The sequence below is a fragment of the Kitasatospora sp. NPDC032757 genome, assembly GCF_055579305.1.
The window spans coordinates 297233-354903 of the sequence record NZ_JBVINN010000003.1 but is presented as its reverse complement, the minus strand read 5'-3'; the positions used below and the strand labels follow the sequence as shown (position 1 = coordinate 354903).

Here is a 57671-nt window from a genome sequence, read left to right as displayed (position 1 = left end):
GCAGGCCGGCGGCACCGTCCGGGTCGCGCCGTTCGACGTCATGGAGGCCGGGCGGATGGCCCAGCTCACCGACCCGCAGGGCGCCCGGTTCGCGATCTGGCAGGCGGGCACCACCCAGGGCCTGGACGCGGTGTCCACCGACAACGCGCTGGTCTGGGTGGAACTGCACACCACCGACCAGGCGGCCGGCCTCGGCTTCTACCGGACGCTCCTCGGCTGGCGCTCGGAGAAGTTCCCGGCACCGGGGATGGAGTACCTGGTGGTCTCCACCGCCGACGGCGACCAGCGGGCCACCAGCTTCGGCGGCATCGCCCCGGTGATGGGCGAGGGCCAGCCGCCGTCCTGGACGCCGTACTTCGCCACCGAGGTGGTGGACGAGCTGGTCGAGCGGGGGCGGTCGGCCGGCGGCACCGTGATGATGGGCCCGGAGCAGGTCCCGGACGTCGGCCGGATCGCCTGGCTGGCGGACCCGTTCGGCGCGCCGTTCGCCCTGATCAAGGGCGAGCCGCCGAAGGAGTCCTGAGCGCGGAGAAGAGCGGGCCCGCCCACCACGAGGGAACACATCGTGGCGGGCGGGCCCTCGCGCGTCACCGTACGGGGTGGCCGGCCTCGCGCAGCGCGGCCTTGACCTCGCCGATCCGCAGGTCGCCGAAGTGGAAGACGCTGGCGGCCAGCACCGCGTCCGCGCCGGCCTCCACCGCCGGGGCGAAGTCGGCTGCCTTGCCGGCGCCGCCGGAGGCGATCACCGGGACGGAGACGGTCTTGCGGACGGCCCGGATCATGTCCAGGTCGTAGCCGTCCTTGGTGCCGTCCGCGTCCATCGAGTTGAGCAGGATCTCGCCCGCGCCCAGCTCGGCGGCCCGGCCGGCCCACTCGACGGCGTCCAGGCCGGTGCCCTTGCGTCCGCCGTGGGTGGTGACCTCGAAGCCGGACGGCGTCTCCGTGCCCTCCGGGCAGCGCCGGGCGTCCACCGACAGCACCAGCACCTGGCGGCCGAAGCGCTGCGCGATCTCGCGGATCAGCTCCGGGCGGGCGATCGCCGCGGTGTTGACGCCGACCTTGTCGGCGCCGGCCCGCAGCAGCTTGTCGACGTCCTCGACGGCGCGGATGCCGCCGCCGACGGTGAGCGGGATGAACACCTGCTCGGCGGTGCGGCGCACCACGTCGTAGGTGGTCTCGCGGTCCCCCGAGGAGGCGGTGATGTCGAGGAAGGTGAGCTCGTCGGCGCCCTCGGCGTCGTAGAGCTTGGCCATCTCGACCGGGTCGCCGGCGTCGCGCAGGTTCTGGAAGTTGACGCCCTTGACCACTCGGCCGGCGTCGACGTCCAGGCAGGGGATGACTCGTACTGCGAGGGTCACGGCTGTTTGCCTTCCAGGGTGCTTGCGAGCCCGGCGCGGTAGGCGTCGAGTTCGACCTCGACCATCATCCGGGAGTCGATCAGTCCGGCGACCACCACCATGGTGGCGACCGGGCGGGCGGCTTCGAAGAGGGTGCGGTGGGCGCGGCCCACCTCGTCGGCGTCGCGGACGTGGGTGATGTACATCCGGGTGCGGACCACGTCGTCCGCGGTCAGGCCGTACGCGGCCAGGGCCTGGAGGCCGACGCCGAAGGCGGCGAGGGTCTGCCCGTACGGGTCGCCCTCGTGCTCGATCTTCCCGTCGACCCAGGCGGTGGAGCCGGCCACGTGCACGTGGTCCCCGGCCGCGACCGCCCGCGAGTAGCCGAACTGCCCCTCCCAGGGGGAGAATCCGGCGACCCGGCCGCGTACGATCTGACGTTCCGTCATCCTGAAACCGCCTCCAGGGCCTCTTCGAGGGTGAACTTCTGCTCGTAGAGTGCCTTGCCCACGATGGCGCCCTCGACTCCCTCGCCGACCAGCGTGGCGATGGCGCGCAGGTCGTCCAGCGAGGAGACGCCGCCGGAGGCGACGACCGGCTTGTCGGTGGCGGCGCAGACGTCGCGCAGCAGCTGGAGGTTGGGGCCGGTCAGGGTGCCGTCCCGGTTGACGTCGGTGACGACGTAGCGGGCGCAGCCCTCGGCGTCCAGGCGGGCCAGCACGTCGAAGAGCTGGCCGCCGTCGCGGGTCCAGCCGCGGCCGCGCAGGGTGGTGCCGACCACGTCGAGGCCGACGGCGATCTTGTCACCGTGCTCGGCGATGACCTTGGCGACCCACTCGGGGCTCTCGAGCGCGGCGGTGCCCAGGTTGACCCGGGTGCAGCCGGTGGCGAGGGCGGCGGCCAGCGACTCGTCGTCGCGGATGCCGCCGGAGAGCTCGACCTTGATGTCCAGCGCGCCGGTGACCTCGCGGAGCAGGTCGCGGTTGGAGCCGGTGCCGAAGGCGGCATCCAGGTCGACCAGGTGGAGCCACTCGGCGCCGGCGTTCTGCCAGGCGAGGGCGGCGGCGAGCGGCTCGCCGAAGGAGGTCTCGGTGCCGGAGGCGCCCTTGACCAGGCGGACGGCCTGGCCGTCCCGGACGTCGACGGCGGGGAGCAGTTCGAGGCGGCTCATGGTGTTGACAACTCTCAGATCGTCAGAGGGTGTTGACCCAGTTGGTCAGCAGGGCGGCGCCGGCGTCGCCGGACTTCTCGGGGTGGAACTGGGTGGCCCAGAGCGGGCCGTTCTCGACGGCCGCGACGAACGGCCGGCCGTGGGTGGACCAGGTGACCAGCGGGGCGTTGATCCGCGCGCTGTGCACCTCCAGGTCCCAGGTGCGCACCCCGTAGGAGTGCACGAAGTAGAAGCGGGTGTCGGCGTCCATCCCGGCGAACATCCGGCTGCCCTCGGGGGCGTCCACGGTGTTCCAGCCCATGTGCGGGACGACCGGCGCGTCCAGCGGCTCGACGGTGCCCGGCCACTCGTCGCAGCCGGCCGTCTCCACGCCGTGCTCGACCCCCTTCTCGAAGAGGATCTGCATGCCGACGCAGATGCCCATGACCGGGCGGCCCCCGGCGAGGCGGCGGCCGATGAGCCAGTCACCGCGGACGGCCTTCAGCCCGCGCATGCAGGCCTCGAAGGCGCCGACGCCGGGGACGAGCAGGCCGTCCGCCTCCATGGCGGTCCGGAAGTCGGAGGTGACGGTGACGGTCGCGCCGGTGCGCTCGACTGCGCGCTGGGCCGAGCGGAGGTTCCCCGACCCGTAGTCGAGTACGACGACGTTCTTGCCCATGTTCAGGTGTCCATCTTCTTGGCGACTGCGCGGCCTCGGGGGCCACGTGGTCTTGGCGGCTACTCGGCGGTTTCCGAAGCGGCTCTGTACGGCGCCGTCACAGGCGCATGACGCCGGAGGCCAGGCAGAGCACCGAGCCTATGGCGAGCACGGCGATGACGCCCTTCGGAATCTTCTGCTTCCAGAACGAGATCACCCCGCCCGCCAGGAAGAGTCCGACGAAGATGAGGATCATCGAGGCCTTGCTCACAGCGCACCCTTGGTCGAGGGGAGGATGCCGGCCGCGCGCGGGTCGCGCTCGGCGGCGTAGCGCAGCGCCCGGGCCAGTGCCTTGAACTGGCACTCCACGATGTGGTGGGCGTTGCGTCCGTAGGGTACGTGGACGTGCAGGGCGACCTGCGCCTGGGCCACGAACGACTCCAGGATGTGCCGGGTCATGGTGGTGTCGTAGCTGCCGATCATCGGCGCCATGTGCTCCGGCTCGGTGTGCACCAGGTAGGGGCGGCCGGAGAGGTCCACGGTGACCTGGGCGAGCGACTCGTCCAGCGGCACGGTGCAGTTGCCGAAGCGGTAGATGCCGACCTTGTCGCCGAGCGCCTGCTTGAAGGCGGCGCCCAGCGCGAGGGCGGTGTCCTCGATGGTGTGGTGGGTGTCGATGTGCAGGTCGCCGTCGGTCTTCACGGTGAGGTCGAAGAGGCCGTGGCGGCCGAGCTGGTCGAGCATGTGGTCGTAGAACCCGACGCCCGTGGAGATGTCGGTCTTGCCGGTGCCGTCGAGGTTTATCTCGACCAGGACCGAGGTCTCCTTGGTGGTGCGCTCGACGCGTCCGATACGGGACATACGGGGTTACAGCTCCTGACTGGCTGCGCGCGCGGAGCGCGGTCCTTCAAGGGTGGGGGTGGGCCCGGGCCCCTCCTGCCCGATGGCGGGCAAGGAGGGGGGGAGGGCGGTGCGGACGGCGTCCAGGAACGCGTCGTTCTCGGCGGGGGTGCCGGCGGTGACGCGCAGCCACCCGGGGACACCGTTGTCCCGGACGAGGACGCCGCGGTCGAGGATGGCCTGCCAGACGGCGTGGGCGTCCGCGAAGCGGCCGAACTGGACGAAGTTGGCGTCCGAGTCGGTCACCTCCAGGCCCAGTGCGCGCAGCGCGTCGACCAGCCGGTCGCGCTCGGCCTTGAGCCGGCCGACGTATCCGAGCAGGGTGTCGGTGTGCTCCAGGCAGGCCAGCGCGGTGGCCTGGGTGACGGCCGACAGGTGGTACGGCAGGCGGACCAGCTGCACCGCGTCCACCACGGCCGCGTCGGCGGCCAGGTAGCCCAGGCGCAGGCCGGCCGCGCCGAAGGCCTTGGACATGGTGCGGGTGACCACCAGGTTGGGGCGGCCCTCCAGCAGTGGCAGCAGGGAGGCGCGGTGCGAGAACTCGACGTACGCCTCGTCCACGATCACCAGGCTGGGCCGGGCGGCCTGCGCCGCATCGTAGAGCCGCAGCACGGTGTCGGCGGCGACGGCGGTGCCGGTCGGGTTGTTCGGCGAGCAGACGAAGACGACGTCGGGCCGCTGCTCGGCGATGGCCTCGACGGCGGCCTCCACGTCGATGGTGAAGTCCTCGTTGCGCGGGCCGGAGATCCAGTCGGTGCCGGTGCCGCGGGAGATCAGGGCGTGCATCGAGTACGAGGGCTCGAAGCCGATCGCGGTGCGGCCGGGGCCGCCGAAGGTCTGGAGCAGCTGCTGGAGGATCTCGTTGGAGCCGTTGGCGGCCCAGACCTGCTCGCGGGTGCGGGCGAAGCCGGTGGTCCTGGTCAGGTAGGCGGCCAGGCCCTCGCGCAGCTCGACCGCGTCCCGGTCGGGGTAGCGGTTGAGGTTGCGGGCGGCCTCGGCGACGCGCTCGGCGATCCTGGCCACCAGCTCCTCGGGGAGCTGGTACGGGTTCTCGTTGGTGTTCAGCTGGACGGGCACGTCCAGCTGCGGGGCGCCGTACGGGGTCTGTCCGCGCAGCTCGTCGCGGATGGGGAGGTCGTCGATCTTCACGCGCCCGGCACACTCCAGTCGAATCGGGCCTTGATCGCGTCACCGTGACCGGGCAGGTCCTCGGCGTCGGCGAGGTTGACGACGTGCGCGGCGATGCCGGCCAGCGCCTCGCGGTCGTACTCGACGACCTGGACGCCGCGCAGGAAGGTCTGCACGGAGAGCCCGGAGGAGTGGCAGGCGCAGCCTCCGGTGGGCAGCACGTGGTTGGAGCCGGCCGCGTAGTCACCCAGCGAGACCGGCGTCCACCGGCCGATGAAGATCGCGCCGGCGTTGCGGACCTTCGCGGCGACGGCGTGCGCGTCCCGGGTCTGGATCTCCAGGTGCTCGGCGGCGTACGCGTTGACGACCTGAAGGCCCTGCTCCAGGGAGTCGACCAGGATGATGCCGGACTGTCGGCCGCCCAGGGCCTCGGCCACCCGCTCGCTGTGCTTGGTCCGGGCGACCTGCGTCTTCAGCTCGGCCTCCACCGCGTCGGCCAGCCCGGTCGAGTCGGTGACCAGCACCGAGCCGGACGTCGGGCCGTGCTCGGCCTGGCTGATCAGGTCGGCGGCGACGTCCACCGGGTCGGCGCTGTCGTCGGCGAGGACGGCGATCTCGGTCGGGCCGGCCTCGGAGTCGATGCCGATCCGGCCGGCGAAGTAGCGCTTGGCGGCGGCCACGTAGATGTTGCCCGGGCCGGTGACCATGTTGACCGGCTGGCACTCCTCGGTGCCGAGCGCGAACATGGCGACCGCCTGGGCGCCGCCGACCGCGTACACCTCGGTGACGCCGAGCAGCGCGCAGGCCGCCAGGATGGTCGGGTGCACCCGGCCGCCGAAGGCCTTCTGCGGCGGCGAGGTCACCGCGATGCCCTGGACGCCCGCCTCCTGGGCCGGCACCACGTTCATCACGACGGAGGACGGGTAGACGGCCAGGCCGCCCGGCACGTACAGGCCGACGCGGTCCACCGGCACCCAGCGCTGGGTGACCGTGCCGCCCGGCACCACCTGGGTGGTGTGTCCGGTGCGGCGCTGGTCGGCGTGGACGAGGCGGGCGCGGCGGATCGACTCCTCCAGCGCGGCGCGCACCTTCGGGTCCAGCGTCTCCAGGGCCTCGGCGATCTGCCCGGCGGGCACCCGGGTGGACTCCAGCCGCACACCGTCGAACCGCTCGGTGATCTCGATCAGCGCCGCGACCCCGCGATGGTGCACGTCCTCGGCGATCGGCCGCACCTTCTCCAGGGCGGCCGCGACGTCGAAGTCGGCACGGGGCAGCAGGTCGCGCGGGTCGTCGAGGGATCCGCGCAGGTCGATTCGAGAGATCACGCCACCCAGTGTAAGGAGTGGCCGGAACCGACGGCCCCGCATTTCAGTCCGTGATACGAAAGGCGAGACGACCGGGGGAGACGGGGAAACGATGGCGGAGCGGGCACCGGACGGCTGGACGCCGGTGGAGCAGGGCTTGTGGGAGGCGTTCCGGCAGGGCGGGGTGTACGACCTGCGCACGGGCGACGCCGACCAGGACGACCCGTTCGGCGGGGCGGCCTGGGGCCCGGAGCGCACGGTCCGCGCCGAGGTGCTCTCCCGGCTGCTGCTGGCCGGGCCGGCCGCCGCCCCCGGCCGGGTCGCCTCGCTCAAGCTGACCGGCATCAAGGTCACCGGCCCGCTGCGGCTGGCCGGCGCCACCATCGGCCACTACGTCGAGGTGCACGACTGCCGCTTCGAGCAGAAGATCCTGATCTCCGAGGCCGAGGCCGGCACGCTGCGGTTCGTCAGCTGTCTGATCCCCCGTCTGGAGGCCTCCCGCCTCGCCACCTCCGGCGATCTGCACCTGGCCCGCTGCCGAATACCCGAGGGCGTCCGGCTCACCGACGCCCGGATCGGCACCGACCTGCTGCTCAACCAGGCGGTGCTGGGCGGCGACCGGTTCGGCCGGGCGCTCTCCGCCGACGGCATGGCCGTCAGCCAGGACTTCGAGGCCGACCGGCTGGAGTCCCGCGGCGAGGTCAGCCTGCGCACCGGCCGGATCGGCGGCCGGCTCTCGCTGCGCGGCGCCCAGCTGCACGCCGTCCCGGAGAACCACACCGCGCTGAACCTGGTCCGGGTCACCGTCGGCCACACCCTGTACCTCAGCGGCTCGGCGGACGGCGGCTGGTACGGCTCGCAGACCTACTACGGCTCCGGCTACGGCGAGATACCGCCGGCCGGCGCCCCCAGCACCCCGTTCCGGGCCCACGGGCGGGTCCGCCTCTCCGACGGCCGGTTCGAGGCCGCCTGCCTGCTCTCCGACGCCGAGTTCCGCCTCGGCCCGGACGACGAGCTGGCCCTGCGCCGCATCCAGACCCCCGAGCTGCGGTTCACCTGCCGCTTCCCCGACGGCGGCACCGTCTCGCTCTCCCGCGCCCGGGTCGGCAACCTGGTCGACGCCCCCGGCTCCTGGCCGCAGGGCAAGCAGCTCGGCCTCACCGGCTTCACCTACGAGTGCCTGCGCCCGGCCGTCCCGTTCACCGTCCAGCAGCGGATCGCCTGGCTGGAGGGCTCCTCGGTGGACTTCCAGCCCGAGTCCTACGAGCAGCTGGCCGCCGCCCTGCGCCGCGACGGCGCCGACGACGACGCCCGCGAGGTGCTCTACGCCAAGCAGCGCCGCCGCCGGCAGACCCTGCCGCTGCCCGCCCGGATCTGGGGCCGGATCCAGGACGTCACCGTCGGCTACGGCTTCCGCCCCGGCCGGGCCGCGCTCTGGCTGCTCCTCGCCTGGGCCCTGGGCAGCATCTACTTCGCCACCCACCAGCTGCAGCCGCTCAAGGCCGACGAGCGGCCGCACTGGGACCCGGTGCTGTACGCCCTCGGCCAGCTGCTGCCCGTCGTCGACCTCGGCCAGCAGGGCTGGAACCCCGGCGGCGCCGACCAGTGGGTCACCTCCGGCCTGGTGATCGTCGGCTGGATCCTCGCCACCACCGTCGCCGCCGGAGCCACCCGGATGCTCCAGCGCGGATAACCCCCGGGCGTATTCACCGCTCGGGGAACTACGCTGTCCGCCGTGACAGAACGGCTGCCGCTCTTCCCGCTGAACACCGTGCTCTACCCGGGCCTGGTGCTGCCCCTGAACGTCTTCGAGGAGCGCTACCGCCGTCTGCTGGCCGATCTGCTCGCCCTCCCCGAGGACGAGCCGCGCCGGTTCGGCGTGCTCGCCATCAAGGACGGCCGCGAGGTCGCGCCGGTCCGCCCCGACGACGGCCCGGCCGGACCGCTCGACGGCCTCGGCACCGCCACCGGCGACCCGCTGGAGGCCCTGCACCACGTCGGCTGCGTCGCCGACGTCGCCTCCGCCCAGGAACAGCCCGACGGCCGGTACGAACTGCTGGTCACCGGCACCACCCGGTTCCGGCTCCGCTCGGTGGACACCGGCGGACCGTACCTGACCGGCGAGATCGAGCCGATCGAGGAGGAGCCCGGCGAGGGCGCGAGCGTGCTCGCCGCCGGCGTCGAACGGGCCTTCCGCGCCTACCAGAAGCGGCTGGCCGGCGCCCGCGAGGCCAGCACGGTCGGCCACCAGGAGCTCCCGGACGACCCGCAGGTGCTCTCCTACCTGGTGGCCGCCGCCTCGGTGTTCGAGACCCCGGTCAAGCAGGGGCTGCTCGCCTGCCCCGACACCGCGCAGCGGCTGCGCAGCGAGCTGGAGCTGCTGCGGCGCGAGACGGCCGTGCTCAGCTGGCTGCCCTCGCTCCCGGCGGTGGACCTCACCCGCCAGTCGTTCAGCCCGAACTGAGCCCGCCTCCCGAGCCCGCCTTCCCGTTCCCGGAGACCTCCACCATGGCCAAGAAGCCCAGGAAGGGCGGCCAGGGCACCCCCGCCACGGTCGCCCTCGAGCACGCCGCCGTCGCGTTCACCGTGCACGCCTACGAGCACGACCCGGCCGCCGCCTCCTACGGCGGCGAGGCCGCCGAGGCGCTCGGCATCTCCGCCGACCGGGTCTTCAAGACGCTGGTCGCCGACGTCGACGGTGTCCTGACCGTGGGCGTCGTCCCGGTGGCCGGCCGGCTCGACCTCAAGGCGCTCGCCGCGGCGGTCGGCGGCAAGCGGGCGGCGATGGCCGACCCGGCCGCCGCCGAGCGCAGCAGCGGCTACGTCCTCGGCGGCATCTCCCCGCTCGGCCAGCGCCGCCCGCTGCGCACCGTGCTGGACGACAGCGCCCTCGCCCACCCGACGGTCTACGTCTCGGCCGGCCGCCGCGGTCTTGAGGTCGAACTCGCCCCCGCCGACCTCGTCACCGTCACCGGCGCCCTGACGGCCCCGATCGGCCGCTGACCCCCGGGCCGCGGGCCGGGGCGCGGCGTCAGGGCTTGTGCTCCTCCTGCGGCAGCGCGTCCTGCGGCTGCCCCGCCGAGCCCGGCGGCGTCCCCGGGGGTACGCCCGGCTGCGCGTCCACGGGCCGGGGCGCGTCGTACGGCCCGGCCCAGTACGGCGGCGGGTCCTCCTCGCGCTTGCCGAACGCCGCCGACAGCGCCAGCAGCACCACCATCGCCGCCATCGGCCAGGCCAGCAGCGCCCCGTACGCCCCCAGGTCGATGTCGGCGTTGAAGTGCCCGCCGTTGCCGACCCGCCTGGCCTCGGCGACCAGGTCGCTGCCCGGGCCGAGCCGGCGGCCCAGCGACCACGCGCCCACCGAGGCCAGCAGGCCGCCGACCGCGAGGCCGACCGCGACCGCGATCCCGCCGCCGCGGCGGCGGGTGACCAGGAAGGCCCCGAGCGCGGTCAGGATGCCCATGCCCAGCCCGATCAGCACGAAGACGCTGTCGGCGCCGGCCCGCTGCTCGCCCTCCGGGTCGCCGTAGAGGATCTTGTTGCCGTCGACCACCAGCGGCACCTTCGGCGCCAGCCACGCCCAGAGGGCGGCCATCGCCACGCCGAGCACCAGGCAGACCAGCAGCGTGATCGCGCCGACCTTCAGCTCGGGCCGCAGCCGTTCCAGCACCGGCTGCCGTTCCGGGCCGGTGTGCACGCCCGCCGGCAGGGGCGGGATGCCCGCGGCGTCCGGGGCCGGCGGCGGCGCGTACGGGTTCGGGGCGGCGGCCGGGCCCTGGCCGGCGGTGTCCGCGTCGGTGCCCGCAGCCGCGCGCAGGGGATCCGGAGGTGTGTTCGGTACGGTCACGGGCCCATCGTTTCACGACAGCCGCCCGAACGGCCCCGCCACCCGCACCGCGGACACCGGCCCCGCGGCGCCCTACCGGGTGGTGGCCCGCCGGTACGCCCAGGTGGCGACGGCCAGCGACACCGCGCCCACCCCCGCGCAGACGGCGAGGTTCCCCGCCACCGCCGCCCAGTCCGGGTCGGCCGCGAAGGTCCGGGCGAAGGCCTCGACCCCGTAGGTGGAGGGCAGCAGGTCGCGCAGCCAGAGCACCGGCTGCGGCAGGTGGTCCACCGGGAGCACGCCCAGCAGCAGCGCCGCCGACATGCCGAGCTGCCCCAGCATGGTCGCGATCTCCTGCCGGGGGGCGAGCAGCCCGAAGGCCGCGCCGAGCCCGGAGAGCGCCGCACCGGCCAGCGGCACCACGGCGAGCAGCACCCAGAGCTGCCCCAGCGGCAGCCCGAACATCACGGCCCCCGCGGCGGCCGTCACCAGCGCGCCGGGCAACGTGAACGAGGCGTACGCGGCGGCCGCGCCGAGCACCACCGAGGCGGCGGGGACGGGCAGCGTGGCGTAGTGGTCGAGGCCGCCGGTGGCCCGCAGCCGGCCGAAGTACTGGGCGAGCAGGTTGAGCGCGACGAAGGCGACCACCAGCACGCTGGAGCCGGCCACCACCGAACGCGCGGCCGCGGTCTGCCCGGGGTCGACGACGCCCCGCATCATCACCAGGATGCCGAGCGACTGGAAGGTGGCCACGAACAGCAGCGGGATGCGGGCCACCTTGGCCCGGGCCAGCTGCGCCCGGTAGACGGCGGCCAGCGCGGGCAGCAGCCGGGCGGCGGGGGCCAGCGGGGCGGGCCCGGTGCCCTCGACCGGAGCGGTCTGCGGCGGCGCGGAGAGCAGCGTCACTTGGCCAGTCCTCCATGGCGGCCGCCCAGCTTGAGGTAGGCGTCCTCAAGGCTCGGGGTGGCCAGGGTGAAGTCGTCCAGGGCGGCGAAGGCCGGGCCGGTGGTGACGGCGGCGACCAGTTCGCGGGCCTGTTCGGGGGTGGTGCGGACGGTCCAGCGGCGGCCGGTGCGCTCGGCCCGTTCGGCCAGGGCGGCGACGGCGGGCACCGCGAGCGGAGCCTCGTCCCGCCAGACCAGGTCGAGCCGGACGTCACCGTCGACGAGCGCCTTGAGCCCGCCCGGGGTGTCGCAGGCGATCACCCGGCCCTCGTCCACCACCGCGACCCGGTCCAGCACGGTCTCCGCCTCGATCACGTTGTGGGTGACCAGCAGGACGGCGGTCCGCCGCTCGGCCCGGCGCCGCTCGACGGCGGTCCAGACGGCGCGGCGGGCGACCGGGTCCATGCCGGTGGTCGGCTCGTCCAGGACGAGCAGCGGCCGGTCCCCGACCAGGGTGGCGGCGAAGCAGGCGAGCCGGCGCTGGCCGCCGGAGAGCTTGGCGAGCGGCCGGTGGGCGAGCGGCTCCAGGGCCAGCTCGGTGAGCACCTCGTCGGCGGCGGCCCGGGCCTGGGCCCGGCCGAGGCCGCGCAGCCGGCCGGTGGTCTCGGCGGCGAGCGCAACGGTCAGCTCGTCCAGCGCGGTGGACTCCTGGCCGAGGTAGCCGAGCAGCCGGGCGGCCCGCTCGGGGTGGCGCACGATGTCGTGGCCGAGGAGCTCGACGGAGCCGGAGTCGGGCCGCAGCAGCCCGGTGAGCTGGCGGACCAGGGTGGACTTGCCGGCCCCGTTGGGCCCGAGCAGCCCGAAGATCTCGCCCTGCCGGACGGTCAGGGTGATGCCGTCGTTGGCCCTGATCGGGTCGATGGGGCCGCCGCGCCCGGAGCGGTACGTCTTGACCAGGTCGCGTACGGCACAGCACGGCGAGGAATCCTGGGGTGCCCGCCCGGCCGTCTCGTCCACGATCGAAGACTTTACGCCGTGGAACCCGTGGACCGGACAAGGGGGCCCGTTCCCCCGCGACCGGCACTCTCCCGGCCCTCCGCCCGGGGCGGGTCCGGCGATGCGCGCCCGGCCGGACCAGCTCACTAGTCCTCGACCACCAGGTCCCCGCCGGGCACGCGGCCGGCCAGCTCCTTCCAGAAGCCGGCCCGGATCGCGTACCGGTCGTGCTCGTCGATCTGGTCGTCCTTGTGCGCGAGCAGGCCGAACCGGGCGGCGTAGCGGAGCAGCTCGCCGTCGACCCGGTGCGGGATGCGCGGGTAGTCGGGCCAGAGCACGGTGAGCCGCTCGACGTCGCCGAGCCGCTCGGTCCAGCGGCGGGCGAAGACCTGGCCGACCTCGTGGGCGTCGCCGCCGATGGAGGTGATGTCCTCCTCCCGGTCGGCCCAGCGCTGTTCGGCGGTGGTGAGCTGGGCCAGGGTGGGGAGGCTGTCGCCGGCGGTGACGGCCTGCTCGGCGGCCGGCCGCTCGACCCAGCCCCGGTCGGAGGACCAGCGCAGGACCGGGCCGGTCGGGTGCTGGGCGGAGGCGGGCTGCGGGGCGGAGGCGCGCCCGGCGATGTCCTTGGGCGTCGGGACGACCTTGAGCGCGGTGGCGGCCGCGGCCGGGCGCCCGTTGGCCACCGGCACGGCGGCGGGCGCCGGGCCCGCCGCGGGCCGGACGCCGGGCGCCGGGACGACACCGGGCGGGGCGGCCGGCGGCGCGGCGAGGATCTTGGCGATCTCGTGGCGCGGCCCGGGGGCGGGGAAGACGGTGGAGGTCTCGCGCAGGCTGAACGAGCCCTCGATCCACTCCCGGTCCAGCACCCGCCGCTCGTCGGCCTCGCCGACCAGGTCCTCGGACTGGTTGAAGTCGCCGTCGGCGGCCTGGAGCGCCCAGAGGTGGACGACGACGCCGTGCTCCTTGGCGGACATCATGCCGGGCAGCAGGTCGCCGTCGCCGGTGATCAGCACGACGTCGGCGCAGGCCCGGTTGCGGGCGAGTTCGGAGAGCTCGGCGTGCATCGCGGCGTCCACGCCCTTCTGCACCCAGCGGCCCTCCGCCCGGGTGAGGGCGCCGAGCCGGACGGTCACCCGCGGCAGGACCCGCAGGCGGCGGTGCTCGGGCATCGGACGGCGGTCGGGCGCCGCGTCGAACCAGTAGATCCGCAGCAGCGGCAGGCCGGTCTCGGCCTCGGCCCGCTCGCGCAGGGCGGTGATCAGCGCGGTGTGGTCGACGGTGACCTTGGAGCGGGACGGATCCCCGGCGAGCAGGCTGGCGGCGGCGCCCAGCAGGTATCCGGCGTCCACCAGGACGACGCAGCGGTCCATCGCGCACCTCTTTTCGCTCGCCCTCGGGGTCAGGCGCCGCCTCGGCCGGCGGTACCGGGTGGGCGGCGGTGCGCCCGGCGTTCGGGCCCGCGTGGGGTGAGGGGGAGCCCGTGGCCGCCCGATCGTTGGGTCACCTTTACCCCTGGTTCGCGCGCCGAACCTCGGCGGATGTCGCGGTCCGGCAACAGGCGGTGCGGCCCTGCGGACCTTGCGGAAGCACAGCGGACCCCCGTCCGGAGACGGGGGTCCGGCGGGTGCGACCGGGGCGTCAGCCCTTCAGCTCGGCGGCCACAAGCTCGGCCAGCTGGACGGCGTTGAGCGCGGCGCCCTTGCGCAGGTTGTCGTTGGAGACGAACAGCGAGAGGCCGTGCTCGACCGTCTCGTCCGCCCGGATCCGGCCGACGTAGCTCGGGTCCCGGCCGGCGGCCTGGAGCGGGGTGGGGATCTCGCTCAGCTCGACGCCGGGGGCACCGGCGAGCAGCTCGGCCGCGCGCTCGGGGCTGATCGGGCGCTCGAAGCGGGCGTTGATCTGCAGCGAGTGGCCGGAGAAGACCGGGACGCGCACGCAGGTGCCGGCCACCTTCAGGCCGGGGATGCCGAGGATCTTGCGGCTCTCGTGGCGGAGCTTCTGCTCCTCGTCGGTCTCGTTGGAGCCGTCCTCGACGATGGAGCCGGCCAGCGGCAGCACGTTGAAGGCGATCGGGCGCTTGTAGACCTTGGGCTCGGGGAACTCCACCGCGGAGCCGTCGTGGGCGAGCGCCGAGGCGCCGTCCACGACCTTGGCGGCCTGGTCCTGCAGCTCGGCCACGCCGGCCACGCCGCTGCCGGAGACGGCCTGGTAGGTGGAGACGACCAGCGCGGCGAGGCCGGCCTCGTCGTGCAGCGGGCGCAGCACCGGCATGGCGGCCATGGTGGTGCAGTTCGGGTTGGCGATGATGCCCTTGGGCCGGTCGGCGATCGCCTGCGGGTTGACCTCGGAGACGACCAGCGGCACCTCGGGGTCGCGGCGCCAGGCGGAGGAGTTGTCGATCACCACGGCGCCGGCCGCGGCGGCCTTCGGGGCGAGGGCCTTGGAGGTGGCGCCGCCGGCCGAGAAGATCACGATGTCCAGGCCGGTGTAGTCGGCCGTCTCCGCGTCCTCGACGGTGATCTCGGTGCCCTGCCAGGGCAGCGTGCGCCCGGCCGAACGCGCCGAGGCGAACAGCCGGAGCTGCTCCACCGGGCCCAAGCCACCGGGAAGTCCTGCGCGCTCCGCCAGGATCTCGCGGACCACGCCGCCGACCTGGCCGGTGGCCCCGACAATGCCGATCTTCATTCCGACTACTCCTCTTGATGTCGCTGGTCACAGCCGCACTCCGCCCATCATGCCCTGTCACTCGGGCGGGGCGACCTGGTATTCCACGGTGTGAGAGGCCACGCCTCGCTTACTGGTCCAGACCACTCGTCAGTCGCAGTGCCGCGGCCACCTCCGCCGGGCCGGCCGGCAGCAGCGGCAGCCGGACGTCCGGGGTGGGGATCCGGCCCTGGGCGTGCAGCACGCCCTTGACCACGGACGGGTTCGGCGCGGCGAAGGCGGCGACCGCCAGGGCGTTGAGCCGGCGGCCCAGCGCACGGGCCTTCGGGACGTCCCCGCGCTCCCAGGCGGCAGCCAGTTCGACGAACCGCGCGGTGGCCAGGTGGGCGGAGGCCAGGATGCCGCCGGCCGCGCCGAGCGCCAGCAGCGGCGACAGGAAGACGTCGTCCCCGGCCATGACCGCGAATCCCTCCGGGGCGGCGGCGAGCAGTTCCACGGCGGCCTGGTCCAGCCCGCCGGTCGCGTACTTGACGCCCGCCATGCCCGGGACGGCCGCCAGCTCCAGCAGCGCAGCAGCCGTCAGCTGCTGCCCCGTCCGGTACGGGATGTGGTACGCGACCAGCGGCACCGGGCTCGCCTCGGCCAGCGCCCGGAAGTGCGCGATCGTCCCGGCCTCGCCCGGACGGACGAACGACGGCACGGTGACCAGCGCGGCCACCGCCCCCGGCACCCGCCCGGCCGGCCAGGCCAGCTCCTCGGCGACCGCCCGGGTGCCGGCCCCGCCGACGCCGACCAGCAGCTGCGCACCGCGCCCGGCACAGACCGACGCGCAGACCTCCGTCACCGCGCGCCGCTCGTCCGCGCTCAGCGTGGCCGGCTCGCCGGTGGTGCCGAGCGCCACCAGCCCGGCCGCGCCGTCGTCCAGCACCGAGCCGGCCAGCTTTTCCAGTGCGTCCAGCGCCACCGAGCCGTCGGCGGCGAACGGGGTGACCAGCGGGACGTAGATGCCCTTGAGAACCGTGTGCTCCATGCCCATGATCCTGCGGGCCCCGGATCCCCCAGGTCCAGTTCACATTGGTGACGCTTCTCGTAAGCTGAGCCGATGCTCGATGTCCGACGCCTGCGCCTGCTGCGCGAACTCGCCCACCTCGGCACCATCGCCGCCGTCGCCGAGGCGCTCTCGTTCAGCCCTTCGGCGGTCTCCCAGCAGCTGTCCGTCCTGGAGAAGGAGGCCGGCGTCCCGCTGCTGGAGCGCACCGGCCGCCGGGTGGCGCTGACGCCGGCCGGGCTCGGCCTGGTCCGGCACGCCGAGGCGGTGCTGGAGCGGCTGGAGCAGGCGGACGCCGAACTCGCCCACGCCCGGGAGGGGTTGGCCGGCCCGTTGCGGATCGGCACCTATCCGTCGGCGGCCCGGGCGATCATCCCCGCGCTCCTCGCCGAGCTGGCCGGCTGGCACCCCGGCCTGGAGCCGATGGTGACGGAGGTGGACCCGGCGGCCGTGGCGGCGGCGCTGCGCGCGGGCGAACTGGACGTCGCGCTGGTGCACGAGTACGACCTGGTGCCCGCCGACCCGGAGCCCGGCCTGGCGGTGACCCGCCCGGTCTTCACCGAGCCGATGTACCTGGCGGCGCGGCGGGCGGGCACGGTCGCCGAGCAGCGCTCGGCGCCGTGGATCATGGCGCCGCGCGGGACGCTCTGCCACAGCATGGCCGTCCGGGCCTGCGAGAGCGCCGGCTTCGCGCCTCGCATCCGGCACCAGATCGACGACTTCGCCACCGTGCTCGCCCTGGTGGCGGCCGGCCAGGGCGTCGCGCTCGTCCCCCACCTGGGCACCGCGCAGACCCCGCCCGGCGTCGTCCTCACGCGCCTGCCGATGTACCGCCGCACCCGCGCCGCCTTCCGCGCGGGCGCGGGCTCCCACCCGGCGATCTCGGCCTTCGTCTCGGCCCTGCACACGGCGGTGCCGCCGGGCCTCGGCGGCCGGTCCTGACCGGCGGGTCACCACCCCTCCGGTGGCGGCCCCGGCGGCCCGCCACCGGGTGGGGGTTCAGCCCGCCAGGCAGCTCGGCCCGAGCAGCTGCTTGAGGTCCCCGAACAGCGCCGGGTCCGACTTCACCCGGTGCCGGTCCAGCCGCAGCACCGTGGTGCTGCGCGTCCCCTCCAGCCGCAGCCGCACCTCGGTCGTCCCCTTGTGGCTGCTCAGCACCTCCCCGAGCCTGGCGACCAGCGGCGGCGTCACCTTCCCGCTCGGGATGTTGATGACGATCGGCGCCTCGGCGTGCGCGTTGGAGAGGTCCGGGACGGACAGCTCCATGCCCATCAGCCGGGGCACGTCCTCCCGCTTGTCCAGCTTGCCGCGGACGAACACCACGGCGTCCTCGACGAGTTGGGAGGAGACCAGCTGGTAGCTGGCCGGGAAGAACATGCAGTCGATCGAGCCGGCCAGGTCCTCCACGGTGGCGATGGCCCAGGCGTTGCCCTGCTTGGTCATCTTCCGCTGGAGGCCCGAGATGATGCCGCCGATGGTGACGATGGTGCCGTCCGGCCGTTCCGCCAGGTCGGCGACCGCGCAGTCCGCCTTGTCGGCGAGCACGTGCTCGATCCCGTGCAGCGGGTGCGAGGAGACGTACAGGCCGAGCATCTCCCGTTCCTGGGTGAGCAGGAAGGACTTGTCCCACTCCTCCTCGGAGAAGACCACGTCCAGCCCGAAGCTCGGTTCGTCGCTGACCGCGTCGCCGCCGAAGAGGTCGAACTGGCCCTCGGCCTCCTTGCGCTTGACCCCGACGACGTTGTCGATCATCGGCTCGAACTGCGCGGTGAGGCCCTTGCGGGTGTGCCCGAGCGAGTCGAAGGCACCCGCCTTGATGAGCGATTCGACGGTCCGCTTGTTGCAGACCACCGACTCCACCTTCTCCAGGAAGTCCGGGAAGGAACCGAACTTCCCCTTGGACTTCCGGGTGCGGATCATCGAGTCCACCACCGGCCCGCCGACGTTGCGGATGGCCGTGAGGCCGAACCGCACCAGCTCGTTGCCGTGCGGGGTGAAGTCGGAGTCCGACTCGTTGACGTCCGGCGGCAGCACCTGGATGCCCATCTTGCGGCACTCGTTGAGGTAGACCGCCGACTTGTCCTTGTCGTCCTTGACGGACGTGAGCAGGCCGGACATGTACTCGGCCGGGTAGTTGGCCTTGAGGTAGGCCGTCCAGTACGAGACCAGTCCGTACCCGGCGGTGTGCGCCTTGTTGAACGCGTAGCCGGAGAAGGGGACGAGGACGTCCCAGACCGCCTGGATCGCCGCGTCCGAGTAGCCGTGCTCGCGGCAGCCCTTCCGGAACGGGACGAACTCGGCCTCCAGGATCTCCTTCTTCTTCTTGCCCATCGCCCGGCGCAGCAGGTCCGCCTGGCCGAGCGAGTAGCCGGCCAGGATCTGCGCGGCCTTCTGCACCTGCTCCTGGTAGACGATCAGGCCGTACGTCGGCTTGAGGATCTCCTCCAGGGGCCTCTCCAGCTCCGGGTGGATCGGGGTGATCTCCTGCTGGCCGTTCTTGCGCAGTGCGTAGTTGGTGTGCGAGTTGACGCCCATCGGGCCCGGTCGGTAGAGCGCGAGGACGGCGGAGATGTCCTCGAAGTTGTCGGGCTTCATCAGGCGCAGCAGCGAGCGCATCGGGCCGCCGTCGAGCTGGAAGACGCCGAGCGTGTCGCCGCGGGCGAGCAGTTCGTAGGTGGGCTTGTCGTCCAGGGGCAGATCAAGCAGGTTGATCTTGACGCCCTTGTTCTTCTCGATCGCCTTGACGGCGTCGTCCATGATCGTCAGGTTGCGCAGGCCGAGGAAGTCCATCTTGAGAAGGCCGAGGCCCTCGCAGGTGGGGTAGTCGAACTGCGTGATGGTGACGCCGTCGGTGTGCCGGGTCCAGACCGGGATGTGGTCGGTGAGCGGCTCGGCGGACATGATGACGCCGGCCGCGTGCACGCCGGGCTGGCGGATCAGGCCCTCGATGCCGCGGGCGGTGTCGATCACCTTGCGGACGTCGGGGTCGTTCTCGTACAGCCCGCGGATCTCGCCGGCCTCGCTGTAGCGCGGGTGCGAGGAGTCGGTGATGCCGGAGAGCGGGATGCCCTTGCCCATGACGTCCGGCGGCATCGCCTTGGTGATCCGGTCGCCCATCGCGTACGGGTAGCCGAGGACCCGCGAGGAGTCCTTGATGGCGGCCTTCGCCTTGATGGTGCCGTACGTGACGATCATGGCGACCTTGTCGGAGCCCCACTTCTCCGTCACGTACCGGATCACGTCACCGCGCCGGCGCTCGTCGAAGTCGATGTCGACGTCGGGCATGGAGATGCGCTCGGGGTTGAGGAAGCGCTCGAAGATCAGGCCGTGCGGGATCGGGTCGAGGTCGGTGATGCCCATCGCGTACGCGACCAGCGAGCCGGCCGCCGAACCACGGCCGGGGCCCACCGCGATGCCCTGGCTCTTCGCCCACATGATGAAGTCGGCGACCACGAGGAAGTACGCCGGGAACCCCATCTGGATGATGGTGTCCATCTCGTACTCGGCGAGCTTCTTGTGCTCCTCGTCGTACCCGTTCGGGAAGCGCCAGTCCATGCCCTTCCACACCTGGGCCTTGAAGAAGTCCGCCTCGGACTCGTAGCCCTCCGGGATGGGGAAGCGCGGCATCAGGTTCTTGAACTCGAACATGCCGGCGGTGTCGACCCGCTGCGCCACCAGCAGCTGGCTGTTGCGGCAGCCCTCCTGCCAGGCGTCGGAGGAGTCCAGCCCGTACATCTCGGCGGCCGACTTGATGTAGTAGCCGGTGCCGTCGAAGCGGAAGCGGTCCGGGTCGGAGAGGTTCTTGCCGGTCTGCACGCACAGCAGCAGGTCGTGGGCGCCGGCGTCGGCCTCGGTGGTGTAGTGGGAGTCGTTGGTGACCACCGGCGGGATGTTCAGCTTCCTGCTGATCTCCAGCAGCCCGTCGCGGACCCGCTTCTCGATGTCGAGGCCGTGGTCCATCAGTTCCAGGAAGTAGTTCTCCTTGCCGAAGATCTCCTGGTACTCGGCGGCGGACTTCAGCGCCGCGTCGAACTGGCCGAGCCGCAGCCGGGTCTGCACCTCGCCGGAGGGGCAGCCGGTGGTGGCCATCAGACCCGCCGCGTGCTCGGAGATGATCTCCTTGTCCATCCGGGGCCACTTCACCAGCCAGCCCTCGGCGTACGAGCGCGAGGTCAGCTTGAAGAGGTTGTGCAGGCCCTCCTTGTTCCGGGCCCAGATGGTCTTGTGGGTGTAGGCGCCGGACGCCGAGACGTCGTCCTTCTTCTGGTGCGGCTGGCCCCAGAGGACGCGCTTGGTGTTGGAGCGGGACTCCGGCGCGACGTACGCCTCGATGCCGATCACCGGGGTGATGCCGGCGGCGGTGGCCTGCTTGTGGAACTCGGCGGCGCCGTACATGTTGCCGTGGTCGGTCATCGCGACATGGGTCTGGCCCAGCCGCTCGACCTCCTTGAACAACTGCTTCAGCCGGGCGGCACCGTCCAGCATCGAGTACTCGGTGTGGACGTGCAGGTGCGCGTACGGCTGATCGCTCAAGGCGGGGCCTCCGGAGGCTTGTGCTGTCTGGCTGGCCGGCGAACGCGCAGGTCACGAAAGGTCCTGGAAACATATGAGGCCCGAGCCGCCTCACCAGGGGCCCGGACCGGCACTCACACGTTCACGCCCCTACTCTAGCCTCCGGCCCAGCTCGTCACTCTCCCAGAGGATGCCTTCCCATGGCTCACCCCCAGCCCGCCGCCGACCACCGTGCCGAGACCATATTGAGCGTCTTCGACACGGCCTTCGGTGACCTGCTCGCCAAGGACCCGGCGGCCTTCCGGGTGAAGTTCCGGAAGATGGCCGCCTCCGCCTTCGCCTTCTACCGGGGCACCGCGGGGCTCTACTACGCCGACCTCGCGGACGGCCCCTTCGCCGGGTACGGCGCCGCCTTCCTGGACGAGCGCACCAGCCGGGTCTGGATCCACGGCGACCTGCACGCCGAGAACTTCGGCACCTACCTCAACGCCGAGGGCCGCCTGGTCTTCAACGTCAACGACTTCGACGAGGCCTACGTCGGCGCCTTCACCTGGGACGTCCAGCGGCTGGCCGCCTCGCTGGCGCTGATCGGCTACGCCAAGGCGCTCTCCGACGAGACGATCACCCAGCTGGTCACCGCCTTCGCCACCGCGTACCGGGCCCAGATCGCCGCCCACGTCCGCGCCGGCGACGCCGCGCCGTTCACCCTGGACACCGCGACCGGCCCGGTCCTGGACACCCTGCGCCAGGCCCGGCTGCAGACCCGGGTCGCGCTGCTGGAGTCCGAGACCGTGGTCGAGGGCTACGACCGCCGCTTCCGCACCGGGGGCGGCGCGATCGAGCTGGACGAGCCCACCCGGGCCGAGGTGCTGGCCGCCTTCGAGAACTACCTCGCCACCCTGCCGCCCGCCTCCCGGACCCGGCCCGAGTCGCTGCGGGTCAAGGACGTGGTCGGCCGCCGAGGCATCGGGATCGGCAGCGCCGGCCTGCCCTCCTACAACCTGCTGCTGGAGGGGCACACCGACGCGCTCGAGAACGACGTGATCATCTACATGAAGCAGGGCCAGACCCCGGCCGTGTCCCGCCACGTCACCGACCCGGCGATCGCCGGCTACTTCGAGCACGAGGGCCACCGCACGGTCATCTCCCAGCGCGCCCTCCAGGCCCACAGCGACCCGTGGCTCGGGTACACCACCCTGCACGGCCACGGCCAGCTGGTCGCCGAGGTCTCCCCGTACGCCACCGACCTCGACTGGACGGACCTCAACGAGCTGAACGACCTGCTCGCCGTCACCGAGTACCTCGGCCGCGCGACCGCCACCATGCACGCCGCCGCCGACGAGTCCTCCAGCGGCCACAGCCTGGTGCCGTTCTCCACCGAACACGCCATCGACGCCGCCATCGCCCGCGACGAGGCCGGCTTCACCGCGGCACTGGTGGACTTCGCCCACGCGTACGGCGCCCGGGCCCGTCAGGACCACCAGCTCTTCGTGGACCTCTACCGCAACGGCCGCATCCCCGGCCTCTAGGGCGATCCGGTCAGGGCCGCCAGCCGAGCCCCGGCGGCGGCCCTGACCTCGGGCTCCTCCATGGCGTCGTCCCGCAGGTACACCAGCCGCTCGCGCACCTCGGCCCCGTCCGGGGCGTGCGCGATCCCGAGCAGCCGGGCGTCGTCCTCGCACTCCCAGAGGCACTCGACGTACACCTCGGCGAGCCCGGCCGGGCCGATCGCGGCCAGCGCCTCCAGGTAGGAGGCCCGCTCGTAGGAGTGCGGCGTCCACAGCCAGAACCGCCGCAGCAGCGACACGGCGTCCCCGGCCCCGGCCCCGAACCGCCGCAGCCCCCTGGCCGTCCTCCGCGGCCCGCACCAGCGGCGCTCCACCCAGTCCCGTTCCAGCTCGGCGACCAGCACCGGAACGTCCTCGGCCTCCCCGTGGTCGGCCAGCACGTTGTGTCCCAGCAGCCGTAGCCACGCCGGCTCCGCCGCGGCGGCCCACTCCCGGGCCGCCGGCACGGCCGACGTCCCCAGCTTCTCCACCACCCCGATCGCCGGCCACAGCAGGTGCTTGCCGTCCGCCGTCCCCAGCGACGGCACCAACGGGATCACCCCGGGCTCCGGCCCCCGGTCATCGAGCACGTCGAGCGCAGCCGTCCTGCGTTCTTCCGGCTCATCCGGATCCGCCAGCAGTTCCAGCAGCCCGGCGTTGCCCACCTCCGCCAACGGCTGCGGCCGACCCGGCCCGCGCACCGGGCGCGGCGCGGCCGGCCCCCAGCGGTCCCACGGCTGCCCCCACCGGTCGTCCCCGCCCCGCCCCGCCCTGTCCCGCGCGGTCCCGGCCAGGTCGTCCCACCACTCCACGGGCCACCGGCGCGCCATCTCCTCGAGCGCCGCGACCCAGTGCTCCCCGTCCCGGACGTACGCCCGCAGCGCCTCCCGCGCCTCGGCCGAGCCCCCCAGCGCCAGCAGCCCCAGCACCCTGGTGGCCCGCTCGCAGGTGTCCTCGTCCCCCGCCAGCAACTCGGTCACCGGGCCGAGCGGCAGCGCCAGGTCCCGGACCAGCCGCGCCAGGTACAGCGCCCGCTGATCGACGGAGTCCCACCGCCAGTCCCGGCGGATGCACCCGTGCACCAGCTCGCCGGCCGCCGCCGGATTCTCCGCGGCCATCCGCGCGCCCAGCCCCCGCCCGCGCTGCAGCAGCCCCGGCAGCGTGCCGGCCGGCGCGTACCTCACCCCCCGGCCCATCAGCCCTCCTGCTCGTCCAGCTCCGCCAGGAAGTCCAGCGCGACGGCCCAGGTCTGCTCGGCCGCCTCGGCGTCGTGGTCCGGCAGCTCCGGGTCGGTGAAGACGTGGCCCGCGCCCCGGTAGCGGTGCACCTCGACATCCGCCCCGGCCTTGCGCATGCCCAGGTACCAGGCGTTCAGCCAGTCCTCGGACTCGAAGGGGTCCGGCTCGGCCACGTGCAGCTGGACCGGGATCGAGGTGGCCGCGTCCTCGCGGATGTCGGAGGTGCCGTGCAGGAGCAGCAGCCCGAGGGCCTTCTCGTCGGCGAGCGCGAGGTTCTGGGCGAGCGAGCCGCCGAGCGAGAGGCCGGCGTAGACGAGCGCGTCACCGGAGCCGAGCAGCGGGGCGGCGGCGCCGACGGCCCGGCGCAGCAGTTCGTCGCTGCCGAGCTCCTCCTTGTACGCCATGGCCTCCTCGACGTCGTCGAAGGTCCTGCCGTCGAACAGGTCGGGGGTGTGCACGGTGTGCCCGGCGGCACGCAGCCGGTCGGCGGCGGCGTGGACGGCCGGGCGCAGGCCGTAGACGGAGTGCAGGAGCAGGATCTGGGCCACGGGTCGAACTTCCTTGCAGGGTGGGCAGCGTCGCCTCCATCATCGCGCATGGCCGCCGGGTGGCGGCCCGTCTGCGAGGTGGTGGCGGGACGTCACGCGCCGGTGAAGCGACGACGAACAGTCAGTTCAGCGTATGGAACAGAGCATTACCGACCGGTAGCCTGTCGGCCGTGACTGACCTTGTCGATGACATGACCGCCGCCCGCCCGCACCGCCGCCAGGTGCTGAAGGCCACCGCCATCGCGGCCGGCGCCGCCGCCCTGCCACTGACCCTCGGCACCGCGGCCCAGGCCGCGACCGCCCCGCAGTTCCTCCACGGTGTCGCCTCCGGCGACCCGCTCCCCGACGGCATCCTGCTGTGGACCCGGGTCACCCCGACCCCCGAGGCCGTCCCCGGCTCCGCCACCGGACCGGACACCGAGGTCCGCTGGGAGCTGGCCACCGACAAGGCCTTCACGCGGATCGCGGCGAGCGGCACGGTGACCGCCACCGCCGCCTCCGACCACACCGTCAAGGCCGACGTCCGCGGCCTGACCGCGGACACCGCGTACTGGTACCGCTTCACCGCCGGCGCCACCGTCTCCCCGGTCGGCCGCACCCACACCACCCCGGCCGCCGACGCCGCGCTCGACCGCCTCCGCCTCGGTGTCGCGTCCTGCGCCAACTGGGAGGCCGGCTACTTCTCCGCCTACCGCCACCTCGCGGCCCGCGGCGACCTCGACGCCTTCCTCTTCCTCGGCGACTACATCTACGAGTACAAGAGCGGCGAGTTCTGCGCCCGCGGCACCGTGGTCCGTCCGCACGCCCCGGCGCACGAGATCCTGGACCTGGCCGACTACCGCACCCGGCACGGCCGTTACAAGACCGACGACGACCTCCAGGCGCTGCACGCGCAGATCCCGACGATCGCGATCTGGGACGACCACGAGTTCGCCAACGACGCCTGGTCCGGCGGCGCCGAGAACCACACCCCGGGCACCGAGGGCAACTGGGCCGACCGCATGGCCGCCGCCAAGCAGGCCTACTTCGAGTGGATGCCGGTCCGCCCGTCCATCGCCGGCACCACCTACCGCCGCCTGCGCTACGGCAAGCTGGCCGACCTGCACCTGATGGACCAGCGCTCGTTCCGCTCCCAGCAGGTCAAGGTCGGCAACGGCGACGTCGACTCGGCCGACCGCACCCTCACCGGCCGCGCCCAGATGGACTGGCTGAAGGCCGGGCTCACCGCGTCCGACACCACCTGGCGGCTGATCGGCAACGAGGTGATGATCTCGCCCGTCGCGTTCTTCTCGCTGCCCGACTACATACTCCGGCCGCTGGCCAAGCTGCTCGGCCTGCCCGGCGAGGGCCTGGCCGTCAACACCGACCAGTGGGACGGCTACACCCACGACCGCCGCGAGCTGCTCGGCCACCTCAAGGCGAACGGCATCACCAACACCGTCTTCCTGACCGGCGACATCCACTCCGCCTGGGCCGCCGACGTCCCGAACGAGGCCGCCACCTACCCGCTGTCCGGCAGCGCCGCCACCGAGTTCGTGGTCACCTCGGTGACGTCGGACAACATCGACGACATCCTGAAGGTCGCCCCGCAGACGGTCTCGCTGGCGGCCGCCGCGGCCATCAAGGCCGGAAACCGCCACATCAAGTGGGTCGACCTGGACTCGCACGGCTACGGCGTCCTGGACATCACCCCGGGCCAGACGCAGATGGACTACTACGTGCTCTCGGACCGGACCCGCAAGGACGCCACCAGCTCGTGGACGCGCTCCTACCGCACCAAGTCCGGCACCCAGCAGATCGAGCGGGTCTACTCGCCCGTCAAGTGAGCCGTCGGCCCTGAGGGGTGCGCCCGCGAAGGCGCACCCCTCAGGACACCACGTCCTTGCGGGCGAACCCGCGGAACGCCAGCGCCAGCAGCACCACCGCGTAGGAGAGCGACAGCGAGACGCCCTGCACCATGCCGCCCCACTCCAGCTGGGGCTGCAGGGCGTCCGCCCAGGCGTACTGCCAGTGCGCGGGCAGCCACTCGCGCAGGCCGCCGAGCGCGGTGACGGCGTCCAGCACCCCGGTGATGATCGAGGCGAACACCGCCCCGCCGACCGCCCCCAGCGGCGCGTCCGTCGCGGTGGAGAGCCAGAACGCCAGCGCCGCGATCACCACCTCGCTCAGGAAGACGAACGCCACCGCGAGCGCCAGCCGCGGCAGCGCCTCCCCCGCCGACAGGCTCATCCCGGCCGGCAGCTTGAGGTCCCCCCAGCCGTACGCGGCGGTGCCCACCAGCAGACCGATCGCCGGCAGCATCACCACGGCGGCCGCCGAGAACGCCAGCCCCACCGCGAACTTGCGCGCCAGCAGCCGGGCCCGGGGCACCGGCGCGGCCAGCAGGTAGCGCAGCGAGGACCAGCTCGCCTCCGAGGCCACCGTGTCCCCGCAGAACAGCGCGACCGGGATCACCAGCAGGAAGCCGGTGCCCATGAAGAGCATGGTGGTCGCGAAGTTGGGCCCCGAGGCGGTGGCCAGCTCGATGAAGGTCGTCCGGTCGGTCCGGCCCGGTGTGCCGCCGATCTGGAACGCGGCCAGGATGACGAACGGCATCGCCGCCAGCACCCCGCCGATCACCATGGTCCGGCGGCGCCGGAGCTGGCGCATCGCCTCGACCCGCAGCGGCAGCGTCCGGCCCGCCCGGTAGCCGGCGGCGTGGTCCGGTGAAACGACCGTGCTCATGACCCCACCCCTCCCCCAGCCTTGGCGGCCGGGAGGTGCCCCCACCGCCCGGCAGGCGTTTCGCACAACGTGCACCCCTTGATCATCCGCTCGTCTCGCTCGCTCACGCCGGGCCTCCGATCAGCGACAGGAACGCGTCCTCCAGCCGGCGGTGCGGCCCGGCCCGCTCCACCGGCACGCCGAGGCGCACCAGTTCGGCCAGCAGCCGGCTCGCCGCCATGCCGTCCAGCCGCACCAGCAGCCCGCCCTCGACCGTCTCGACCGAGCCGACACCGGCCAGCCCGCCCGCCTTGTCGGCGGCCGCCGCCAGCTCCTCCGGCCCGTACGAGGCCGGGGTGCCGACCAGCAGCAGCTCGCCCGCGCCGACGATCTCGGCCACGGCGCCGGTGGTGACCAGCCGGCCGCGGTCCATCACCACCAGGTCGGTGCAGCTCTGTTCCACCTCGGAGAGCAGGTGGCTGGAGACGATGACGGTCCGCCCGGCGGCCGCGTACCGGATCATCACCTCGCGCATCTCACGGATCTGCGGCGGGTCCAGCCCGTTGGTCGGCTCGTCCAGGATCAGCAGGTCCGGCAGGCCGAGCATGGCCTGGGCGATGGCGAGCCGCTGGCGCATGCCCTGCGAGTAGGTGCGTACCGCCCGGTCCAGCGCCTCGCCGAGCCCGGCGATGGCCAGTGCCTCCTCCAGGTGGGCGTCCGTCTCCGGGCGGCCGGTCGCCTGCCAGTAGAGCCGCAGGTTGGCCCGGCCGGTGAGGTGCGGCAGGAACCCGGCCCCCTCCACGAAGGCGCCGACCCGGGAGAGCACCGGCGTGCCCGGCCGCACCAGGTGGCCGAAGATCCTTATCTCGCCCTCGTCGGGCCTGATCAGGCCCATCAGCATCCGCAGGGTGGTGGTCTTGCCCGCGCCGTTGGGCCCGAGCAGGCCGAGCACCTGCCCCTGCTCCACCCGGAAGCTCAACTCCCGGACGGCGTACCGGTCGGCGGCGCCCTTGTAGCGCTTGCTCAGACCGGTGATCTGCAGTGGCACCCCGGCCAGCGCCGGGTCGTACGCCGGCCCGCGGGCGCGCCGGCCGCGCCGGCGCAGCCGCGGCAGCAGGAGCAGCGCGGCCGCCACCGCGACGGCGGCCAGCGGGAGCAGCCAGGTCCGCGCGGGCAGCGGCGCCGCCTCGGTGACCAGCTCGTCGACGGTCGGCACGGTGAGCGCCCCGGCCACGGCCGCCCGGTAGGTGGCCGGCTCGGCGGGCGAGGCGTACGCCAGGTCGGTGGAGGCCAGCACCAGCCGCAGCCGGTGCCCGGCGGCGAAGGTGTGGTCGACGGCGGGCAGCGCCACCGTGACGGTCCTCCCGCCGGCCGCGTCGGCGCCGGTCACCCGGAGCGGGGCGGCCAGCTGCTGTGGCAGGCTCTGCTTGCCGTCCGGCCCGACGTCGTACAGCTTGGCGAAGAGCACCGCGTCGGGCTTGTCGGCCTGCACCCGGACCGGCACGGTGGGCTGTCCGGTCAGGTGCAGCGCGCCGTCCAGCGGCGCGCTGTCGAAGGTGGCGTGCTGCCCGGGGAAGTCCAGTGAGAGCCCGGCGCCCAGGGCGGCGGCCTGGCTGAGCGCGCCGACGCCGGGCAGCGCGGAGATGTTCGGCGGGGCGCCGCCGGCCGGGTTGGCGAAGGTCTGCTCGGCGCCGGCCGTACCGGTGCGCAGCTCGACGGTGCGCGAGCCGGTGCCGCCGAGGCCCGGGTAGGCGTCGGCGGAGGCTCCGCGCAGCACGGCCTGGAAGCCGGTGGAGTCGACCCCGCCGGTGCGGGTGACCCGGAACGCCGGCCCGGTGTCGTTCCCCGAGCCCTTCGGGTCGCGATTCTTCAGGAAGCGGTCGAACCAGGCTCCCACCCGGTCGTCGACGCGGGCGCTGGTGTCGGTGCCGCCGTCGTGGCCGCCGGCGAACCAGTCCACCGCCACCGGAGCGCCGTTGGCCGCGACCGCCCGGGCGATCGCGTCGCCCTGGTCGAGCGGGAACAGCGAGTCCTGCTGGCCCTGGACGACGAGCGTCGGTGCCTTGAGCCGCGCCGCCACCGAGGACGGGCTGGAGCGCTCCAGCAGCGCGACCGCCTCCGGATCAGCGTGCCCGGCGGTCGCGACCCGGTCGTACATCCGGCAGAGCTCGTCCAGGAACCGCCCGCAGCCGACCGTCCCGTCCCCCGTGCCGTCCTGGGGACCACCCGGGGGAGCCCCAGCCGCGGGCCGGGGCGCACCGCCGGACGGGCCGAGGTCGCCCGCGGCCCCGGTGGTGAAGAAGATTCCGGCCCAGAGCTTCTTGAACACCCCGTCCACCGCGCCCGAGCCCCGAACCCCCTGCGGGAACAGCGCATCGGCCAGGTTCCACCAGGTGATCTGGCTGGCCACGGCGTCGATCCGGCTGTCGTAGGCGGAGCCGAGCAGCGCCACCGCCCCGCCGTACGAGGCGCCGGTGATGCCCACCCGCGGGTCACCGGGCCCGTCCAGCTGCACCTCCGGCCGCTGGGCCAGCCAGTCGACCAGGTGCTTGACGTCCTGTACCTCGCGGTCGGGCGCGTTGAGGCCGATCTTCCCGGCGGAGTGCCCGAAGCCGCGCGCCGACCAGGTCAGCACCGCGTAGCCCTGCCGGGCCAGCTGCTGGGCGCGCTCGCGCTCGCCCTCCTTGGAGCCGCCGAAGCCGTGGCCGAGCAGGACCGCCGGGCGCGGGCTCGTCCCGGTGGTGAAGAAGGAGGTGTCCAACTGGATCTGCCGGTCGCTGCCGGGCGTCTCCGGCATGCCGAGGAAACGGTTCTCCTGGTGAACCGTCCGCTGCCCGCCGTCCGCCACGGCCACCGCCGTACCGGCCCCGGCCACCGCCACCAGGGCCACCGCGCCGGCCAGCAGTCTCCGTCCGGCCGCCGTTCCGCGACCGCGCCACCGGCGCCACGCCCCACCGAGCTCCATGGTCGGTGATCGTATCCGCCGAGCCGGTAGGCGTCCGATAAAGCCGCCCGGGACATCCCCGGCCGGGCAGCGCCGGTTCGCCCGATTCACCCGCCTACGCCCGGGTGTCGTACGCACGTCCCGCCCCGGGCGCCCTCCCCCGCCCGCGCATGGGAGGGCGCCGGGACGCCCGGAGGACCGGACACCCTGGCGGACCGGCGTCCGCCGCCTACAGCACCCGCGTCATCGTCCGGTGCGGGATCCCCGCGTCGTCGTAGACCGGCCCCTCCGCCGCGTACCCGAGCCGCTCGTAGAACCCCAGCGCCTGCACCTGCGCGTGCAGCTCCACCTCACGTGCCCCGCGCCCGCGCCCGGCCGCCTCGACCGCCCGCACCAGCTCGGCGCCCAGACCCGTCCCGCGCGCCGCCTTCACGACCGCGAGCCGCCCGAGCAGCACCCGCCCCTCGGTCCCGCCGGTCAGCTCCAGCGCCTGCGCGCCGTGGATCAGCCGGGCCGTGCCCAGCGGCTCGCCGGCCGGCCCGACCGCCAGCAGGTGCTCGGAGGTGGGATCGAGGTGATCCCACTCCTCCTCCTCGGCGATCCCCTGCTCGACGATGAACACCTCGCGCCGGACGCCGTGCACCAGCGCCAGGTCGCCCGCGCCCTCGGCCACCCGGATCCGCACCGCGGGGGAGCTCATGTCAGCTCTCCGAGGCGATGATGTCCAGCGCCTTGCGCAGGTCCGCCGGATACTCGCTGCTGAACTGCACCCACTCGCCGTCCGACGGGTGCTCGAAGCCCAGCGAGACCGCGTGCAGCCACTGCCGGGTCAGCCCGAGCCGCTTGGCCAGCGTCGGGTCGGCACCGTAGGTGAGGTCGCCCACGCAGGGGTGGCGCAGCGCCGACATGTGGACCCGGATCTGGTGGGTGCGGCCCGTCTCCAGCTTGATGTCCAGCAGCGAGGCGGCCCGGTAGGCCTCGATCAGGTCGTAGTGGGTGACGGACGCCTTGCCGTCACGGGTGACCGCCCACTTCCAGTCGGAGCTGGGGTGGCGTCCGATCGGCGCGTCCACGGTGCCGCTCATCGGGTCCGGGTGGCCCTGCACCAGCGTGTGGTACTTCTTCTCGGTCACCCGGTCGTGGAACTGCCGCTTGAGGTCGGTGTAGGCGCGCTCGGACTTGGCGACCACCATCAGGCCGGAGGTGCCGACGTCGAGCCGGTGCACGATGCCCTGGCGCTCGGCGGCACCGGAGGTGGAGATGCGGTAGCCGGCCGCGGCGAGGCCGCCGATGACGGTCGGGCCGGTCCAGCCGGGGCTGGGGTGCGCGGCGACGCCGACCGGCTTGTCGACGAGCACGATGTCCTCGTCGTCGTGGACGATGCGCATGCCCTCGACGTGCTCGGCGACGATCTGCACGGGCGCGGCGGGGGCGGGGATCTCGACCTCCAGCCAGGAGCCGGCGGTCACCCGGTCCGACTTGCCGGCCACGGCGCCGTCGAGCGTCACCTTGCCGTCGGCGGCCAACTCGGCGGCCTTCGTCCGGGAGAAGCCGAACATCCGGGCGAGGGCGGCGTCGAGGCGCTCGCCCTCCAGGCCGTCGGGTACGGGGAGGCTGCGGATCTGCGCTGCGGTACTCACCCGTACGAGTATGCCGGACGCGGGGGCCCGCCCCTTACCCGTCCGGTCCCGCCCCCTGAGCCCGAGCCCGTCCTACTCGCCCTTGCCGCCGTCGGCCTTCCCGCTCTTCTCGGCCTGCTGGTGGACGGTGCCGTCCGGGTTGCTGCCACGGAATGAGAGCAGGACGACCAGGATGCCGCCGCAGACGATCGCCGAGTCGGCGAGGTTGAAGACCGCGAAGTGCTGGACGGAGATGAAGTCCACCACGTGGCCGCGGAAGGCGCTCGGCGCGCGGAACAGCCGGTCGGTGAGGTTGCCCAGGGCGCCGCCGAGCAGCAGCCCGAGCGCGATCGCCCACGGCAGGCTGTAGAGACGGCGGGCGATCCGCCAGATCACCACGATGACGGACGCGGCGATCACGGTGAAGACGATGGTGAGCGCCTGGCCCATGCCGAAGGCGGCCCCGGAGTTGCGGATCACCTGGAAGGTCATCACGTCGCCGATCACCTTGATCGCCGCATGGTTCTCGAGCCTGGCCACGACCAGCAGCTTGGTCCCCAGGTCGATCAGGAAGGCGACCAGCGCGACGGTCAGCAGGACGCCGATCCGCCGCCGGCCCCTCTGCGCCTCCTGCGCCGCCGGGGCGGCGGTCACCTCACCGGGCTCGGCCACGGCCTCCTCCACGGCTTCGGCGGGGGTGGGGACGGCTTCGTCCCGCGTCTGGGGGGAACCTTGCGTACTGATGATCCGCTCCGCTGCCGATGGGGATCCCCCCGGTCGAGGGTGGGGGGGAGAGTGGGCCGCTGGTCGCCGACCCGGGCCGGTCGGGCGACGTTACGGGGTCGAGCGTACGGCAAGCCCGACCCCCCGCGTCGTCCCGGTCAGCGGCGTTCCTGCTTGGCCTTGCACTGGACGCAGAGCGTCGCCCGGGGGAAGGCCTGCAGCCGGGCCTTGCCGATGGCCTGGCCGCAGGATTCGCAGATGCCGAAGCCGACGCCCTCCAGTCGCACGAGGGCGTGCTCGGTCTGGGCGAGGCTGTCCCGGGCGTTGTTGGCCAGGGCCAGCTCGCTCTCCCGCGAGATGTTCTTCGTGCCGGCGTCCACCTGGTCGTCGCCGGCTCCGTCGTTGGAGTCACGCATCAGCCCGGTGATGGCGGCCTCGGCGGCGTCGATCTCGTTCTGCAGCCGGTCCAGCTCGCTGATCAGCTCGGCGTGCAGCTCGCGCACCTCCTCCGAGGTCCACGCGTCCTCGCCCGGGCGGACGGGAAGCTCGGCCGGGTCCACCGATTCGGCGCCTCCGCCACGGGCCGCGGTGGCGGCCGGCGCGCGGGTGCGGCCGGGGGCCACGAGGGTGGCGTCGTTGCTGGTCTTGTGCCGTGCGGTAGTGGTCACGGTCCCCTCCCCTGGTTCGCCTGCCACGGCCTTGCGTGTCCGCTTGGTGGCGGTACCCGCGCCGGTTGCCTTCTCAGCCATGGCTTCGACCCCATCTACGAACGAATCGAGCCGCCGGTTCCCGGCGGCTTCCAGTGCCGGAACGATAATCCCCATCAAAACCGGTCACAACATGACATACCGACGCCTCACCATGATCCCACCCAGGCAGCCGTCACAGCCGCCCCGCCCCGCGCGCTGACCAGAGTTGTGCCCAGATCACCCCTGTCTAACCACCTCCCGGGCGGCGCTCCGGTGACAGCCGGAACGACGGACAAAACCGACTTGCGGCGGCCGATACACTGGGCCTGCAAGGCGCAGATGGGACGAGTACCGACGTACGCAGCCACCAGCGACCCGGGGACGGTGCGAGCCCGGGGGCGTGCACGGCGGGAAGATCACCCCGGAGCCGCCGGAAGAACGGCCGAGGCAGCACGCCGCGGCCCACTAGACCCGGCAGCAAGCCCAAACAAGAGGGCCGCAGACAGCACCGCGGCCAAGGAGGGTGGTACCGCGGGGCGGCATGCCGTCTCGTCCCTCCGTCGGATCCCGTCCACGCATCCGCCGGAGGTAGACGCCCGCGATGAGCCCCCAACCCGCCACCCACCACCGCCCTTCTGAGGACGCACTTCGCGCGGTCCCCCTCTATCACCCCGTTCCCGCGCAGGTCGACCTGCCTGCCCTGGAGCACCGGATCCTGTCGTTCTGGCAGGACAACAAGGTCTTCCAGCGCAGCCTGGAGCAGTCCGAGGGCCGCCCCGAGTGGGTCTTCTACGAGGGCCCGCCGACCGCCAACGGCATGCCCGGCGCCCACCACATCGAGGCCCGCGTCTTCAAGGACGTCTTCCCCCGCTACCGGACGATGAAGGGCTACCACGTCGCCCGCAAGGCCGGCTGGGACTGTCACGGCCTCCCGGTCGAGCTGGCCGTCGAGAAGGAGCTCGGCTTCTCCGGCAAGCAGGACATCGAGGCGTACGGCATCGCCGAGTTCAACGCCAAGTGCCGCGAGTCGGTGACCCGCCACACCGACGCCTTCACCGAGCTGACCACCCGCATGGGGTACTGGGTCGACCTCGACGAGGCCTACCGGACGATGGACCCGTCCTACGTCCAGTCCGTCTGGTGGTCGCTCAAGCAGATCTTCGACAAGGGCCTGCTGGTCCAGGACCACCGCGTCGCCCCCTGGTGCCCGCGCTGCGGCACCGGCCTGTCCGACCACGAGCTGGCCCAGGGCTACGAGACCGTGGTGGACCCCTCGGTCTTCGTCCGCTTCCCGCTGACCAGCGGCCCGCTCGCGGGCCAGGCCTCGCTGCTGGTCTGGACGACCACCCCGTGGACCCTGGTCTCCAACACCGCCGCCGCCGTCCACCCGGACGTCACCTACGTCGTGGCCACCGACGGCAACGAGCGGCTGGTCGTCGCCGAGCCGCTGCTGGCCAAGGCCCTCGGCGAGGGCTGGGAGGCCACCGGCCCGTCGTTCACCGGCGCCGAGATGGAGCGCTGGGCCTACCGCCGCCCGTTCGACCTGGTCGAGATCGAGAACGCGCACTACGTCCTCAACGCCGACTACGTCACCACCGAGGACGGCACCGGCATCGTCCACCAGTCCCCCGCCTTCGGCGCGGACGACCTGGCGACCTGCCGCCGCTACGGCCTGCCGGTGGTCAACCCGGTGCTCGCCGACGGCACCTTCGCCCCCGAGGTCCCGCTGGTCGGCGGCCAGTTCTTCAAGAAGGCCGACGAGGCCCTGGTCGCGGACCTCAAGGAGCGCGGCCTGCTCTTCCGCCACGTGCCGTACGAGCACAGCTACCCGCACTGCTGGCGCTGCCACACCGCACTGCTCTACTACGCGCAGCCGTCCTGGTACATCCGGACCACCGCCGTCAAGGACGCGCTGATCCGCGAGAACGAGGCCACCAACTGGTTCCCCGAGACGGTCAAGCACGGCCGCTTCGGCGACTGGCTGAACAACAACATCGACTGGGCGCTCAGCCGCAACCGCTACTGGGGCACCCCGCTGCCGATCTGGCGCTGCGAGGAGGGCCACCTCACCTGCGTCGGCTCGCTGGCCGAGCTCTCCGAGCTGACCGGCACCGACCGGAGCGGCCTCGACCCGCACCGCCCGTACATCGACGACGTCACCTTCGCCTGCCGCGAGTGCTCCGGCACCGCGACCCGGGTGCCCGAGGTGATCGACGCCTGGTACGACTCGGGTTCGATGCCCTTCGCCCAGTACGGCTACCCGTACCAGAACAAGGAGCTGTTCGAGAAGCGCTACCCGGCGCAGTTCATCTCCGAGGCGATCGACCAGACCCGCGGGTGGTTCTACACGCTGATGGCCGTCGGCACCCTGGTGTTCGACAGGAACAGCTACGAGAACGTCGTCTGCCTGGGCCACATCCTGGCCGAGGACGGCCGCAAGATGTCCAAGCACCTGGGCAACATCCTGCAGCCGATCCCGCTGATGGACCAGCACGGCGCCGACGCGGTCCGCTGGTTCATGGCGGCCGGCGGCTCGCCGTGGTCGGCCCGGCGGGTCGGCCACAACACCATCCAGGAGGTGGTCCGCAAGACCCTCCTCACCTACTGGAACACCGTCGCCTTCCAGGCCCTGTACGCCCGCACCTCCGGCTGGTCCCCCTCCGCGGCCGACCCGGCCCCGGCCGACCGCCCGCAGCTGGACCGCTGGGTGCTCTCCGAGCTGAACACCCTGGTCCGCGAGGTCGACTCGGCCTTCGAGGCGTACGACACCCAGCGCGCCGGCAAGCTGCTCTCCGGCTTCGTCGACGACCTCTCCAACTGGTACGTCCGCCGTGGCCGTCGCCGGTTCTGGCAGGGTGACGCCGCCGCGCTCGCCACCCTGCACGAGGCGCTGGAGACCGTCACGCGCCTGATGGCCCCGCTCACCCCGTTCATCACCGAGCAGGTCTGGCAGGACCTGGTCGTCCCGGTCGCCCCGGACGCCCCGGCCTCGGTCCACCTGGCCACCTGGCCGGATGCGGACGAGACGCTGATCGACGCCGATCTCTCCCGCCACATGGCGCTGGTCCGCAGGCTCGTGGAGCTCGGCCGGGCCACCCGCGCCGAGTCCGGCGTGAAGACCCGCCAGCCGCTCTCCCGGGCGCTGATCGCCGCCCAGGGCTGGGAGGAGCTGCCGGCCGACCTGCGCGCGCAGATCGCCGAGGAGCTGAACGTCTCCACCCTGGAGTCGCTGGCAGAGGTGGGCGGCTCGCTGGTCGACACCACCGCCAAGGCCAACTTCCGTGCGCTGGGCAAGCGTTTCGGCAAGGGCGTGCAGGACGTCGCCAAGGCGGTCGCCGCCGCCGACGCCGCCGCGCTCGCCGCCGGCCTGCGGGCCACCGGCGCCGCCTCGGTGGAGCTGAACGGTGAGCAGATCTCCCTCTCTCCCGACGAGGTGATCATCACCGAGACCCCGCGCGAGGGCTGGGCCGTCGCCAACGAGTCCGGCGCCACCGTCGCCCTCGACCTGGCCATCACGCCGGAGCTCAAGCGCCTGGGCATCGCCCGCGACGCGATCCGCCAGATCCAGGAGGCCCGCAAGAACTCCGGCCTGGACGTCGCCGACCGGATCGTCCTGCGCTGGCGCGCCACGACCGAGGAGACCGCCGAGGCCATCGCCGAGCACGGTCCCCTGGTCGCCGAGGAGGTCCTGGCCACCGACTTCTCCGCCGGCGCCGCCGACTGGGAGTCCGAGACCTTCTCCGACGAGGGCCTCGGCCTCGCCTTCCAGCTCCGCAAGGCCTGACCGAACGCGCCGAAGCCGCCGTCACCTCCCCGGTGACGGCGGCTTCGCCGTTCCCCCGCCCGTTCCCCCGGCGGTCCCGGGACGCTCCCGGGGACGAAACGAGGGCGCCCCCACCGTGACCCGGAGGTCACAGAGGGGGCGCCCTCGATGTACTGCGTACCGCTTAGTTGTCGCCGTCCTCGTCGATCAGGAACCCGCGCATCGGCGCCGGCGCCTGCTGCATCGGCTGCGGAGGCTGCGGACGGACGGCCGCCATCGGCTGCGTCATCCCGGCCGGCTGCATCTGCGGCGCACCGGAGTTGCCGCCCGACGCCTGCCCGCCGAAGCTCGGCGCACCGGAGTTGCCGCCGAACGAGCTCTGCCCACCGAACGACGGCTGGTTGCCACCGAAGGACGGCTGGTTGCCACCGAAGCTCGGCGCACCGCTGCTCATCGCGGACGCACCGGCCGGAGCCATCGACGACGCGGCCGGCGGCAGCGAAGCGGTGGCCGGGATGCGCGGCGGGGCGAGCGAGTCGTCCGCCTGCGACTCCAGCTGGCGCAGCTGGGTCTCCAGGTAGGACTTCAGACGCGTGCGGTACTCACGCTCGAACGCCCGCAGGTCCTCGACCTTGCGCTCCAGCGTGGCCCGCGCGGACTCCAGCGAGCCCATCGCGACGCGGTGCTTCTCCTGCGCGTCCCGCTCCAGGGCGTCGGCCTTGGCCCGGGCGTCGCGCTCCAGACCCTCGGCCCGGCTGCGCGCCTCGCCGACGATCTTGTTGGCCTCGGAACGGGCCTCGGAGATCGCCTGGTCGGCGGTCTGCTGGGCGAGCGCCAGCACGCGGGCCGCGCTGTCGCCACCGGGGCCCTGCTGCTGCATCGGGGCGCCGAGCGGGCCGCCCATCTGCTGCTGCTGCGGGCCGCCCATGGGGCCGCCCATCTGCTGCATCTGCTGCTGGCCCATGCCCTGGCCCATCGGGTTGCCCATCTGCTGCGGGCCACCGGGACCGCCCATGGGCTGGAGCATCTGACCGCCCATCGGCTGGACCAGCTGCTGCTGGCCGCCCATGGTCTGGTTCATCTGCTGCTGCGGGCCACCCATCGGGCCGCCCTGGCCGGACGGGAGCTGCGGGGCGCCGGACGGCAGGCCGAGGGGCTGGTTACCCATCTGCTGCTGCTGCGGGCCGCCCATCTGCTGCGGACCGCCGGGGCCACCCATCTGCTGCGGACCGGGGCCCTGCTGCTGGGGGACCGGCGGGCCGGATATGGCGGCCGGCACGGGGGCGCCGGGACGCGAGTCCTGCGGCGGCTCCTTGCGCATGTTGGCCTGGTTCTGCGCGGCGGCACGGGTCGCGGCGGCCAGCTTGGCGCGCAGGTCCTCGTTCTCGCGGAGAAGGCGGGTCAGCTCCGCCTCGACCTCGTCGAGGAAGGCATCGACCTCGTCCTCGTCATAGCCTTCGCGCAGGCGGACGGTCGTGAACTGCTTGTTCCGAACGTCCTCGGGGGTCAATGGCATCTCTTCACCTCAACGTGATCGTCGGCACACCGGCATCCTGTCGCATCGCTCACCTACGACTAGGGCCGCACAAGCGAGATCAGGACATACACAATGATCATCAGTACGAAGAAGGACAGGTCGAGCGCCACGCCCCCGAGACGCAACGGCGGAATGAACCGCCGAAGAAGCTTGAGCGGCGGATCCGTGACAGTGTACGTGGCCTCCAGGACCAGGACCATGGCCTTGCCAGGCCGCCACGAACGCGCGAACTGGAACACCCAGTCCATCACCAGCCGCGCAAGCAGGAACACCAGGAAGACGGTCAGCGCGTAATAGAGCACCGCCCACACGATCCCCATCGCGCTTCCCTCTCCCCGGTTCTCGGCCCTCGGGCCCTGCTGCCTGTCACTAACTCACTGTCGATCAGATCCACACGTAAAGTCGTGGTCGGGTCAGCTCTGGTTGAAGAACCCACCCTCGGCGATCCGAGCCTTGTCCTCCGCCGTGACATCGACGTTAGCAGGCGACAGCAGGAACACCTTCTGTGTCACGCGCTCGATACTGCCGTGCAGACCGAAGACGAGTCCAGCGGCGAAGTCTACGAGGCGCTTCGCGTCAGTGTCGTCCATCTCGGTCAAATTCATGATCACCGGGGTGCCGCCACGGAACTGTTCCCCGATGGTACGGGCCTCGTTGTAGGTCCGGGGGTGCAGCGTGGTGATGCGGTAGGGCTCTCGTTCGTTCACTACCTTTGGCATGATCACCGGGGCGCTCTTCTCCAGGTTGTGGCGGCGTTCGGGTGTGATGGACGACACTGGGGCCATCCTCGGAGTCTCCTGCCGGATCGGGACCGCGGCCGGCACGGGCTGCGGCGTGATCGAGGAGACCGGGGCGGGCGCCGGAGAGGCAGGCCGGGGGATGTCCTCCGTCCGCCCGGTGCGAATCGGCTCGGGGTCCGCGTCGTAGTCGTCGTCGGGGTCGTACCCCTGACCGTCGTACGTCTCGTCCTCCACGAGGCCGAGGTAGACCGCCATCTTGCGCATTGCGCCGGCCATGCTCCTGTCTCCTCCGCTCATGTCCACCTCGCTGCGCTCGGTGGCTGCTTCGCGAACGCGCACCTTCCGATGGTCGCCCGCTCCGCTCGCTCTGCGGACCGGCCCCGTCCCGGCGGCCACGCCGTACGGCCCTGCCTGCGGATTCCGCGGTCCGCCCACGACTGCCCGTCAGGCCGACGGCCGCTCAGAAGTCGTGGGTGGGGGCCGCGGAGCTGCGATCCACGGTTCGCTAGCGCTCTGGAAAGCTGCTAGTTTCTGTCCTATTTTGTCCTGCAGTCTGATCTACTACCCGGTGACGTTACCTGAGGGGTGACCGCACTCCGAGTACCGCCGTTCCGACGCGCACATGTGTCGCCCCGGCGGCAACGGCCTGCTCAAGGTCACCACTCATTCCTGCGGAAACCATGGTGGCAGCAGGATGGGCCGTCCGTACGGCGGTTGCGATTTCCGCCAGCCGCGCGAACGCCCGGGCCGGATCCGCGGCGAACGGTCCGGCGAGCGGCGCGACGGTCATCACACCGTCCAGCCGGAGCCCGGGCGCCTGCGCGATCGCGTCGGCCAGCGCCCCGACCTCCGCCGGGGCGACCCCGGCCCGGCCCTCCCCCTCGCCCTGCTCCTTCTCCAGTGCGACCTGGACCAGGCAACCCAGCTCCGGCCGCCCGGACTTGAGCACCGCCGCGGAGAGCGATCCGACCAGCCGCAGCCGGTCCACCGAGTGCACGTGGTTCGCGTACCGGACCACCGAGCGGACCTTGTTGGTCTGCAGCTGGCCGACGAAGTGCCAGTCCAGCGGAAGGTTTCTGCACTGCTCCGCCTTGGGAGCGGCGTCCTGGTCGCGGTTCTCCGCGACATCGGTGACGCCCAGTGCGGCCAGCAGCGCGGTGTCCTCGGCCGGGTAGGTCTTGGTGACCACGACCAGCTTCACCTCGTCACGCGCCCGCCCGGCGGCCGCACAGGCGTCCGCGATCCGGCGCTCGACGACCTCGAGGCTGGTCCCGAGCTCCTCGTACCGGGCCCGCTGTCCCTGTGTCAGGGCGGAGAGGAATTCCTGGCTGCCCGGGAACGGTCCGTAGATGTCGTTCGTCATGAGAGTTCAGAGCCCAACCAGACGTAGCTCGCGAGCCGGCCCGTGCGCTGCTCGCGGCGGTAGGAGTAGTGATCGGAGGATTCGAGGGTGCAGACCGATGATCGCACCAACTCGGTGACTCCCGCAGCGGCCAGCTGAGCCGCCACTCCTTCCGGCAGGTCCAGGGCCGGCGTGCCCCAGGAGGTCTCGGCGTACGCGGCCGGCACCAGTCCGGCGACTTCGGCGCGCAACGCGGCCGGCACTTCGTAGCAGCGGCCGCAGACCGCGGGCCCGATCGCGGCGGTGATCCGCCCCGGCTCGGCGCCCAGCTCCACCATGGCCCCGACCACCGCCGGCACCACGCCGGCCGCCAGCCCGGGCCGGCCCGCGTGGGCCGCCCCCGCCACGCCCGCCACCGGGTCGGCCAGCAGGACGGGGGTGCAGTCGGCGGTCAGGACCGCCAGCGCCAGCGGCCGGTCGGTGACCACCGCGTCCACCCTCGGGGCCTCCCCCGGCGGCTGGCGTTCCGTCACCACGGCGACGTCCGCGCCGTGCACCTGGTTCATCCAGACCACGTCCGCCGGGTCGAGCCCCAGCGAGCGGGCCGCGATCGCCCGGTTCTCCCGGACCACGGCCGGGTCGTCCCCCACCGCACCGCCGAGGTTCAGCTCCCCGTACGGCGAAGTGCTCACCCCGCCCCACCGGGTGGTGAAGGCGAAGTGAGCACCGTTGCGGGACGTGCGATCGATCACTTAAGGAAGTCCGGGACGTCGAGCTCCTCGGCGGGGCTCTCCACGAACGGCTGGCGGGCGGGCTGCACCTGCGGAGGCACGGGTGCGGCGGTCGCGGTGGACGGCGCCTCGGACGGACGCGGCGCGCCGGCGGTCTCACCCTCCGGGCGGGCCGTCACCGAGCCGATGCTCCCGTACGAGGGCCGGCTCGCCGGGCGCTCCGGGGCGGGGGCCGGCGTGGAGGGGGCCGTCTGGCCGGCCTTGACCACCGGGTCGCGGACGATGGCCGGCGGCTGGCCGCCGTCGAAGCCCGCGGCGATCACGGTGACGCGGACCTCGTCGCCGAGCGCGTCGTCGATGACCGCACCGAAGATGATGTTGGCCTCGGGGTGCGCGGCCTCGCTGACCAGCTGGGCGGACTCGTTGATCTCGAACAGGCCGAGGTCGGAGCCGCCGGAGATGGAGAGCAGGACACCGCGGGCGCCGTCGATCGACGCCTCCAGCAGCGGCGAGGAGATCGCCATCACGGCGGCCGCCTTGGCGCGGTCCTCCCCGCGGGCGGAGCCGATGCCCATCAGCGCCGAGCCGGCGTCCGACATGACGGACTTGACGTCGGCGAAGTCGAGGTTGATCAGGCCCGGGGTGGTGATCAGGTCGGTGATGCCCTGGACGCCGGAGAGCAGCACCTGGTCGGCGGAGCGGAACGCGTCCAGCACGCTGACCTGGCGGTCCGAGATGGACAGCAGCCGGTCGTTGGGGATCACGATCAGGGTGTCGACCTCTTCGCGCAGGCCGGCGATGCCGTCCTCCGCCTGGTTGGCGCGACGCCGGCCCTCGAAGGTGAAGGGGCGGGTGACCACACCGATGGTCAGCGCACCGAGCGAGCGGGCGATGTTGGCCACGACGGGCGCGCCGCCGGTGCCGGTGCCGCCGCCCTCGCCGGCGGTGACGAAGACCATGTCGGCCCCCTTGAGGACCTCCTCGATCTCCTCGCGGTGGTCCTCGGCGGCCTTCCGGCCGACCTCGGGGTTGGCGCCGGCGCCGAGGCCCCGGGTGAGTTCACGGCCCACATCGAGCTTGACGTCGGCGTCGCTCATCAGGAGGGCCTGCGCATCGGTGTTGATCGCGATGAACTCGACGCCCTTGAGACCGACCTCGATCATCCGGTTGATGGCGTTGACACCACCGCCGCCGATACCGACGACCTTGATGACTGCGAGGTAGTTCTGCGGTGCTGCCACGTCGAAGGCCTCTCGCCTCGAATTTCCGGGTCGGCCCGACTCCCGGTGGGGTGTCGTTCCGACGGATGTCGATGGGTAGGGAGCCTGGTTTCTGACTGAATGTCCGAAATGCCGACCGCCGACCCCAACCCTAAACTTGACCTTTAGGGTTAGTCCTGTGCCCCCGTCACATCACCAGGGGACACAGTCTGGTGACACAGGACACTAGGTGGCCCCGGGCACGTGTTTCAACGAACACGCCGAGCTTCCCTTTTTCTTTTGAGCCTATGTGATCATCAACCGGCTTATGAAACCGGGGTGACCACCAAGGGTCAGGCCGACACGAAACCCGCGTCAACCCCTCCCCCAGACAGAGAACCTACCGGATCATCCGGACACCGCCGGCGCCTCCGGAGCGCTGACATCGAAGTTCGTACCCTTCTGATGCAGCAGCGCCACCAGCACCCGGGCCTTGCGATCAGTCTGCTCCGGACTCCCCCAGCGGACCGTCGCACCCCCGCTGAGCTGCACCTGGATGTCGTCGTAGGAGTGCACCAGCACCGCCCCGGCCCGTTGCCGGACCTCGGCGGGCAGGCCGGCGGCCACCGCCACCGCGCCCTGCACCAACTGCGAACGGGTGATCACCGAGTCCGCGTCCCGCGCCGGCTGACCGAGCCGCAGCTCGACCACCGGCACCCCCTCGGGGGCGGTCGCCTCGGTGGCGAAGCTCACGCCGCCCGCGTCCACCTGGGTGAACTGACCGTCCTCCCCCTTGACGGCGGCGACCGCCGTGCGCTGGACGATCTTCACCTGCAGCGTGTGCGGCCAGCCGCGCCAGACCTCGGCCCCGGCCACCCGCGGGATCGCCTTCACCCGCCGCTCGACGTCGGCCAGGTCCACCCGGGCCAGCGGGCCGCCGCCGACCTCGCCGATCGCCGAGCGGACCTGGTCGACCGTCAGCTTGTCGTCCTGCACGCCCTGCACCGAGACGCTGCGCACGTCCAGCACCGACGACAGGAACACCAGCCAGGCCAGCCCGCCGATCACCGCGGCGCCGAGCGCGCCCAGCACCACGATGCCCCGCCGGGAGAGCCGGAGCCGGGGAGCGTACCCCTCGTCCCCGAACTCCACCTCGTCCTGGGCGTACCCCCGGCCGGAGGCCGGGGGAGGGTCGGCGAGCCGGCCGTCAGCCACGTCGGCGACCACCCCGGGCGGCCTCGATCGCCTCGTACACCATGCCGACCAGCAGCTCGTCGGCGTCCCGGCGGCCGAACTCGGCGGCCGCCCGGCTCATGTCCCAGAGCTTCTGCGGGTCGGTGAGCACCGGCAGCACGTTCTGCAGCACCCAGTCCGGGGTCAGCTCCGCGTCGTCGACCAGCAGGCCGCCGCCGGCCTTGACCATCGGCTGGGCGTTCAGCCGCTGCTCGCCATTGCCGATCGGCAGCGGGACGAAGGCGGCGGGCAGGCCGACGGCGGCCAGCTCGGCCACCGTCATGGCGCCGGCCCGGCAGAGCATCAGGTCGGCGGCCGCGTACGCGAGGTCCATCCGGTCCACGTACGGCACCGGGCGGTAGGGCGGCATCCCGGGGATGTCGTCCACCTGCGGCAGCTCGTTCTTCGGGCCGACCGCGTGCAGGATCTGCACGCCGTACTGCTGGAGCCGCGGCGCGATCGCGGTGACGGTCTCGTTGAGCCGGCGGGCGCCCTGCGAGCCGCCGGAGACGAGCAGGGTGGGCAGCCGCTGGTCGAGGCCGAAGTAGTGCCGGGCCTCCGGGCGGGCCGCGTTGCGGTCCAGCGTGGCGATGGTCCGGCGCAGCGGGATGCCGATGTACCGGGAGTCGCGCAGCTTGCTGTCCGGCGTGGAGACGGCGACGAAGTCGCTGTACCGGGCGCCGATCTTGTTGGCCAGGCCGGGCCGGGCGTTGGCCTCGTGCACCACGATCGGCACGCCGGCCCGCTTGGCGGCCAGGTAGGCCGGCATCGCGACGTAGCCGCCGAAGCCGACCACGACGTCGGCGTTGACCCGCTCGATGATCTCCTGGGCGGCCCGGACGGTGCCGCGCAGCCGGCCCGGGACGGTGATCAGCTCGGGGGTGGGCTTGCGCGGCAGCGGGACGGCCGGGATCAGCTCCAGCTGGTAGCCGCGCTCGGGTACCAGCCGGGTCTCCAGACCGCGTTCGGTGCCCAGGGCGGTGATCCCGATGGACGGGTCGTGCCTGCGGAGGGCGTCCGCGAGGGCGAGGGCCGGCTCGATGTGACCGGCGGTCCCCCCGCCGGCGAGTACGACATGCACCGAAATTCACCGCTCCCTGCGCGCCGGCACCGGGGCCGGGCGCGCTGTGGTTCGTCGTCGTGGCAGCACCCGGGCCAGTCGTCTCCTGACCCGGGAGTTCTTGCTCCGGGCGGCCAGGGCCGCCTTCGCGCCCGAGGTGCTGCGTGCGAGGCAGAGCAGCACACCGATCGCGGACATGGCCGACAGCATGGCGGAACCGCCGTAGGAGAACAGCGGGAGCGGGACGCCCGCGATGGGCAGCAGTCCCAGCGCCGACCCGAGGTTGATCACGGCCTGTGCCATGATCCACGTGGTGGCGGCTCCCGCGGCGTACCTGACGAAGGGGTCCTTCGTACCGATGGCCACACGGATACCCGCGTAGCCTAGTGCCGCAAAGAGGCCGATCACCGACAGCGTCCCCACCAGGCCCAGTTCCTCGCCGGTCGCGGCGAAGATGAAGTCGGTGTGCGCCTCCGGGAGCTGGCCCCATTTCTCGACGCCCGCGCCGAGCCCGGACCCGAAGAGACCGCCGAGCCCGAACGCCTGGATGCCGTGCAGCGCCTGGAAACAGGCGCCGGCCGGGTCGAGCTTGGTGACGCCGATGCAGGCGAGCCGTTCGGCCCGGTGCGGGACGGTCACCACCAGGGCGGTGCAGACCACGACGGCGACGCCGAGGGTGGCCACGAACAGCCGCAGCGGGGCGCCGACCATCCAGAGCAGGCCGAACAGCACGGCCACCAGGATCATCGAGGTGCCCATGTCACCGCCGAGCATGATCATCGCCAGCAGCAGCAGGGCGCCCGGGACCAGCGGGACCAGCAGGTGCTTCCACTGGTCGAGGCTGCCGTTCTTCTGTTTGCGGGCGAGCAGGTCGGCGCCCCAGAGCACCAAGGCGAGCTTGGCGAACTCGGACGGCTGGAACTGGAAGAAGCCCAGATCCAGCCAGTTCCGGTTGCCGTTGACCTCCACCCCGATGCCGGGGACGGCGACCAGCGCCAGCGCGCCGATCACCCCGAACATCACCGGATAGGTGATCACCCGCAGCACCGCGACCGGCACGGACGCGAAGCCGATCAGCAGGACGAGCCCGAGCATCGCCGCGACCAGCTGCTTGAGGAAGTAGAACTGCGACGAGCGGTGCTGGCCCAGGGCGAGGATCTGCGAGGCGGAGAAGACCATCAGCAGGCCCAGCACCACCAGCAGCAGCGTCGAGCCGATGATCAGCAGATAGGGCGTCAGCGGCCGGTCCAGCGTGTATCGCAGGCGGGCCCGGAAGGCCTGTGCCCGGGCCACCGGGCCGGCCGATTTGTAGGCGGTCGTGGTGGCCGAGATCACCCGCCACGGATCGGCCGGGCTCTTCTCCGGCGCACCGGTACCGCCCGCCCTGCCCTGCCCCGCCACCACGCCCCTGCTCTCCTCTTCTTGCGCCTCGCGAGCCGAAGGGCCGCGAGGCGTGCCCCGGCCGAGGGTGTTCCTCCCGCCCTAGGGCGTGCCCCAGGTGCCTTCCAGCCGCCGGACCGCCGCCGCGAAGAGGTCGCCGCGCTCGCCGTAGTTGGTGAACATGTCCATCGAGGCGCAGGCCGGCGCCAGCAGCACGGTGTCACCCGATTGGGCGAGCGAGGTGGCCGCGCGGACCACCTCGGTCATCGCCACCGCGCCAGTCTGGCCCTCGGCCGCCTCGATCACCGGGACATCCGGCGCGTGTCGTGCCAGCGCCTCCCGGACCAGCGCGCGGTCCTCGCCGATCAGCACCACGCCGCGCAGCCGCTCGGCCGCGCCCTGGACGAGGTCGTCGAAGGTGGCACCCTTGGCCAGGCCGCCGGCGATCCAGACGATCGGCCGGTACGAGGCCAGCGAGGCCGCGGCGGCGTGGGTGTTGGTGGCCTTGGAGTCGTCGATGTACGTGACGCCGTCGACCACACCGACCTCGGCGATCCGGTGGGCGTCCGGGCGGAAGGCCCGCAGCCCCTCGCGGACGGCCTTCGGGTCGACCCCGTACGCCCGGGCGAGGGCGGCGGCGGCGAGCGCGTTGGCGATGTTGTGCGGGGCCGGCGGGTTGACGTCCTCGACCGAGCCCAGCTCGGCGGCGTTCTTGGCCCGGTCCGCCACGAAGGCGCGGTCCACCAGCAGGCCGTCGACCACGCCGAAGTTCGACAGGCCGGGCGCGCCGAGGCCGAAGCCGACGGCGCGGCAGCCCTCCTCGACGTCGGCCTCGCGGACCAGCTCCTCGGTGGCCGGGTCGGCCAGGTTGTACACGCAGGCGACGACGTTGCCCTCGTAGATCCGGCCCTTGTCGGCGGCGTACGCCTCCATCGAGCCGTGCCAGTCCAGGTGGTCCGGCGCCAGGTTGAGGACGGCGGCCGAGTACGGGCGCAGCGAGGGCGCCCAGTGCAGCTGGTAGCTGGAGAGCTCGACCGCGAGCACGTCGTACGGCTCCTCGGCGAGCACCGCGTCCAGCACCGAGACCCCGACGTTGCCGACGGCGGCGGTGCGCTTGCCGGCGGCGGCGAGGATCGAGGCGAGCATCTGGACGGTGGTGGTCTTGCCGTTGGTGCCGGTGACGGCCAGCCAGGGGGCGGGCTCGCCGGTGGACGGCAGCGGCTTGCGCAGGCGCCAGGCCAGTTCGACGTCGCCCCAGACCTCGACGCCGGCTGCGCCGGCGGCGGCGAACAGCGGGCTGCTGGGCGGCCAGCCGGGCGAGGTGACGACCAGCCGGGTGCCCTCGGGCAGGCTGTCGCCGTCGCCGAGGCGGACGGTGATGCCCTGCGCGCGGAGCTCGGCGGCGCGGGCCTGCAGGCCCTCGCCGGAGCCGCCGTCCACGACGGTGACGCGGGCCCCGAGGCCGTGCAGGACGCGGGCGGCGCTGATCCCGGAGACGCCGAGGCCGGCGACGGCGACCGGCAGTCCGGCCCAGTCGGGGTTGGTCATCCGGTCACCCATCCCGCGTAGAAGAGGCCGAGTCCGACGGCCACGCAGAGGCCCTGGATGATCCAGAACCGGACCACGATCAGGACCTCGGTCCAGCCCTTGAGTTCGAAGTGGTGCTGCAGCGGGGCCATCTTGAAGACGCGCTTGCCGGTCATCCGGAAGGAGCCGACCTGGATGATCACCGAGAGGGTGATGATCACGTAGAGGCCGCCGAGCAGCGCGAGCAGCAGCTCGGTGCGGGAGCAGATCGCCAGGCCGGCCAGGGCGCCGCCGAGGGCGAGCGAGCCGGTGTCACCCATGAAGATCTTGGCGGGCGAGGTGTTCCACCAGAGGAAGCCGAAGCAGGAGCCCATCAGGGCGGCGGCGACGACGGCGAGGTCCAGCGGGTCGCGGACGTCGTAGCAGTTGGCGGTGGCGGAGATCGTGTACGCGCAGCTCTGGCCGTACTCCCAGACACCGATGAAGGTGTAGGCGCCGAAGACCATCACCGAGGCGCCGGTGGCCAGACCGTCCAGACCGTCCGTCAGGTTCACGCCGTTCGACATCGCGGCGATCATGAAGTACGCGAAGATGACGAACAGCACCGGCCCGATGGACCACTTGAAGTCCCGGACGAAGGACAGGTGGTCGGAGGCCGGCGTGAGCCCCCGGTCGTCGGCGAACTGCATCGCCAGACCGGCGAAGGCGAGCGCCACCGCCGACTGGCCGACCAGCTTCGCCTTGGCCCGCAGGCCGAGCGAGCGGCGCTTGACGACCTTGATGTAGTCGTCCAGGAAGCCGACCAGGCCCAGGCCGACCGTCAGGAACAGCACCAGCAGCCCGGAGATCGTGGGGCTTTCGCCCGTTATCGCCTTGGTGGCGAAGTAGGCGATGAGCGTCGCCAGGATGAAGGCGATGCCGCCCATCGTGGGCGTGCCCTTCTTGCTGTGGTGCGCCTTGGGGCCGTCGTCGCGGATGTACTGGCCGTAGCCGTGCCGGGCGAGAAGCTTGATCAGGGCCGGCGTGCCGAGCAGCGACAGGATCAGACCGATCATGCCGGAGAAGAGGATCTGCTTCATTTACGCAGCACCGTCCGCGAGAAGAGCCTCGGCAACCTTCTCCAGCCCCACCGAACGGGAGGCCTTCACCAGGACCACATCCCCGGGCAGCAGCTGACTGCGCAGCAGCTCGACCGCCGCGTCCGCGTCGGACACCAGCACCGACTCCTCACCCCACGAACCTTCGTTCCTCGCGCCCAGTTCCATGCAGGCCGCCTCGCGCCCGCCGACCGCCACCAGCTTGGTGACGTCCAGCCGTACCGCGAGCCGCCCGATGGCGTCGTGCTCGGCCAGGCTCTCCTCGCCGAGCTCCCGCATCTCGCCGAGCACCGCCCAGGTCCGGCGGCGCTCCGGGCCACGCCCCCCCATCGAGACCAGCGCCCGCAGCGCGGCCCGCATCGAGTCGGGGTTCGCGTTGTAGGCGTCGTTGACGACGGTGACACCATCGGCCCGGTCGACGACCTCCATGCGCCAGCGGGACAGCGCACCCGCCTCGCTCAGTGCTTCGGCGGTGTCGTCGACGGACATCCCGAGCTCCACCGCCACCGCAGCGGCGGCGAGGGCGTTCGAGACGTGGTGCTCACCGTACAGGCGCAGGTGCACGGGTGCGGAACCGGCCGGGGTGATCAGTGTGAACGATGGCCGTCCGGTGGAGTCCAGGCGAACATCCTGTGCCCGGACATGGGCGTCCGGGGACTCCCCGAAGAGGACCACCCTGGCCTTGGTCCGGGAGGCCATCGCGCGCACCAGGCGGTCGTCGGCGTTGAGGATCGCCGCGCCGTCCGCGGGCAGCGCCTCGACCAGCTCGCCCTTGGCCTCGGCGATCGCCTCCTGGGAGCCGAACTCGCCGACGTGCGCGGTGCCGACGTTCAGCACCAGACCGATCCGGGGCGGGGTGATCGAGGTGAGGTACTCGATGTCGCCCTTGTGCCGGGCGCCCATCTCCATCACCAGGTGCCGGGTGCCGGCCTCGACCCGCAGCGCGGTCATCGGGTGGCCGATCTCGTTGTTGAGCGAGCCGGGCGGGTAGACGGTCTCGCCGTGCCGCTGGAGCAGCTGGGCGATCAGGTCCTTGGTGCTGGTCTTGCCGGCCGAGCCGGTCAGCGCGACCACGGTCGTGGCCTCGGCCCGGGCGACCACGGCGCGGGCCAGCTTGCCCAGCGCGTCGACCACGCTGTCGACCAGGACGGCGGGTACGCCGACCGGGCGGGAGGCGAGCACGGCCACGGCGCCGGCCTCGACCGCCGTCCGGGCGTACTCGTGGCCGTCCACGCGCTCGCCGACGAAGGCGGCGAAGAGGCCGCCGGGGCGCACCTTGCGGGAGTCGACCTCGACCGGGCCGGTCACCGGGGTGTCGGGGTCGGCGCCGTCCAGGGTGCCCCCGACTGCTGCGGCCACCTCGGCGAGGGTCAGTGCGATCACGGCTGCTCTACTCCTCCGGTGCCCCGGGCGGCCGTGGTCTGCGTGATGGATTCGCGCAGCACCTCCCGGTCGTCGAAGGGGCGGATCTCGTCTCGTACGTACTGGCCGAGCTCGTGGCCCTTGCCGGCCACCAGCACGGTGTCGCCGGCCTGGGCGCGGGCCACCGCGAGGTGGATCGCCTCGGCGCGGTCGGGCACCACCAGAACGGCGCCGCGCTCGGCCTCGGGCACCGAGGCGGCGCCGGTCAGCATGGTGGCGAGGATCGCCAGCGGATCCTCGCTGCGCGGGTTGTCGCTGGTCAGCACGGCGTTGTCGGCCAGGCGGGCGGCGATGGCGCCCATCGGGGCGCGCTTGTGCGGATCGCGGTCGCCGCCGCAGCCGACCACCACGTGCAGCCGGCCCTTGGTGACCTCGCGCAGCGAGCCGAGGACGGCCTCCAGCGCGTCCGGCTTGTGGGCGTAGTCGACCACCGCCACGAACGGCTGCCCGGCGTCGACCCGCTCCAGCCGGCCCGGCACCCCGGGCACGGCGGCGATCCCGGCGACGGCCTGCTCCAACGGCAGCCCGGCGGTGACCAGCAGGGTGATCGCGGCCAGCGCGTTGGCGACGTTGAACGGGCCGGGCAGCGGGACGGCCGCGTCGGCCGCGGCGCCGTCGGGGCCGAGCACCCGGAAGGTCGAGCCGACCGGGCCGAGCTGGACGTCCACCGCCCGCCAGTGGGCCTCGGGCGCGCCGGTGGCGGAGAAGGAGGTGACCGGGATCTTCGCCTCGGCCACCAGCCGGCGCCCGTACGGGTCGTCCACGTTGACCACCCCGCGGCGGGACTTGCCGGGCTGGAACAGCCGGGCCTTCGCCTGGAAGTAGTCCTCCATGTCCGGGTGGAAGTCGAGGTGCTCGGGGGTGAGGTTGTTGAACAGCGCGACGTCGTAGACCACGCCGTCGGTGCGGCCGAAGACCAGCGCGTGGCTGGAGACCTCCATGGTCACCGCGTCCGCACCGCGCTCGCCCATGACGGCGAGGATCGCGTGCAGGTCGGTGGCCTCGGGGGTGGTCCGCTCGCTCTTGATCCGCTCGCTGCCGACCCGCATCTCGACGGTGCCGATCACGCCGGGGCTGCGCCCGGCGCCGCGCAGGCCGCCCTCGACCAGGTAGGAGGTGGTGGTCTTGCCGTTGGTACCGGTCAGCCCGATCATCAGCAGCCGCTCGGAGGGCCGGCCGTAGACCGCGGCGGCCAGCTCGCCCATCCGGGCCCGCGGCCGGTCGACCACCAGCAGCGGCAGGCCGGTACCGGCCGCCAGCTCCGCGCCGGCCGGGTCGGTGAGCAGGGCCACCGCGCCCGCCTCGGCGGCCTGGGCCGCGAAGGCCGCGCCGTGGTGGTTGGCGCCGGGGAAGGCCACGTACACATCGCCCGGGCGCACCGCGCGGGAGTCGTGGGTGACGCCGGTGACGAGGCCCCCCTCGACCGGCGCGAGGCCGAGCAGACGGGCCAGCTCGGCGAGCGGCTGGGCCTCGGCCCGGGCGGGGCGGGGCGGAGTCACGGTGGTTTGATCGGGTTTCGGCACGGCGGGAAGGCTATCCGCCGAAGGGTGCCCAGGGCCAAACCGGGCCTGCGCCGTGCCGTCGTCCCGCCCGGCCCGCTGGTCGCTCATGGTCGATCACGGCTTCCACTCGACGGGCAGGTTGGGTGCCTCGCTGCCGCTCGGCGGGACCTGCAGGGTCTTCAGGGTGAACTCCATCACCTGTTTGAACACCGGCCCGCAGAGCTGGCCGCCGAAGTGGCCGTTGACCGGGTCCTGGATGACGCAGGAGACGGTGACCCGCGGCTGGTCGGCCGGGGCGAAACCGATGAACGACGCGGTGTACCCGCGGTAGCCGCCGGTCTTCGGGTCCACCCGGTTGGCGGTGCCGGTCTTCCCGGCCACCCGGTAGCCGGGGATGGCCGCCTTCCCGCCGGTGCCCTGCTCGTCGGTGACGACCGACTCCAGCATCTCGGTGAGCGTCTTCGCGGTCTGCTCGCTGACCACCCGGGACTCCGCCCCGGGCGCGGCCGGGGTGTACCGGCCGTCCGGCGCGGTGGTGCCCTGGACGATGCTGGGCGTGACCCGCACCCCGCCGTTGGCGATGGTGGAGAAGACCGAGGTCGCCTGCAGGGCGTTGACCGACAGGCCCTGGCCGAACGGGATGGTGTACTGCTTGGACGCCTTCCAGTCCTCCGGCTTGTCGAGCAGGCCGGCGGTCTCGCCGGGGAAGCCCAGGCCGGTCTGCTGGCCGATGCCGAACTTGCGCAGGTAGTCGTAGAGCACCTGGTTGGCCTCGGGCTGGGTCGCGCCGAGCGTCTGGGCGGCCTCGATGGTGCCGATGTTGGAGGACTTGGCGAGCACCCCGGCCAGGGTCAGGTACCAGGTCGGGTGCTCGACGTCGTCCTTGAACGCCACGTCGCCGCGGACCAGCGGGTACGGGACGGTCACCTTGGTGTCCCAGGTGGCCTTGCCGGTGTCCAGCACGGCGGCCATGGTCATCAGCTTGGCGGTGGAGCCGGGCTCGTACGCGTCCTGCAGGGCTGCGTTGCCGAGCTGGGAGGACTTGGCGCTGCTCAGGTCGTTGGGGTTGAAGCCGGGTGAGGTGGCCATCGCCAGGACCTGGCCGGTCTTCACGTCCTGGACGACGACGTAGCCCTTCTCCGCCCCGGCGTTGGCGACCTGGTCGGTGATGGCGCGCTGGGCCGCCCACTGGATGTCCCGGTTGACGGTCAGCCGCAGGTCGGTGCCGGGCACGGCCGGGTCCAGCGAGCCCCCTGCGGTCGGCACCAAGCGGCCGCCGGACTGGGCGTAGCTGCTGTGGCCGTCCTTGCCGGCCAGCACCTTCTGGTACTGCGACTCCAGGCCGCCGGCGCCCTCGCCCTCCGCGTTGACGAAGCCGACCACGTTGGCGGCCAGCCCGTCCGAGGGGTAGACGCGCTTCTGGGTGTCCCGGTTGAAGACCCCGCCCAGCGGGTTGAAGCACTCGTTGTCCACCCTGCTCCGCCCGCCCTCCTCGGCGGGCTTGTTCAGCAGGCGCCGCTGGGCCACGCAGGCCCGGGAGTTGGCCTGCTTCTCCAGCGTCGACTTGAGGTCGCTGATCTGGTTCTTGACGTCGGGGGTCTGCCGGGCGGCGAGCCGCTTGTAGCGGCTCTTGGGGGTGTGCAGGTCGGCGGCGATCTTCTCCTTGGGCAGGCCGAGGATCGGCGCGAGCAGCGCGGCCGCCTGCTCGGGTGCGTCGGGGATGCCGGCCGAGCCCGGGGTGAACATGGCCGGGTCGGCGGTGATGTCGTACGCGTCGACGGTGGTGGCCAGCGCCACGCCGTCGGCGGACGTTATCGAGCCGCGCTCGGCGGTGATCGGGATGTCCAGGTAGCGGTTGGTGTTGGCGTCGGCGGCCAGCGCGTCGGAGTCCAGCAGCTGGAGCTGGACCAGGCGGCCGGCGAAGACCGAGAACACCAGGGAGAGCGCCACGGTGACCACCCGGAGCCGGCGGCGCGAGTCGGCCAGCCGGATCGGCTTGGGCCGCGGGTGCTGCGGCGGGCGGGACTTCGGACGCGGCCGGCCGGCCGCCTGGCCGCGGACCGGCGGGCGGGCCTCCGGGCGGCGCTGCTGCGGCGTCCGGGGCGCCTTGCCCTGGGGGTTCCGGGCCGGCTGGGCCTTGGCCGGCTGCTTGGCCGGCTGCTTGGCCGGCTGGGCCTTCGGGGGCTGCTGCGACCGTGCGGGCTGCGGCTTGGCCGGCTGCTGCCTGGCGGGCTGGGACCGGCCGGGCTGTGCCTTGCCGGACTGCGCCTTGCCGGGCTGGGCGCGCGGGGCCTGGCGCGGCGCGGCGCCCTTGGCGGCGGGCCGGGGACGGCCGGTGCCGCCGCCCCCGGACGGCTGTCGCGGCGTACTCATGCGCCCACCTCGCTGCACCCGGCGAGCGCTTCGCGCACCTTCCGGTCGTTTCGCTCGCTCATCGGCCCGCACCCCCGGTCGCGGTCGGCGCCGGCTGCGGCGCGGCGGGGTTGATCTGGACGGTGGTGTCGCCGCCGGCCGCGGGGGCCGTCGGCGCGGCGGTGCCCGGCTGGGCGCCCGGCGAGGGCTGCGGGTTCCCGGGCCACGGTTCGGCGGTGGACCGTTTCACCGGCTGGCCGTCCTGGGCCGGGCCGGGCGTGCCGAGCACCTTGCCGCCGTTCGGGACGTCCAGGAAGGCCATCCCGCCGGCCGGCACCATGCCCAGCTCGGCGGCCCGGCGCGCCAGCGCGTCCGGCGCGGAGTTCTGGTCGATCTGGTGCTGGAGGCCCTGCTGCTCGTCGGTGAGCACGGTGGTCTGCCGCTGGAGCCGGGAGAGTTCGAAGGAGCCCTCGTTGAGCGCGGTGTTCAACGCCAGCAGGCCGAGCAGCCCGGCCGCGAGCAGGACGACCACCAGGACCGCGAACGGCGTCCGCCCCCGTACCGGGCGCCGCCCGGGGCGGACCGTGATCCGCGCCCTGCCGCCCTGCCCGGGGAGCACCGCGCCCCCCGCCCCGCCTCCGGCCACCGGCCCCACGCTTTCTCCTCCGCCCTTCCGACCGCCCCGACCTGGTCAGCCCCGGGTGCTTCGGTCCCTGATCCTCTCCGCCACCCGCAGCCGCACGGGCGCGGCGCGCCGGTTCTCCTCGATCTCCTCCTCGGTGGCCAGTTCGGCACCGCGGGTGATCAGCTTCAGCCAGGGCTGGTGCTCCTCCGGGACGAACGGCAGCCCCGGCGGGGCGGTGCTGGTCGCTCCGGCGGCGAGGTACTGCTTGACCAGACGGTCCTCCAGCGACTGGTAGGACATCACGACGATCCGCCCGCCCAGCGCCAGGGCGTCCAGCGCGCCCGGGATCGCCCGGTCCAGCACCTCCAGCTCGCCGTTGACCTCGATCCGCAGCGCCTGGAAGGTGCGCTTGGCCGGGTTCCCGCCGGTACGACGGGTGGCGGCCGGGATGGCGTTGCGCACCAACTCGACCAGACGCGCGCTGGTGGTGAACGGTTCCTTCTCGCGCTCGCGCACGATCACCGAGGCGATCTTCCCGGCGAACCGCTCCTCGCCGTAGACCTTCAGGATCCGGGCCAGCTGGCCGTGGGTGTAGGTGTTGAGCACCTCGGCCGCGCTCAGGCCCCGGGTCTGGTCCATCCGCATGTCCAGCGGGGCGTCCTGGGAGTAGGCGAAGCCGCGCTCGGCCTCGTCCAGCTGCATCGAGGAGACGCCGAGGTCGAACAGGATGCCCTGCACCCGGGGGATGTCGAGACGCTCCAGCACCTCGGGGATCTCGTCGTAGACGGCGTGCACCAGGGTGGCCCGGTCGCCGAACGGGGCCAGCCGCTCGCCGGAGAGCTTCAGCGCCGCCGGGTCGCGGTCCACCGCGACCAGCCGGACCTCCGGGAACTGGGTCAGCAGGGCCTCACTGTGCCCGCCGAGGCCGAGGGTGGCGTCCACCACCACGGCGCCCGGCTGCGAGATCGCCGGGGCCAGCGCGTCCATGCACCGCTGCAGCATCACGGGGACGTGCTTGGAAGCCGGTTCGTTGGTGCTCATGCGCGGTGGGCGCCCTTCCTCGGTGCGGAGCAGCCCGATGTCCGGGAGCTCCGACCATTTTGGCCCACTGCGTGCCGGAACCGGCGCCTGGGGGGAGCCGGCCCGGCCAGGGACGCGGCCCGTGGTCCCCGCCCGCTCTGGAGAAGGTCGTGACCGCCCGGCACCGGGGAAGGTGCGCCAGGTGGCACGGAGCGGGTGGAGGCCACGGGCCGCGTCGGCCGCCGCACCGGCCGGAAAGGCCCGGTTGACGGGCTCCGGCGGGTGTGCTCCACTGCGCCGCAACTCTATCGCGCGGACCCCGCCAGTCAATGGCCCGCTCCGGCGCACCACCCGGGCGGCGGTACGGATCACCGCAGGTCGCAGCCGTTCCGGCGAGCTGCGGGCGCGGCCGCCCGCGGTCGCGCGGCGGCTCCACGCGCCCCCCGGCCGGGCCGGCTCCCGTGCGAGGAGCGGACAAATCGGGCCGGAACGGCCCCCGGGGCCTGCGGATTGTGGATATGCACTCGATCACAGCCGCCCGCTCTGTAGCCCCCGACTCCACCACGGACGGGAGAATCGCACTAACGTCTCCGATATGACAGTGACCCCCGACCGGCCCACGCCGACCGCCGCTGCCGACTCCACAGGTCCCGACATCATCGACCGCTTCGTCGCGGCCAACCGCGAGTACGCGGTGACCTTCCGCGACGGCGGCATGGACGCCCGCCCGGTCCAGAAGGTCGCCGTGGTGGCCTGCATGGACGCCCGGCTCGACCTGTTCGCCGCCCTCGGGCTCGAACTCGGCGACGCACACGTGCTCCGTAACGCCGGTGGTGTCGTCACCGACGACACCATCCGCTCGCTCACCATCAGCCAGCGCGCCCTCGGCACCCGCTCGGTCGCACTGATCCACCACACCGGCTGCGGCCTGCTCGGCCTCACCGAGGACTTCCGGCGCGAGCTGGAACTGGAGGTCGGCCAGCGCCCGCAGTGGGCGGTGGAGTCCTTCGTCGACCTCGACGGCGACGTCCGGCAGTCCATGCAGCGGGTCCGTACCTCGCCGTTCCTGCTGCACACCGACGACGTACGCGGCTTCGTCTTCGACGTCCACACCGGGCTGCTCCGCGAGATCTCCTGACCCTCTCCCCCGTTCCCCCAGCGCCGCCGTCGGCCCGGCCAGCGCCGTCCGGGCCCTCCGCGGCGTTCCCGTGGCACCCGCGTACCCGCTTCCCCGGCGCGCGACCCGGTGCTTCCCGGTGAGATGGTGACTTCTGGCCACCGCCCGGGGGAGAATGCGCCTGCCGGTCTGACCCCGAACCACCTGGGGCGGCCAGGCCGCAGGCCGCACCCCGGCACCGGATCCCCCACGGAACCGCTCCCGGAGGGGCCGCGTCAAGCAGGGGTGGGGGCCGGCCTCGGGGTGAGGCGGGCGCAGCGTGCCAGGGAGCGTACGGGTGACGAGCTACAACGATCAGGCCGGTCTCGAAGGTCGTACGGGGGGCGATCAGCGGACGCCCGGGTACCACCGGGTCGGCCTGCCCGAGCTCGCCGCCGTCGTGGACCGGGTGCGGACCAACATCGAGAGCGTCATCGAGGGCAAGCCGGAGGCCGTCCGGATCGCCCTGACCGTGCTGCTCGCCGAGGGCCACCTGCTGCTGGAGGACGTGCCCGGCGTCGGCAAGACCATGCTGGCCAAGGCGCTGGCCCGGTCCGTCGACTGCACCGTGCGGCGCATCCAGTTCACGCCCGACCTGCTGCCCTCGGACGTCACCGGCACCAATATCTTCGACCAGCACCAGCGTGACTTCGAGTTCCGCCCGGGCGCGATCTTCGCCCAGATCGTGGTCGGCGACGAGATCAACCGGGCCTCGCCGAAGACCCAGTCCGCCCTGCTGGAGTCGATGGAGGAGCGCCAGGTCACCATCGACGGCACCAGCTACGAGCTGCCGTCGCCGTTCATGGTCGTGGCCACCCAGAACCCGGTCGAGATGGAGGGCACCTACCCCCTCCCGGAGGCCCAGCGGGACCGCTTCATGGCCCGGATCTCGATGGGCTACCCGAGCCCCGAGGCCGAGCTCGCCATGCTCGACGTGCACGCCGGCGCCAGCCCCCTGGAAGACCTCCAGCCGGTCGCACACGCCGCCGACATCCTCAAGCTGATCGAGCTGGTGCGCACCGTGCACATCGCCGACCCCGTCCGGCGCTACGCCGTCGACCTGGTCGGTGCCACCCGGACCACCCACGAGCTGCGCCTGGGCGCCTCGCCGCGCGCCACCCTGCACCTGGTGCGGGCCGCCCGCGCCGCCGCCGCGCTGGACGGGCGCGACTACGTCACCCCGGACGACATCCAGCGGCTGGCCGTCCCGGTGCTCGCCCACCGTCTGATGCCGACCGCCGAGACCCAGCTCAGCCGCCGCACGTCCGAGCAGATCGTGACCGACCTCGTCGCCCGGCTGCCGCTGCCGCGCCCGCAGGGCGGCCCGGCCGTCCGGAGGGGCTGAGGTGGGGCCGTCCGACGCACCGTCGGGCCTGCGCGCCGGCCTGCGCGGCCTCACCACCCGGGGCCGCTCCTTCCTCGCCGCCGGGGCCACCGCGGTGGTCTGCTCCTACCTGCTCGACCAGGACGCGCTGCTGCGCGTCGGCGTGCTGCTCGCGGCCCTGCCGCTGGCCGCCGCCCTGCTGCTGGCCAACACCCGCTACCGGGTGGCCAGCGGCCGCCGGCT

Annotated in this window: 50 protein-coding genes (2 of these 50 running past the window's edge); 11 read left to right on the top strand and 39 right to left on the bottom strand. The window is 73.0% G+C overall.

The window, feature by feature from the left end:
• A protein-coding gene (locus ACZ5WK_RS07120; protein ID WP_465545759.1) for a VOC family protein crosses the window boundary here: on the top strand, positions 1-523 show its 3' portion. 263 nt of this gene lie to the left of the window's left edge; 523 of the gene's 786 nt are visible here — the last part of the coding sequence; its start codon lies beyond the left edge, outside the window; it ends in the stop codon at positions 521-523.
• Positions 524-587: 64 nt separating this feature from the next.
• Here the strand turns inward: ACZ5WK_RS07120 and hisF are convergent, their stop codons facing one another.
• The 8 genes from hisF to hisD all read right to left on the bottom strand — a co-directional run bounded on the left by hisF (position 588) and on the right by hisD (position 6498).
• Positions 588-1358 carry an imidazole glycerol phosphate synthase subunit HisF gene (gene hisF / locus ACZ5WK_RS07115; RefSeq protein ID WP_465545757.1) on the bottom strand — a complete coding sequence of 257 codons (771 nt, stop codon included), beginning with the start codon at positions 1356-1358 and terminating at the stop codon, positions 588-590.
• The gene (locus ACZ5WK_RS07110) at positions 1355-1786 is read right to left on the bottom strand and encodes a RidA family protein (protein ID WP_465545755.1); all 432 of its coding nucleotides are present in this window, start codon (positions 1784-1786) and stop codon (positions 1355-1357) included. The genes hisF and ACZ5WK_RS07110 overlap by 4 nt, the downstream gene beginning before the upstream one ends.
• On the bottom strand, positions 1783-2508 hold the full coding sequence (gene priA / locus ACZ5WK_RS07105) for a bifunctional 1-(5-phosphoribosyl)-5-((5-phosphoribosylamino)methylideneamino)imidazole-4-carboxamide isomerase/phosphoribosylanthranilate isomerase PriA (protein ID WP_148645547.1): 726 nt from the start codon (positions 2506-2508) through the stop codon (positions 1783-1785). The genes ACZ5WK_RS07110 and priA overlap by 4 nt, the downstream gene beginning before the upstream one ends.
• 22 nt (positions 2509-2530) lie before the next feature.
• Positions 2531-3166, bottom strand: a complete 636-nt coding sequence (gene hisH / locus ACZ5WK_RS07100; protein WP_465545753.1) for an imidazole glycerol phosphate synthase subunit HisH — start codon at positions 3164-3166, stop codon at positions 2531-2533.
• Positions 3167-3263: 97 nt separating this feature from the next.
• Positions 3264-3416, bottom strand: a complete 153-nt coding sequence (locus ACZ5WK_RS07095; RefSeq protein WP_465545751.1) for a hypothetical protein — start codon at positions 3414-3416, stop codon at positions 3264-3266.
• Complete coding sequence (hisB, locus tag ACZ5WK_RS07090) at positions 3413-4006, bottom strand: imidazoleglycerol-phosphate dehydratase HisB (RefSeq protein ID WP_465545749.1); 594 nt, start codon at positions 4004-4006, stop codon at positions 3413-3415. The genes ACZ5WK_RS07095 and hisB overlap by 4 nt, the downstream gene beginning before the upstream one ends.
• Positions 4007-4012: 6 nt before the next feature.
• Positions 4013-5194, bottom strand: a complete 1182-nt coding sequence (locus ACZ5WK_RS07085; RefSeq protein ID WP_465545747.1) for a histidinol-phosphate transaminase — start codon at positions 5192-5194, stop codon at positions 4013-4015.
• Complete coding sequence (hisD, locus tag ACZ5WK_RS07080) at positions 5191-6498, bottom strand: histidinol dehydrogenase (RefSeq protein ID WP_465545745.1); 1308 nt, start codon at positions 6496-6498, stop codon at positions 5191-5193. The genes ACZ5WK_RS07085 and hisD overlap by 4 nt, the downstream gene beginning before the upstream one ends.
• A 91-nt stretch (positions 6499-6589) precedes the next feature.
• Here hisD and ACZ5WK_RS07075 point away from each other — a divergent pair, with 91 nt between their 5' ends.
• Genes ACZ5WK_RS07075 through ybaK form a run of 3 tightly spaced genes read left to right on the top strand, consistent with a single transcriptional unit; the run spans position 6590 to position 9480 of the window.
• The gene (locus ACZ5WK_RS07075) at positions 6590-8170 is read left to right on the top strand and encodes an oxidoreductase (protein WP_465545743.1); all 1581 of its coding nucleotides are present in this window, start codon (positions 6590-6592) and stop codon (positions 8168-8170) included.
• Between the two features lie 42 nt (positions 8171-8212).
• Complete coding sequence (locus ACZ5WK_RS07070; protein ID WP_465545741.1) at positions 8213-8941, top strand: LON peptidase substrate-binding domain-containing protein; 729 nt, start codon at positions 8213-8215, stop codon at positions 8939-8941.
• A gap of 44 nt (positions 8942-8985) precedes the next feature.
• Positions 8986-9480: a Cys-tRNA(Pro) deacylase gene (gene ybaK / locus ACZ5WK_RS07065; protein ID WP_465545739.1), complete on the top strand. Its 495-nt coding sequence runs from the start codon at positions 8986-8988 to the stop codon at positions 9478-9480.
• 28 nt (positions 9481-9508) lie between these two features.
• Here ybaK and ACZ5WK_RS07060 read toward each other — a convergent pair whose 3' ends face one another.
• The 6 genes from ACZ5WK_RS07060 to ACZ5WK_RS07035 all read right to left on the bottom strand — a co-directional run bounded on the left by ACZ5WK_RS07060 (position 9509) and on the right by ACZ5WK_RS07035 (position 15877).
• On the bottom strand, positions 9509-10324 hold the full coding sequence (locus ACZ5WK_RS07060) for a hypothetical protein (protein WP_465545737.1): 816 nt from the start codon (positions 10322-10324) through the stop codon (positions 9509-9511).
• A gap of 72 nt (positions 10325-10396) precedes the next feature.
• Entirely contained in the window at positions 10397-11209 is an 813-nt protein-coding gene (locus ACZ5WK_RS07055; RefSeq protein WP_396319349.1) for an ABC transporter permease, read from the bottom strand.
• Entirely contained in the window at positions 11206-12204 is a 999-nt protein-coding gene (locus tag ACZ5WK_RS07050) for an ABC transporter ATP-binding protein (RefSeq protein WP_405365864.1), read from the bottom strand. The genes ACZ5WK_RS07055 and ACZ5WK_RS07050 overlap by 4 nt, the downstream gene beginning before the upstream one ends.
• A 125-nt stretch (positions 12205-12329) precedes the next feature.
• Complete coding sequence (locus ACZ5WK_RS07045; RefSeq protein ID WP_465545734.1) at positions 12330-13553, bottom strand: NYN domain-containing protein; 1224 nt, start codon at positions 13551-13553, stop codon at positions 12330-12332.
• A gap of 268 nt (positions 13554-13821) precedes the next feature.
• Positions 13822-14868 carry an aspartate-semialdehyde dehydrogenase gene (locus ACZ5WK_RS07040; RefSeq protein WP_465545732.1) on the bottom strand — a complete coding sequence of 349 codons (1047 nt, stop codon included), beginning with the start codon at positions 14866-14868 and terminating at the stop codon, positions 13822-13824.
• Positions 14869-14977: 109 nt separating this feature from the next.
• A complete protein-coding gene (locus ACZ5WK_RS07035; protein ID WP_465545730.1) occupies positions 14978-15877 on the bottom strand; it encodes a dihydrodipicolinate synthase family protein in 900 nt (299 codons plus the stop codon).
• Positions 15878-15949: 72 nt separating this feature from the next.
• Between ACZ5WK_RS07035 and ACZ5WK_RS07030 the strand changes: the two genes are divergently transcribed.
• Entirely contained in the window at positions 15950-16837 is an 888-nt protein-coding gene (locus ACZ5WK_RS07030; RefSeq protein WP_465545728.1) for a LysR family transcriptional regulator, read from the top strand.
• A 57-nt stretch (positions 16838-16894) separates the two neighbouring features.
• On the opposite strand, the gene dnaE is transcribed toward ACZ5WK_RS07030, so the two are convergent.
• A complete protein-coding gene (gene dnaE / locus ACZ5WK_RS07025) occupies positions 16895-20428 on the bottom strand; it encodes a DNA polymerase III subunit alpha (protein ID WP_465545726.1) in 3534 nt (1177 codons plus the stop codon).
• A gap of 179 nt (positions 20429-20607) precedes the next feature.
• Here dnaE and ACZ5WK_RS07020 point away from each other — a divergent pair, with 179 nt between their 5' ends.
• A complete protein-coding gene (locus tag ACZ5WK_RS07020; protein ID WP_465545724.1) occupies positions 20608-21936 on the top strand; it encodes a DUF2252 domain-containing protein in 1329 nt (442 codons plus the stop codon).
• Here ACZ5WK_RS07020 and ACZ5WK_RS07015 read toward each other — a convergent pair.
• Positions 21933-23150, bottom strand: a complete 1218-nt coding sequence (locus tag ACZ5WK_RS07015) for a hypothetical protein (protein ID WP_465545722.1) — start codon at positions 23148-23150, stop codon at positions 21933-21935. The two genes, ACZ5WK_RS07020 and ACZ5WK_RS07015, sit on opposite strands and share 4 nt — an antisense overlap.
• Positions 23150-23740 carry a dienelactone hydrolase family protein gene (locus ACZ5WK_RS07010; RefSeq protein WP_465545720.1) on the bottom strand — a complete coding sequence of 197 codons (591 nt, stop codon included), beginning with the start codon at positions 23738-23740 and terminating at the stop codon, positions 23150-23152. The genes ACZ5WK_RS07015 and ACZ5WK_RS07010 overlap by 1 nt, the downstream gene beginning before the upstream one ends.
• Before the next feature lie 191 nt (positions 23741-23931).
• On the opposite strand from ACZ5WK_RS07010, the gene ACZ5WK_RS07005 reads away from it, so the two are divergent.
• Positions 23932-25566: an alkaline phosphatase D family protein gene (locus tag ACZ5WK_RS07005; RefSeq protein WP_465545949.1), complete on the top strand. Its 1635-nt coding sequence runs from the start codon at positions 23932-23934 to the stop codon at positions 25564-25566.
• A gap of 40 nt (positions 25567-25606) precedes the next feature.
• On the opposite strand, the gene ACZ5WK_RS07000 is transcribed toward ACZ5WK_RS07005, so the two are convergent.
• The 6 genes from ACZ5WK_RS07000 to ACZ5WK_RS06975 all read right to left on the bottom strand — a co-directional run bounded on the left by ACZ5WK_RS07000 (position 25607) and on the right by ACZ5WK_RS06975 (position 32397).
• Positions 25607-26464 (bottom strand): ABC transporter permease, encoded by an 858-nt coding sequence (locus ACZ5WK_RS07000; protein ID WP_465545718.1) that lies wholly within the window; start codon positions 26462-26464, stop codon positions 25607-25609.
• Positions 26465-26567: 103 nt separating this feature from the next.
• Entirely contained in the window at positions 26568-29408 is a 2841-nt protein-coding gene (locus tag ACZ5WK_RS06995; protein ID WP_465545716.1) for an alpha/beta fold hydrolase, read from the bottom strand.
• A gap of 208 nt (positions 29409-29616) precedes the next feature.
• On the bottom strand, positions 29617-30087 hold the full coding sequence (locus ACZ5WK_RS06990; RefSeq protein ID WP_465545714.1) for a GNAT family N-acetyltransferase: 471 nt from the start codon (positions 30085-30087) through the stop codon (positions 29617-29619).
• A 1-nt stretch (position 30088) separates the two neighbouring features.
• Positions 30089-31027 (bottom strand): RluA family pseudouridine synthase, encoded by a 939-nt coding sequence (locus tag ACZ5WK_RS06985; RefSeq protein WP_396319362.1) that lies wholly within the window; start codon positions 31025-31027, stop codon positions 30089-30091.
• A gap of 72 nt (positions 31028-31099) precedes the next feature.
• Positions 31100-31678, bottom strand: a complete 579-nt coding sequence (gene lspA, locus ACZ5WK_RS06980) for a signal peptidase II (protein WP_465545711.1) — start codon at positions 31676-31678, stop codon at positions 31100-31102.
• 209 nt (positions 31679-31887) lie between these two features.
• Positions 31888-32397 carry a TraR/DksA family transcriptional regulator gene (locus ACZ5WK_RS06975; protein ID WP_465545709.1) on the bottom strand — a complete coding sequence of 170 codons (510 nt, stop codon included), beginning with the start codon at positions 32395-32397 and terminating at the stop codon, positions 31888-31890.
• A 622-nt stretch (positions 32398-33019) separates the two neighbouring features.
• Between ACZ5WK_RS06975 and ileS the strand changes: the two genes are divergently transcribed.
• Positions 33020-36202, top strand: a complete 3183-nt coding sequence (gene ileS, locus ACZ5WK_RS06970) for an isoleucine--tRNA ligase (RefSeq protein ID WP_465545707.1) — start codon at positions 33020-33022, stop codon at positions 36200-36202.
• A gap of 163 nt (positions 36203-36365) precedes the next feature.
• Here the strand turns inward: ileS and ACZ5WK_RS06965 are convergent, their stop codons facing one another.
• The 16 genes from ACZ5WK_RS06965 to rsmH form a co-directional block, all read right to left on the bottom strand.
• A complete protein-coding gene (locus ACZ5WK_RS06965) occupies positions 36366-37697 on the bottom strand; it encodes a DivIVA domain-containing protein (protein ID WP_465545705.1) in 1332 nt (443 codons plus the stop codon).
• Positions 37698-37756: 59 nt separating this feature from the next.
• Positions 37757-38038 carry a YggT family protein gene (locus ACZ5WK_RS06960; protein WP_238740330.1) on the bottom strand — a complete coding sequence of 94 codons (282 nt, stop codon included), beginning with the start codon at positions 38036-38038 and terminating at the stop codon, positions 37757-37759.
• A 93-nt stretch (positions 38039-38131) separates the two neighbouring features.
• A complete protein-coding gene (locus tag ACZ5WK_RS06955; RefSeq protein ID WP_030391444.1) occupies positions 38132-38734 on the bottom strand; it encodes a cell division protein SepF in 603 nt (200 codons plus the stop codon).
• Between the two features lie 298 nt (positions 38735-39032).
• Positions 39033-39821: a YggS family pyridoxal phosphate-dependent enzyme gene (locus ACZ5WK_RS06950; protein ID WP_465545703.1), complete on the bottom strand. Its 789-nt coding sequence runs from the start codon at positions 39819-39821 to the stop codon at positions 39033-39035.
• The gene (gene pgeF, locus ACZ5WK_RS06945) at positions 39818-40552 is read right to left on the bottom strand and encodes a peptidoglycan editing factor PgeF (RefSeq protein WP_465545701.1); all 735 of its coding nucleotides are present in this window, start codon (positions 40550-40552) and stop codon (positions 39818-39820) included. Before pgeF ends, ACZ5WK_RS06950 begins: the two co-directional genes overlap by 4 nt.
• Complete coding sequence (gene ftsZ, locus ACZ5WK_RS06940; protein WP_465545699.1) at positions 40549-41772, bottom strand: cell division protein FtsZ; 1224 nt, start codon at positions 41770-41772, stop codon at positions 40549-40551. The genes pgeF and ftsZ overlap by 4 nt, the downstream gene beginning before the upstream one ends.
• A gap of 366 nt (positions 41773-42138) precedes the next feature.
• The gene (locus ACZ5WK_RS06935; RefSeq protein ID WP_465545697.1) at positions 42139-42945 is read right to left on the bottom strand and encodes a cell division protein FtsQ/DivIB; all 807 of its coding nucleotides are present in this window, start codon (positions 42943-42945) and stop codon (positions 42139-42141) included.
• Complete coding sequence (murG, locus tag ACZ5WK_RS06930; RefSeq protein WP_465545695.1) at positions 42938-44044, bottom strand: undecaprenyldiphospho-muramoylpentapeptide beta-N-acetylglucosaminyltransferase; 1107 nt, start codon at positions 44042-44044, stop codon at positions 42938-42940. Before murG ends, ACZ5WK_RS06935 begins: the two co-directional genes overlap by 8 nt.
• A gap of 6 nt (positions 44045-44050) precedes the next feature.
• A complete protein-coding gene (gene ftsW / locus ACZ5WK_RS06925) occupies positions 44051-45358 on the bottom strand; it encodes a putative lipid II flippase FtsW (protein WP_465545946.1) in 1308 nt (435 codons plus the stop codon).
• A 147-nt stretch (positions 45359-45505) separates the two neighbouring features.
• Positions 45506-46951, bottom strand: coding sequence for a UDP-N-acetylmuramoyl-L-alanine--D-glutamate ligase (murD, locus tag ACZ5WK_RS06920; RefSeq protein ID WP_465545693.1), 1446 nt, complete (start codon positions 46949-46951; stop codon positions 45506-45508).
• Entirely contained in the window at positions 46948-48009 is a 1062-nt protein-coding gene (gene mraY / locus ACZ5WK_RS06915) for a phospho-N-acetylmuramoyl-pentapeptide-transferase (RefSeq protein WP_396319373.1), read from the bottom strand. The genes murD and mraY overlap by 4 nt, the downstream gene beginning before the upstream one ends.
• Positions 48010-49410, bottom strand: coding sequence for a UDP-N-acetylmuramoyl-tripeptide--D-alanyl-D-alanine ligase (locus tag ACZ5WK_RS06910; protein ID WP_465545690.1), 1401 nt, complete (start codon positions 49408-49410; stop codon positions 48010-48012).
• Positions 49407-51059, bottom strand: a complete 1653-nt coding sequence (locus ACZ5WK_RS06905; RefSeq protein WP_465545688.1) for a UDP-N-acetylmuramoyl-L-alanyl-D-glutamate--2,6-diaminopimelate ligase — start codon at positions 51057-51059, stop codon at positions 49407-49409. The genes ACZ5WK_RS06910 and ACZ5WK_RS06905 overlap by 4 nt, the downstream gene beginning before the upstream one ends.
• A gap of 6 nt (positions 51060-51065) precedes the next feature.
• Positions 51066-53324 (bottom strand): peptidoglycan D,D-transpeptidase FtsI family protein, encoded by a 2259-nt coding sequence (locus ACZ5WK_RS06900; RefSeq protein ID WP_465545686.1) that lies wholly within the window; start codon positions 53322-53324, stop codon positions 51066-51068.
• Positions 53325-53382: 58 nt separating this feature from the next.
• Positions 53383-53958 (bottom strand): cell division protein FtsL, encoded by a 576-nt coding sequence (gene ftsL, locus ACZ5WK_RS06895; RefSeq protein ID WP_465545684.1) that lies wholly within the window; start codon positions 53956-53958, stop codon positions 53383-53385.
• A gap of 36 nt (positions 53959-53994) precedes the next feature.
• Positions 53995-54969, bottom strand: a complete 975-nt coding sequence (gene rsmH / locus ACZ5WK_RS06890) for a 16S rRNA (cytosine(1402)-N(4))-methyltransferase RsmH (RefSeq protein ID WP_465545682.1) — start codon at positions 54967-54969, stop codon at positions 53995-53997.
• A gap of 574 nt (positions 54970-55543) precedes the next feature.
• Between rsmH and ACZ5WK_RS06885 the strand changes: the two genes are divergently transcribed.
• From ACZ5WK_RS06885 to ACZ5WK_RS06875, 3 genes are all read left to right on the top strand, one after another.
• The gene (locus ACZ5WK_RS06885) at positions 55544-56086 is read left to right on the top strand and encodes a beta-class carbonic anhydrase (protein WP_396319382.1); all 543 of its coding nucleotides are present in this window, start codon (positions 55544-55546) and stop codon (positions 56084-56086) included.
• Positions 56087-56483: 397 nt separating this feature from the next.
• Complete coding sequence (locus tag ACZ5WK_RS06880; RefSeq protein ID WP_465545944.1) at positions 56484-57449, top strand: AAA family ATPase; 966 nt, start codon at positions 56484-56486, stop codon at positions 57447-57449.
• Between the two features lies 1 nt (position 57450).
• Positions 57451-57671: the beginning of a DUF58 domain-containing protein gene (locus ACZ5WK_RS06875; protein ID WP_465545679.1), read on the top strand. 1102 nt of this gene lie beyond the right edge of the window; 221 of the gene's 1323 nt are visible here — the first part of the coding sequence; it begins with the start codon at positions 57451-57453; its stop codon lies off the right edge, out of view.

What these genes read in the sequence shown, in the direction of transcription:
- ACZ5WK_RS07110 (WP_465545755.1), bottom strand. Translation starts at nt 1,786, where the DNA reads ATGACGGAACGTCAGATCGTACGCGGCCGGGTCGCCGGATTCTCCCCC.
- priA (WP_148645547.1), bottom strand. Translation starts at nt 2,508, where the DNA reads ATGAGCCGCCTCGAACTGCTCCCCGCCGTCGACGTCCGGGACGGCCAG.
- hisH (WP_465545753.1), bottom strand. Translation starts at nt 3,166, where the DNA reads ATGGGCAAGAACGTCGTCGTACTCGACTACGGGTCGGGGAACCTCCGC.
- hisB (WP_465545749.1), bottom strand. Translation starts at nt 4,006, where the DNA reads ATGTCCCGTATCGGACGCGTCGAGCGCACCACCAAGGAGACCTCGGTC.
- ACZ5WK_RS07075 (WP_465545743.1), top strand. Translation starts at nt 6,590, where the DNA reads ATGGCGGAGCGGGCACCGGACGGCTGGACGCCGGTGGAGCAGGGCTTG.
- ybaK (WP_465545739.1), top strand. Translation starts at nt 8,986, where the DNA reads ATGGCCAAGAAGCCCAGGAAGGGCGGCCAGGGCACCCCCGCCACGGTC.
- ACZ5WK_RS07045 (WP_465545734.1), bottom strand. Translation starts at nt 13,553, where the DNA reads ATGGACCGCTGCGTCGTCCTGGTGGACGCCGGATACCTGCTGGGCGCC.
- ACZ5WK_RS07040 (WP_465545732.1), bottom strand. Translation starts at nt 14,868, where the DNA reads ATGAAGATCGGCATTGTCGGGGCCACCGGCCAGGTCGGCGGCGTGGTC.
- ACZ5WK_RS07035 (WP_465545730.1), bottom strand. Translation starts at nt 15,877, where the DNA reads ATGGAGCACACGGTTCTCAAGGGCATCTACGTCCCGCTGGTCACCCCG.
- ACZ5WK_RS07030 (WP_465545728.1), top strand. Translation starts at nt 15,950, where the DNA reads ATGCTCGATGTCCGACGCCTGCGCCTGCTGCGCGAACTCGCCCACCTC.
- ACZ5WK_RS07020 (WP_465545724.1), top strand. Translation starts at nt 20,608, where the DNA reads ATGGCTCACCCCCAGCCCGCCGCCGACCACCGTGCCGAGACCATATTG.
- ACZ5WK_RS07015 (WP_465545722.1), bottom strand. Translation starts at nt 23,150, where the DNA reads ATGGGCCGGGGGGTGAGGTACGCGCCGGCCGGCACGCTGCCGGGGCTG.
- ACZ5WK_RS07005 (WP_465545949.1), top strand. Translation starts at nt 23,932, where the DNA reads ATGACCGCCGCCCGCCCGCACCGCCGCCAGGTGCTGAAGGCCACCGCC.
- ACZ5WK_RS07000 (WP_465545718.1), bottom strand. Translation starts at nt 26,464, where the DNA reads ATGAGCACGGTCGTTTCACCGGACCACGCCGCCGGCTACCGGGCGGGC.
- ACZ5WK_RS06995 (WP_465545716.1), bottom strand. Translation starts at nt 29,408, where the DNA reads ATGGAGCTCGGTGGGGCGTGGCGCCGGTGGCGCGGTCGCGGAACGGCG.
- ACZ5WK_RS06990 (WP_465545714.1), bottom strand. Translation starts at nt 30,087, where the DNA reads ATGAGCTCCCCCGCGGTGCGGATCCGGGTGGCCGAGGGCGCGGGCGAC.
- ileS (WP_465545707.1), top strand. Translation starts at nt 33,020, where the DNA reads ATGAGCCCCCAACCCGCCACCCACCACCGCCCTTCTGAGGACGCACTT.
- ACZ5WK_RS06965 (WP_465545705.1), bottom strand. Translation starts at nt 37,697, where the DNA reads ATGCCATTGACCCCCGAGGACGTTCGGAACAAGCAGTTCACGACCGTC.
- ACZ5WK_RS06960 (WP_238740330.1), bottom strand. Translation starts at nt 38,038, where the DNA reads ATGGGGATCGTGTGGGCGGTGCTCTATTACGCGCTGACCGTCTTCCTG.
- ACZ5WK_RS06955 (WP_030391444.1), bottom strand. Translation starts at nt 38,734, where the DNA reads ATGGCCGGCGCAATGCGCAAGATGGCGGTCTACCTCGGCCTCGTGGAG.
- ACZ5WK_RS06950 (WP_465545703.1), bottom strand. Translation starts at nt 39,821, where the DNA reads ATGACGAACGACATCTACGGACCGTTCCCGGGCAGCCAGGAATTCCTC.
- murD (WP_465545693.1), bottom strand. Translation starts at nt 46,951, where the DNA reads ATGACCAACCCCGACTGGGCCGGACTGCCGGTCGCCGTCGCCGGCCTC.
- mraY (WP_396319373.1), bottom strand. Translation starts at nt 48,009, where the DNA reads ATGAAGCAGATCCTCTTCTCCGGCATGATCGGTCTGATCCTGTCGCTG.
- ACZ5WK_RS06905 (WP_465545688.1), bottom strand. Translation starts at nt 51,059, where the DNA reads ATGAGCGACCAGCGGGCCGGGCGGGACGACGGCACGGCGCAGGCCCGG.
- ACZ5WK_RS06900 (WP_465545686.1), bottom strand. Translation starts at nt 53,324, where the DNA reads ATGAGTACGCCGCGACAGCCGTCCGGGGGCGGCGGCACCGGCCGTCCC.
- rsmH (WP_465545682.1), bottom strand. Translation starts at nt 54,969, where the DNA reads ATGAGCACCAACGAACCGGCTTCCAAGCACGTCCCCGTGATGCTGCAG.
- ACZ5WK_RS06885 (WP_396319382.1), top strand. Translation starts at nt 55,544, where the DNA reads ATGACAGTGACCCCCGACCGGCCCACGCCGACCGCCGCTGCCGACTCC.